This is a genomic window from Herminiimonas glaciei (genome assembly GCF_042664955.1).
In the GTDB taxonomy this organism is placed as follows: Bacteria; Pseudomonadota; Gammaproteobacteria; order Burkholderiales; family Burkholderiaceae_D; genus Oxalicibacterium; species Oxalicibacterium glaciei.
The window spans coordinates 1-57,671 of the sequence record NZ_JBHTBU010000001.1; the positions used below are offsets into that span (position 1 = coordinate 1).

The 57,671-nt window shown below is 47.6% G+C and carries 51 protein-coding genes; 16 read left to right on the forward strand and 35 right to left on the reverse strand.

The features are described from left to right. The first annotated feature begins 374 nt into the window (after positions 1–374). From ACFQPC_RS00005 to ACFQPC_RS00015, 3 genes are all read left to right on the forward strand, one after another. Positions 375–881, forward strand: a complete 507-nt coding sequence (locus ACFQPC_RS00005) for a peroxiredoxin family protein (protein WP_124573288.1) — start codon at positions 375–377, stop codon at positions 879–881. A gap of 126 nt (positions 882–1,007) precedes the next feature. Beyond that, positions 1,008–1,454 carry a hypothetical protein gene (locus tag ACFQPC_RS00010; protein WP_124573290.1) on the forward strand — a complete coding sequence of 149 codons (447 nt, stop codon included), beginning with the start codon at positions 1,008–1,010 and terminating at the stop codon, positions 1,452–1,454. 191 nt (positions 1,455–1,645) lie between these two features. After that, positions 1,646–1,825: a hypothetical protein gene (locus ACFQPC_RS00015; protein WP_124573291.1), complete on the forward strand. Its 180-nt coding sequence runs from the start codon at positions 1,646–1,648 to the stop codon at positions 1,823–1,825. A 185-nt stretch (positions 1,826–2,010) separates the two neighbouring features. Here the strand turns inward: ACFQPC_RS00015 and argC are convergent, their stop codons facing one another. Both argC and ACFQPC_RS00025 read right to left on the reverse strand, forming a co-directional pair. Further along, positions 2,011–2,943 carry an N-acetyl-gamma-glutamyl-phosphate reductase gene (argC, locus tag ACFQPC_RS00020; protein ID WP_124573293.1) on the reverse strand — a complete coding sequence of 311 codons (933 nt, stop codon included), beginning with the start codon at positions 2,941–2,943 and terminating at the stop codon, positions 2,011–2,013. Between the two features lie 336 nt (positions 2,944–3,279). Beyond that, positions 3,280–4,029, reverse strand: a complete 750-nt coding sequence (locus tag ACFQPC_RS00025) for a sulfite exporter TauE/SafE family protein (RefSeq protein ID WP_124574140.1) — start codon at positions 4,027–4,029, stop codon at positions 3,280–3,282. Positions 4,030–4,127: 98 nt separating this feature from the next. Between ACFQPC_RS00025 and ACFQPC_RS00030 the strand changes: the two genes are divergently transcribed. Next, positions 4,128–5,015, forward strand: a complete 888-nt coding sequence (locus ACFQPC_RS00030) for a LysR family transcriptional regulator (RefSeq protein WP_124573294.1) — start codon at positions 4,128–4,130, stop codon at positions 5,013–5,015. Positions 5,016–5,178: 163 nt separating this feature from the next. Here ACFQPC_RS00030 and gor read toward each other — a convergent pair whose 3' ends face one another. From gor to ACFQPC_RS00090, 12 genes are all read right to left on the reverse strand, one after another. After that, on the reverse strand, positions 5,179–6,567 hold the full coding sequence (gene gor, locus ACFQPC_RS00035; protein ID WP_124573296.1) for a glutathione-disulfide reductase: 1,389 nt from the start codon (positions 6,565–6,567) through the stop codon (positions 5,179–5,181). Positions 6,568–6,657: 90 nt separating this feature from the next. Beyond that, positions 6,658–7,107 (reverse strand): GNAT family N-acetyltransferase, encoded by a 450-nt coding sequence (locus tag ACFQPC_RS00040; RefSeq protein ID WP_124573297.1) that lies wholly within the window; start codon positions 7,105–7,107, stop codon positions 6,658–6,660. Positions 7,108–7,196: 89 nt separating this feature from the next. Continuing rightward, positions 7,197–7,667 carry a pyridoxamine 5'-phosphate oxidase family protein gene (locus tag ACFQPC_RS00045; RefSeq protein WP_124574141.1) on the reverse strand — a complete coding sequence of 157 codons (471 nt, stop codon included), beginning with the start codon at positions 7,665–7,667 and terminating at the stop codon, positions 7,197–7,199. Then, positions 7,664–8,287, reverse strand: coding sequence for an FMN-dependent NADH-azoreductase (locus ACFQPC_RS00050; protein ID WP_124573299.1), 624 nt, complete (start codon positions 8,285–8,287; stop codon positions 7,664–7,666). Before ACFQPC_RS00050 ends, ACFQPC_RS00045 begins: the two co-directional genes overlap by 4 nt. 58 nt (positions 8,288–8,345) lie before the next feature. Then, entirely contained in the window at positions 8,346–9,041 is a 696-nt protein-coding gene (locus tag ACFQPC_RS00055) for a glutathione S-transferase N-terminal domain-containing protein (protein ID WP_124573300.1), read from the reverse strand. Between the two features lie 24 nt (positions 9,042–9,065). Further along, a complete protein-coding gene (locus ACFQPC_RS00060) occupies positions 9,066–9,608 on the reverse strand; it encodes a carboxymuconolactone decarboxylase family protein (protein WP_124573302.1) in 543 nt (180 codons plus the stop codon). Between the two features lie 41 nt (positions 9,609–9,649). After that, a complete protein-coding gene (locus ACFQPC_RS00065) occupies positions 9,650–10,360 on the reverse strand; it encodes an SDR family NAD(P)-dependent oxidoreductase (RefSeq protein ID WP_124573304.1) in 711 nt (236 codons plus the stop codon). A 118-nt stretch (positions 10,361–10,478) separates the two neighbouring features. Then, positions 10,479–11,024 (reverse strand): carboxymuconolactone decarboxylase family protein, encoded by a 546-nt coding sequence (locus ACFQPC_RS00070; RefSeq protein ID WP_124574142.1) that lies wholly within the window; start codon positions 11,022–11,024, stop codon positions 10,479–10,481. 234 nt (positions 11,025–11,258) lie between these two features. Beyond that, positions 11,259–12,215, reverse strand: a complete 957-nt coding sequence (locus tag ACFQPC_RS00075) for an AraC family transcriptional regulator (RefSeq protein WP_124573306.1) — start codon at positions 12,213–12,215, stop codon at positions 11,259–11,261. 236 nt (positions 12,216–12,451) lie between these two features. Then, a complete protein-coding gene (locus ACFQPC_RS00080; RefSeq protein ID WP_124573308.1) occupies positions 12,452–13,087 on the reverse strand; it encodes a nitroreductase family protein in 636 nt (211 codons plus the stop codon). Positions 13,088–13,133: 46 nt separating this feature from the next. Continuing rightward, positions 13,134–13,550 (reverse strand): cupin domain-containing protein, encoded by a 417-nt coding sequence (locus ACFQPC_RS00085; RefSeq protein ID WP_124573309.1) that lies wholly within the window; start codon positions 13,548–13,550, stop codon positions 13,134–13,136. A 107-nt stretch (positions 13,551–13,657) separates the two neighbouring features. Further along, positions 13,658–14,113, reverse strand: a complete 456-nt coding sequence (locus ACFQPC_RS00090) for a DUF3788 domain-containing protein (RefSeq protein WP_124574143.1) — start codon at positions 14,111–14,113, stop codon at positions 13,658–13,660. A gap of 199 nt (positions 14,114–14,312) precedes the next feature. Between ACFQPC_RS00090 and pdxR the strand changes: the two genes are divergently transcribed. After that, positions 14,313–15,722 carry a MocR-like pyridoxine biosynthesis transcription factor PdxR gene (pdxR, locus tag ACFQPC_RS00095; RefSeq protein ID WP_124573311.1) on the forward strand — a complete coding sequence of 470 codons (1,410 nt, stop codon included), beginning with the start codon at positions 14,313–14,315 and terminating at the stop codon, positions 15,720–15,722. Between the two features lie 50 nt (positions 15,723–15,772). Here pdxR and ACFQPC_RS00100 read toward each other — a convergent pair whose 3' ends face one another. The 3 genes from ACFQPC_RS00100 to ACFQPC_RS00110 all read right to left on the reverse strand — a co-directional run bounded on the left by ACFQPC_RS00100 (position 15,773) and on the right by ACFQPC_RS00110 (position 17,727). Further along, a complete protein-coding gene (locus tag ACFQPC_RS00100) occupies positions 15,773–16,159 on the reverse strand; it encodes a DUF488 domain-containing protein (protein ID WP_124573313.1) in 387 nt (128 codons plus the stop codon). A gap of 38 nt (positions 16,160–16,197) precedes the next feature. Continuing rightward, a complete protein-coding gene (locus ACFQPC_RS00105) occupies positions 16,198–16,782 on the reverse strand; it encodes a uracil-DNA glycosylase family protein (RefSeq protein WP_124573314.1) in 585 nt (194 codons plus the stop codon). Positions 16,783–16,950: 168 nt separating this feature from the next. Continuing rightward, positions 16,951–17,727, reverse strand: coding sequence for an alpha/beta hydrolase family protein (locus ACFQPC_RS00110; protein WP_124573315.1), 777 nt, complete (start codon positions 17,725–17,727; stop codon positions 16,951–16,953). Positions 17,728–18,030: 303 nt separating this feature from the next. Here ACFQPC_RS00110 and ACFQPC_RS00115 point away from each other — a divergent pair, with 303 nt between their 5' ends. The 5 genes from ACFQPC_RS00115 (at position 18,031) to ACFQPC_RS00135 (ending at position 23,365) form a co-directional block, all read left to right on the forward strand. Next, complete coding sequence (locus tag ACFQPC_RS00115; RefSeq protein ID WP_124573317.1) at positions 18,031–18,756, forward strand: hypothetical protein; 726 nt, start codon at positions 18,031–18,033, stop codon at positions 18,754–18,756. Between the two features lie 460 nt (positions 18,757–19,216). Continuing rightward, positions 19,217–19,501, forward strand: a complete 285-nt coding sequence (locus ACFQPC_RS00120; RefSeq protein WP_382269668.1) for a helix-turn-helix transcriptional regulator — start codon at positions 19,217–19,219, stop codon at positions 19,499–19,501. Between the two features lie 13 nt (positions 19,502–19,514). Next, positions 19,515–20,870 carry a DUF3987 domain-containing protein gene (locus ACFQPC_RS00125; RefSeq protein WP_158610224.1) on the forward strand — a complete coding sequence of 452 codons (1,356 nt, stop codon included), beginning with the start codon at positions 19,515–19,517 and terminating at the stop codon, positions 20,868–20,870. A gap of 257 nt (positions 20,871–21,127) precedes the next feature. Next, complete coding sequence (locus tag ACFQPC_RS00130) at positions 21,128–22,279, forward strand: YagK/YfjJ domain-containing protein (protein ID WP_124573319.1); 1,152 nt, start codon at positions 21,128–21,130, stop codon at positions 22,277–22,279. 117 nt (positions 22,280–22,396) lie between these two features. After that, on the forward strand, positions 22,397–23,365 hold the full coding sequence (locus ACFQPC_RS00135; RefSeq protein ID WP_124573320.1) for a hypothetical protein: 969 nt from the start codon (positions 22,397–22,399) through the stop codon (positions 23,363–23,365). Positions 23,366–23,536: 171 nt separating this feature from the next. Here the strand turns inward: ACFQPC_RS00135 and ACFQPC_RS00140 are convergent, their stop codons facing one another. Genes ACFQPC_RS00140 through ACFQPC_RS00155 form a run of 4 tightly spaced genes read right to left on the reverse strand, consistent with a single transcriptional unit; the run spans position 23,537 to position 29,499 of the window. Then, positions 23,537–24,766 (reverse strand): toprim domain-containing protein, encoded by a 1,230-nt coding sequence (locus ACFQPC_RS00140; protein WP_233588271.1) that lies wholly within the window; start codon positions 24,764–24,766, stop codon positions 23,537–23,539. Positions 24,767–24,777: 11 nt separating this feature from the next. Next, the gene (locus tag ACFQPC_RS00145; protein WP_124573322.1) at positions 24,778–27,588 is read right to left on the reverse strand and encodes an ATP-binding protein; all 2,811 of its coding nucleotides are present in this window, start codon (positions 27,586–27,588) and stop codon (positions 24,778–24,780) included. Further along, a complete protein-coding gene (locus ACFQPC_RS00150) occupies positions 27,588–28,277 on the reverse strand; it encodes a DUF4194 domain-containing protein (RefSeq protein WP_124573323.1) in 690 nt (229 codons plus the stop codon). The genes ACFQPC_RS00145 and ACFQPC_RS00150 overlap by 1 nt, the downstream gene beginning before the upstream one ends. After that, positions 28,270–29,499: a hypothetical protein gene (locus ACFQPC_RS00155; RefSeq protein ID WP_233588324.1), complete on the reverse strand. Its 1,230-nt coding sequence runs from the start codon at positions 29,497–29,499 to the stop codon at positions 28,270–28,272. Before ACFQPC_RS00155 ends, ACFQPC_RS00150 begins: the two co-directional genes overlap by 8 nt. Positions 29,500–30,007: 508 nt before the next feature. On the opposite strand from ACFQPC_RS00155, the gene ACFQPC_RS00160 reads away from it, so the two are divergent. From ACFQPC_RS00160 to ACFQPC_RS00170, 3 genes are all read left to right on the forward strand, one after another. Beyond that, complete coding sequence (locus ACFQPC_RS00160) at positions 30,008–30,718, forward strand: NYN domain-containing protein (RefSeq protein ID WP_124573324.1); 711 nt, start codon at positions 30,008–30,010, stop codon at positions 30,716–30,718. Positions 30,719–31,120: 402 nt separating this feature from the next. Next, the gene (locus ACFQPC_RS00165) at positions 31,121–33,745 is read left to right on the forward strand and encodes an AAA family ATPase (protein WP_233588272.1); all 2,625 of its coding nucleotides are present in this window, start codon (positions 31,121–31,123) and stop codon (positions 33,743–33,745) included. Positions 33,746–33,828: 83 nt separating this feature from the next. After that, positions 33,829–34,140 (forward strand): hypothetical protein, encoded by a 312-nt coding sequence (locus tag ACFQPC_RS00170; protein ID WP_124573325.1) that lies wholly within the window; start codon positions 33,829–33,831, stop codon positions 34,138–34,140. 305 nt (positions 34,141–34,445) lie between these two features. Here the strand turns inward: ACFQPC_RS00170 and ACFQPC_RS00175 are convergent, their stop codons facing one another. From ACFQPC_RS00175 to ACFQPC_RS00190, 4 genes are all read right to left on the reverse strand, one after another. Continuing rightward, positions 34,446–34,979: a JAB domain-containing protein gene (locus tag ACFQPC_RS00175; protein ID WP_124573326.1), complete on the reverse strand. Its 534-nt coding sequence runs from the start codon at positions 34,977–34,979 to the stop codon at positions 34,446–34,448. Positions 34,980–35,136: 157 nt separating this feature from the next. Next, positions 35,137–36,294 (reverse strand): SH3 domain-containing protein, encoded by a 1,158-nt coding sequence (locus ACFQPC_RS00180; protein WP_124573327.1) that lies wholly within the window; start codon positions 36,292–36,294, stop codon positions 35,137–35,139. Positions 36,295–36,430: 136 nt separating this feature from the next. Next, the gene (locus ACFQPC_RS00185; protein ID WP_124573328.1) at positions 36,431–36,892 is read right to left on the reverse strand and encodes a hypothetical protein; all 462 of its coding nucleotides are present in this window, start codon (positions 36,890–36,892) and stop codon (positions 36,431–36,433) included. 19 nt (positions 36,893–36,911) lie between these two features. Next, positions 36,912–37,256 (reverse strand): DUF4190 domain-containing protein, encoded by a 345-nt coding sequence (locus tag ACFQPC_RS00190; protein ID WP_124573329.1) that lies wholly within the window; start codon positions 37,254–37,256, stop codon positions 36,912–36,914. Between the two features lie 205 nt (positions 37,257–37,461). On the opposite strand from ACFQPC_RS00190, the gene ACFQPC_RS00195 reads away from it, so the two are divergent. Then, entirely contained in the window at positions 37,462–37,683 is a 222-nt protein-coding gene (locus ACFQPC_RS00195) for a helix-turn-helix domain-containing protein (protein WP_233588325.1), read from the forward strand. A 1-nt stretch (position 37,684) separates the two neighbouring features. Here the strand turns inward: ACFQPC_RS00195 and ACFQPC_RS00200 are convergent, their stop codons facing one another. Continuing rightward, positions 37,685–38,644 carry a DUF932 domain-containing protein gene (locus tag ACFQPC_RS00200; RefSeq protein ID WP_124573331.1) on the reverse strand — a complete coding sequence of 320 codons (960 nt, stop codon included), beginning with the start codon at positions 38,642–38,644 and terminating at the stop codon, positions 37,685–37,687. Positions 38,645–39,438: 794 nt separating this feature from the next. Between ACFQPC_RS00200 and ACFQPC_RS00205 the strand changes: the two genes are divergently transcribed. After that, complete coding sequence (locus ACFQPC_RS00205; RefSeq protein ID WP_124573333.1) at positions 39,439–40,614, forward strand: DUF4236 domain-containing protein; 1,176 nt, start codon at positions 39,439–39,441, stop codon at positions 40,612–40,614. Positions 40,615–40,792: 178 nt separating this feature from the next. Beyond that, a complete protein-coding gene (locus tag ACFQPC_RS00210; protein WP_382269669.1) occupies positions 40,793–41,242 on the forward strand; it encodes a hypothetical protein in 450 nt (149 codons plus the stop codon). 146 nt (positions 41,243–41,388) lie between these two features. On the opposite strand, the gene ACFQPC_RS00215 is transcribed toward ACFQPC_RS00210, so the two are convergent. From ACFQPC_RS00215 to ACFQPC_RS00255, 9 genes are all read right to left on the reverse strand, one after another. Then, a complete protein-coding gene (locus ACFQPC_RS00215) occupies positions 41,389–42,744 on the reverse strand; it encodes a hypothetical protein (RefSeq protein ID WP_124573335.1) in 1,356 nt (451 codons plus the stop codon). Continuing rightward, the gene (locus ACFQPC_RS00220; protein ID WP_124573336.1) at positions 42,741–49,028 is read right to left on the reverse strand and encodes an AAA domain-containing protein; all 6,288 of its coding nucleotides are present in this window, start codon (positions 49,026–49,028) and stop codon (positions 42,741–42,743) included. Before ACFQPC_RS00220 ends, ACFQPC_RS00215 begins: the two co-directional genes overlap by 4 nt. A gap of 30 nt (positions 49,029–49,058) precedes the next feature. Further along, complete coding sequence (locus tag ACFQPC_RS00225) at positions 49,059–49,700, reverse strand: 4Fe-4S single cluster domain-containing protein (RefSeq protein WP_124573337.1); 642 nt, start codon at positions 49,698–49,700, stop codon at positions 49,059–49,061. A 3-nt stretch (positions 49,701–49,703) separates the two neighbouring features. Beyond that, the gene (locus tag ACFQPC_RS00230; RefSeq protein WP_124573338.1) at positions 49,704–51,548 is read right to left on the reverse strand and encodes an AAA family ATPase; all 1,845 of its coding nucleotides are present in this window, start codon (positions 51,546–51,548) and stop codon (positions 49,704–49,706) included. Between the two features lie 235 nt (positions 51,549–51,783). After that, positions 51,784–52,629 (reverse strand): hypothetical protein, encoded by an 846-nt coding sequence (locus ACFQPC_RS00235; protein WP_124573339.1) that lies wholly within the window; start codon positions 52,627–52,629, stop codon positions 51,784–51,786. Positions 52,630–52,874: 245 nt separating this feature from the next. Beyond that, entirely contained in the window at positions 52,875–53,636 is a 762-nt protein-coding gene (locus tag ACFQPC_RS00240; RefSeq protein ID WP_124573340.1) for an HNH endonuclease, read from the reverse strand. Between the two features lie 232 nt (positions 53,637–53,868). Further along, complete coding sequence (locus ACFQPC_RS00245) at positions 53,869–55,080, reverse strand: tyrosine-type recombinase/integrase (protein ID WP_124573341.1); 1,212 nt, start codon at positions 55,078–55,080, stop codon at positions 53,869–53,871. A 492-nt stretch (positions 55,081–55,572) separates the two neighbouring features. Continuing rightward, the gene (locus tag ACFQPC_RS00250) at positions 55,573–57,099 is read right to left on the reverse strand and encodes a tyrosine-type recombinase/integrase (RefSeq protein ID WP_382269670.1); all 1,527 of its coding nucleotides are present in this window, start codon (positions 57,097–57,099) and stop codon (positions 55,573–55,575) included. Beyond that, positions 57,092–57,283: an excisionase gene (locus ACFQPC_RS00255; RefSeq protein WP_382269671.1), complete on the reverse strand. Its 192-nt coding sequence runs from the start codon at positions 57,281–57,283 to the stop codon at positions 57,092–57,094. The genes ACFQPC_RS00250 and ACFQPC_RS00255 overlap by 8 nt, the downstream gene beginning before the upstream one ends. Positions 57,284–57,671 lie beyond the last annotated feature (388 nt).

Here is a 57,671-nt window from a genome sequence, read left to right on the forward strand (position 1 = left end):
TTGCGAGTGCCAAGAAAGACGACGTCTGGACTCAGTTCTACCCACTCCTGGATGATTGAAATTACTTCAAGCAATCACGATCGATCAAGGCGAAATGAGAGAAAGATGTTTCGGCTAAAATCGTTATCGTGATTGCAGTCTTAATCCTTCATCATCCCGTAGCGTTGTAGGCTTTCGCCACACTTACAAGGTAATAACTGAGTTGACGCTGTTTGTTAACCTCTTAAACGCAACACTGAGGTGCGCGAAGTTAATAGCCATGTTTTCCAGATTGCGACGTAGAAGAAAAAATGTGCTTTGCTATGGCTGGTAGGATGCAATTTCGTGTCAGGATTCTATGGTTTCAAAACGGATGTACTGGAATTGGAGTCGATATGCCGATTGGAATAGTAGGAAGTACAGCTCCAGAATTAAAGGTTTCTTATTGGATTGATTCCAATGGAAAGGAGCGTCATCCGTTGAAGCTTGCCGAACTTGGGCCCGATTTCAAAGTACTTTTCTTTTTTCAGAATTGGTGTCCCGGATGTCACACCGACGGATTCCCGCAGCTAAAACGTCTTATTGATCATCTCGAACACAGAGGAGTGGGATTTGCTGCAATTCAAACGGTATTTGAAGGAATGGACACAAATACCAAAGACAAAATTCTTGTGAATCAGCGGCGACATCACTTAAAAATCCCTTTCGGTCATGATGCACCTTTGACCGCTAATCTTTACCCTGCAACTATAGAGGATTATCGAAGTCGGGGGACGCCTTGGTTTGTTCTCATAAATCCTAACAATGTCGTGATTTACAACGATTTTAGATTGAATTTTGAGAAAGCCCTGATGATCATCAAGTCGAGCTCTCCACTTGATGATGGCTCTCCTAGCTTATAGCGGAACGGAGTTCATAGGTTGAGCGGAATGGAAGAATTTTCTGTGGTTATTTCAGACCGTAAAAAGGTGTCTCCTGAATAGAGTGATGGCAGTAACTGACGAGTAAGAAAATTTTGGAGAGTGATCATGATTAACAAAAGTGCGTTACGAGAGTCAATGCTTGTACTGGAAAAAGAAAAATTAGCGTTTTCAGAAAAGGCATACTCAGAGTATCTCGGAAGTGCGAGGCGGAATAGCAGTGAACCGCAAGATCACCATGATTTCTCCATAGAGTTCGCTGACTCAGAAGTAGCGCAAGCATTTGAAACTACCCTTCATAGCCATATAGATGCGATAAGTAAACTAAGAACTATCGATTTTTCTCCAAAAGTCGTGGTCGAAGAAGGCGCAATTATTTTTTTGCGAGATCGCTGGTTTGTTATTGCTGTTGCGACGACGCAATTTGATTGTGATGGAACACCGTTTATGGGCATATCAACCGATGCTCCATTGTTCAAAGCGATGGAAGGAAAAGCGCCTGACGACTGGTTCACATGGAATGGTAAGGAATTTAGAATCAGTGTGGTCGCCTGATATTGATGCACTGATGAGCTAGTAAACACGGGGCAATAATTATTTAATTGCGATGCCTATTTTGGCCGATCTGCTGCTTAAATAGACGCATAACTCAGAAGGGGAAAATGTTATTAGGGGTAAAAGTACGGAATTTTTCTTAGATACGTTAAAGTAAGCTGGTTGTATCTCATATTTACCATGGAGCGATGATGCCTAAAACAGATGAAAATAGTGAGCCACAAAACGATGTGCCTATAAAAAGAAAATTATGGAAAGAAAATTCGGAACCAGCTCCGACGCACCACTGGACTATGGATGAAATAAAGGAAGATGAAAAGCTGCACGGATTGGTCGACGAAGACCACCCGTTTCCGTCCAAAAGTAACTAAGAATTTCCTTTGATTTGATTTATGTCAATTAGGGCGGAGAAGAGGCTGCGGATGTGAATCAAATGCTTCTTGACGGTGATACCGAGATGTATGAAGAACAAGGTGAAATTGCTCGATGCTGACATCGACATTGTCTGGAATGGTCGGCAACTCTTAGCTGTGACTGGCCGACATCAACAAAGAATTTACGATGATCGGAGCATTAAGCGGAGATTCTGAATCGCGGCACCTGAAGCGCCCTTTCCTAAATTATCGAAACACGCGATCAGCACTGCTTGTTCCGATGCAGTGTCACCAAACACAGAAATTTCCAGTGAATTAGTGTTATTGAACCTTTCCGGATTGATGTTCACCGAATCAGCTGCCGTGCCTTCAATCAATGGAGCGACACATACTGCGGTGGAACTCTCATAGTGTTCCGAAAGTATTGCATGCAAATCGTAAGGAGTAGTAGCAACTCGCGATGCCCATAGCGGTAGTGGTATTTGTACCAGCATTCCTTGGCGAAAGGTGCCGACCGCGGGTATAAATAAAGGCGGGCGAGAAAGCCCGGAGTGTTGTTGCATTTCTCTCAAGTGTTTATGTTGAAAATTCAGACCGTAAGGACGAAACGCCGGCCTCTTTTCTGAGGGATCTTCATAGGAAGCGATCATCGCTTTGCCGCCCCCGCTGTATCCGCTGATCGCATTGACCGTTATTGGCGTGTCCGGCGCAAGTAAGCCTTTTTGAATTAAAGGACTCAAAAGTGCAATCACACCTGTGGCATAGCAGCCAGGGTTCGACACCCGACGAGCTTGAGCGATACGACTTGCTTGTTCTGGGTGCATTTCCGGAAAACCATAAACCCACCCAGAAGCTACACGGTGAGCAGAACTGGCATCCAATACACGTACGTTATCGTTTTTGATCCAAGATACTGCATCTTTCGCTGCGTCGTCTGGCAGGCATAAGATCGCCACATCGACATCATTGAGAAGTTGTCGACGCACGTGTTCTTTTTTACGATCAAACTCGTCGATTGAGATGATATCGATATCATCGTCGTTGGCAAGCAATTGGTGAATTTGGAGGCCGGTTGTTCCAGCCTGCCCATCTATGAATATCCTGGGTTTTTTCATGACGACTCAGTTAATTTTCTATCGAGAAATCGTAAATATATAGTGTAATTTCGGAAGTCAGGTTCTCTACGGCGAAATGATTGGAAGAAAATCAAACAGATATCATTTTAGCGAGTTCGATATAACGTGTCCTTGGAATTGAGACTGAGTTATCAAATCAAAGTTCTGGCTATGATTAAGACAGAAGCGATAAAGTCACACAAGCAAAATGCAGACATTGAAACATATTAGTATTGACTTATGATGCCCGATTTTGATTTGCCTAATGCTCTAGATTCGAACGGATAGGAATAGCGATACGGCTCATGGTGAAAGCCTTCGTTAGGCAGTTATAACTTAAGAAAACGGACGTAGCGTAAGTTCAAGGCCCAAGATCACGAGGAAGAGAAGAAAGCAGTGACGGAATGTTTTCGGACTGATCTTTTGCCGAACAATCGCGCCTAACCACATTCCGATAAGAGCGGGAAAGACGGCCAATAACGACAGGCTGAGCTGATCAAGTCGGAACGCACCTTGGGTGAAGAGTCCTCCTGCGAGAGCAACCGTAGAGACGGTGAATGAAAGGCCGAGGGCCTGGACTAGTTCATCTTTCTGAAGTCCTAGGGCCTGCACATAAGGCACGGCCGGAAGAGTGAAGACGCCGGTGGCACCAGTTAACAATCCGGTAACAATGCCGATAAGAGGCGAGAGCCAGGATTCTAAACGTTTTGGAATCGAGAGCGTCGGTAAGAACAGGGCAGTGATGGCATAGGCGATCAGGGCAAGTCCTAGAGCACGCCCCGACAAGATGGGGTCAACGATTACCAATAGTCGCGCGCCCAAAAGTGTACCAATCACGATGCAGAGCATCATTGCCCACAGTCGGCGCAAGAGGCGAAATGTGTCACGCCCAGCCAACATTTGCCACACATTAGTCACGAACGACGGAATGATTAAGATTGCTGCTGCTGTCAGCGGTGACATAGTTGCCCCTAGGACCCCCATAGCGACCGTGGGTAATCCCATTCCACTCACGCCTTTAACGATACCGGCTCCTAGAAACGTGGCAAATAGTATGCAAATCAATTCAAGGTTCAAAGTATTCATGGTGTGCATTACATATCCAGTCAGAAGCTGGCACAATGCGGTTTTTCCGATGCCGCCTTCGGATTTGCCGAAGGGAAGTTGTTTTTTTTGGGGGGGGTATGAGATTCGATCTCACGGATCTACGCTTGTTCATTTGTGTCGTTGATGCAGGCAGCATTACGGCTGGGGCCAGACAAGCTAATCTCGCATTGGCTTCAGTCAGCGAGCGTATTAGTAATATTGAATCGGATGCCGGTGTCGCTCTACTTGTAAGAAGTCGAACGGGTGTGATAACCACCGAGGCGGGAGAAGCCCTGGCGCATCATGCGCGTCTCATACTCAAGCAACATGGCCTCTTACAAGGAGAGTTACGTGATTTCGGTGCCGGCGCGCGTGGTACGTTGCTGTTGTATGCGAACACTGCAGCGTTGACAGATTTTTTGCCGAAGAGGCTAGCACCCTGGCTGGCGCAACGTCCCCGCTTAAACATCGATTTGAAGGAACGGACGAGTACGGAAATTGTGAAGATGATCAGTTCAGGATTGGTAGAGGCGGGTGTGATATCGGATGCGATAGACTCCACAGGTCTCATAATTCAACCGGTCGCCAGCGATCATCTCGTCCTGATTGTTCCTCTAATGCATCGTCTCGCAGGATTGAAGGCGACCCACTTTGCCGACGTCACAGGTGAACAATTCATTGGCCTAGAGGTTGGGAGTGCGCTTCAGAACCATATCGACGAACACGCGACCGAATTAGGGAAAACCCTAGCTTTCCGTATTCGTATGAAGAACTTCGAGGATGTATGTCAGATGGTATCGCAAGGAGTGGGGGTGGCGATTGTTCCGTATGGAGCCGCAAGGCGTTTTAGAAGTCGATATCCACTCAAAACTCTCAGGATTAGCGATGATTGGGCTCGCAGGCAACTCTGTCTGTGTTTTCAGCAATGGCACAAGTTATCTTCACCAATGCAAAGCCTACTGACGCATCTCGGCGGCGGAGCGTAGATAATTGGCAGTCTCAGCTGATTATTGGAGAAGAAAAAATTGGTATGTCATTTTCCAAGTCAACAAATTCTTGTGCGTTAAAGTCGAGAACCGTTGCGTTGGAAATCATATTAGGCGCTAATGAACGCATCATTTTCGTAACAGTGTTAGCGTGACATAAAAATTAAACGCGTTCAGAATTTTGGATGCGATAGCTCGGTTTATACATGGTCACGAGTTCTTCCGCAGCAGTGGGATGAACAGCCATAGTACGATCGAAATCCTCTTTCGTGACGCCTGCCTTTAGAGCAACACCAAGTAGTTGGACCATCTCGCCAGCGTCATGTCCAAGTATATGCGCACCCAGAACTTTTCGACTTACCGCATCAACTATGAGTTTCATGATCGTTTTTTCCACACGACCGGAAAGCGTCGCCTTCATCGGACGAAATTCGGCACGATAGACCTCTAGTTCGGGATAGCGTTTTGTAGCCTCTTCTTCAGATAGCCCCACTGTTCCAATTTCCGGCTGCGAGAATACGGCAGTGGCGATCACGTCGTGATCAGGAGCAGTTGGATTGTTTCTATACTCGGTTTCGATGAAACACATGGCTTCATGGATCGCAACCGGTGTAAGTTGTACTCGATCAGTGACATCTCCTAGTGCGTAAATATTGGTGACGTTGGTGCGAGAATACTTGTCCACAATGATTGCGCCGCGCTCATTAATCTTGACGCCGGCAGCCTGCAGGCCGAGTTCTTGAGTGTTTGGGTTGCGACCAAGTGCCAGCATGACGGAATCTACGGCTATCGATTTTCCGTCCATTGTTTTTGCCATGAGACCCCCTTCAGGAGTTTTCGTAACGTTCTCTATAACGTCGGATAGTACAATGTGGATACCTTTTTCAGTCATTGCTTTGTGCAGACCATGACGAAGGTCTCGGTCGAAACGTGACAGAATTTCTTTTCCACGATAGATTAGTGTTACATGTACACCAAGGCCATGGAAGATATTGGCAAATTCGACGGCGATATAGCCGCCACCGGCAATCAGGATTGATCGAGGCAACTCTGGAAGGTCGAAAGCTTCATTGGACGAAATACAGAGTTCATGGCCAGGTAGAGAGGTATGTGGGTTTGGTGTGCCGCCGGTGGCGACGATGATCTTTTCTGCAGTTACCGTCTCTCCAGTTCTTAAAAAACGAATAGTGTGGGCATTGATCAACTCTGCGCGACTTTCAATGATCTCAACACCATTGTTCTCAAGGCCATGACGATAAAGACCTTCGAGTCGGGTAATTTCTTTATCTTTGCCAGCGATTAGCTTCCTCCAATTGAACGTATTTTTACCGACTTCCCATCCGTAACCTATAGCATCCTCGAAATGCTCATGAAATTGAGAAGCATAGACGAAGAGTTTCTTAGGTACGCAGCCTCGGATGACGCAGGTTCCCCCGAGCCTATGTTCTTCGGCAATTGCAACTCGCTTGCCGAGTGACGCAGCGAGTCGGGCCGCCCGCACTCCACCCGATCCACCGCCAATTACAAATAAATCATAGTCAAAGGTAGTCATGTAATCTTCCCGGAAATTAAACTTTTAACGAATGAGTAACTTATTAGACACTAAGGTCGAAAATTAAAGTACTGACCGCACATTAGCGTGTCAGGTAAATAGTTTTTGATAGTGGATGAACCCTGAACGATTAGCGATGCGGTCGTATAGTTGTCTGGCGTTATGATTGTATTCGTGTGTCAGCCAATACACACGAGATACTCCGCGGCTTTTCGCGTTTGCATAGACATGTTCGATCAAAGCGCGGCCGACGCCATTGCCACGCCCATCGGCTGCAACGAAAAGATCTTGAAGATAGCAGTCATCACTCGTTGCCCAAGTCGAGCGATGATAAATAAAATGCACTAGTCCCACCGCTTGTCCATCCACCATGGCCAACGCCGCATGTATCGGTTCGAGCGGATCTAAGAAACGAATCCAAGTCTTGTGTGTCACAGAATCAGGGATATCCACTTCATAAAATCGCTGATAGCTTTTCCACAGAGGAAGCCAAATTTCAAAATCGTCGTTTTTAATGTCCTTGATTTCGACTGGTTGCATGGAATGTTCCTAAAATTTAGGTGTTCGCTGCGGTATGGAGCGGGTACGTGGACGTTATGAGTCGGTTGTTGTTCTTCGTGCACCGGCGTCTATGGACCGACGAACTTCACACCGTACTTGTGATAGTAGGTGTTCTTGATTTCTTCCTGACTTCGATGAGGATCAGCAAAAACATGCGCTGGCGACAACAACGGGGTGATCAAGGTTGTCTCTATTCTGACAACATGATCGACAGGATATTCTGGGCCGTTCGTCGCCCGAACCCAATCGGCAATCATTGAAAATTCGTTGTGATTTGACGGCAGTACCGATGCTCGACCTTTGAATCGATAGCCTCGTCTCTGGAAAATATCAACTACATTAATTTCGACGGCGGGATTACGCTTCAAATTCTCTATCGTGCGAGGTGAAGCGATATCGGCGAAGTAGAGAGCACCATCTCTGACTGTCAAAGATGCTTTCGGTGAAAGATTGGGTGTTCCATCTTCGTTGACTGTCGCGACAAATGACAGCATCGCCTGTTTGATGATTATCTCAACGTCGGCATTAATTTCAATCATAGACATGGGACATTTCCTATGACTGTTAGGTCGATTTTTGCGAGTGCTTTTTCTCTCGCTAGTTTGGCTTGTTCTTGGTCGAGAAAGGCAGTGGCTTGCACGGAGAGAAATTGTAGAGATTTAAGTCCAATGCAGTCCAGCACTGCCGACAGATACGGAGTTAGAAAATCAGGCTGGTTAGCTCGATCGCCCGTAAAGACGCCGCCGGAAGCAATTCCGACAAAAACTGGGCGATTCCGGAGCATTCCCACCTTCCCCGTTGGAGTGGACTTGAATGTTCGGCCGGCGCGAAGAATTTGATCAATCCAAGCCTTGAGGACCGACGGAACGGTTAAATTGTTCATTGGTGTTCCAATGACAATCACATCCGCTGTTTCAACTTCTTGAATAAGAGTTTCGGACAGATCCAGTGAGCCTTTCAGCGGAGCCGCCAAAGTGCCTGGTGACGATAGGGTAGTTGCATAATCGGATGACGCGTGGGGTAGAGGGGTTGAGGCAAAGTCTCGACGGCTGATACGCGCGTTAGGAACGATCTCAAGAAGTTTTTTGACGATTGCTGCCGAAAGTTGGCGACTGTGTGATTCTGGGCGCGGGCTGCAATCTATGTGGAGGATGTTCATGCGAACGATCCCAACTGCTTTACAGAGTTGATCAGGACTATATTCATAATTGCTCTCCTTAGTTAGTCGCCGTTACTTCGAGTCCGCGTTGCACTGCCGGGCGTGCTAGGCCACGGGTAAACCATGCTTGTACATGATGAAAACGGTCGAACTCGACGAGTTCGCGCGCTTCGTAAAAGCCGATAAGGTTGCGTACCCAGCCGAGCAATGAAATATCGGCGATGCTGTAAGTTCCCATCACCCAGTCGCGGTCTGCGAGTCGATTGTCAAGGACACTGAGTAGCCGTGCTGATTCGTTTACGTAACGGTCGCGCGGACGTTTGTCCTCATAAGCTTTGCCGGCGAACTTATTGAAGAACCCGACCTGGCCGAACATTGGTCCAACTCCGCCCATTTGCCACATCACCCACTGAATCGTTTCGTAGCGGGTGTTTGGGTCACTCGAAATTAATTGTCCGGTCTTGTCTGCAAGGTATAAGAGAATAGCTCCCGATTCAAACAGCGCGAGTGGTTTACCGCTTGGCCCCTCAGGGTCGTAGATTGCGGGAATCTTACCGTTGGGGTTGAGTGAGAGAAAGGCCGGGTCGTGACTTTCGTTTGCTGCGATGTCGATTCGGTGCGGTTCATAGGCGAGGCCTGTTTCTTCGAGCATAATTCCGACTTTCACCCCATTTGGTGTCGGCAAGGAAAAGAGTTGAAGCCGATCGGGATATTGTGCTGGCCATCGTTTAAAAATTGGATGATCGAGTATCATTTTCTCTCCTAAATTTGTCAGCGTTCAGATTGAACCAGCTAGCGGAACGGCTGGATAATCTTTTTCAGGATCAAACACGTTGTTGAAAAAGTTGGTTAGAGAGAACATCGCCACCATTGAAATTATTTCCATAATGTTCGCATCCGTGTAGCCGGCATCGCGCACCGCTTGCACGTCAGAGTCGTTAACTTGGCCGCGAGTCTCAATGACTTTACGTGCAAATTGGACTGCTGCATCGCGCTTCGGGTCGCTGGAATGTCCCTTTCGAGCGAGAATAATTTCATCGGCAGGAAGTTTAGCTAAATTGGCTGCATAGGTATGAACCGCTAGACAATAATTACAACCATTCACCTCGGAAACAATGAGACTGATTGCTTCACGCGTCTTCATGTCGAGTGCCTTGTTTAAGGAACTGCGGAAGGCAGCCCATGCGTTGAATGCGATTGGACTCTGCGCAAAGCTCGCCAGCATATTTGGAGTAAAGCCGAGACTCTTGCTGAATGCATCGAGAGTTGGTTTCGACTCCGGCGGCACTTGTTCTGGCTTTAGAGCAGTAGTTCTTGGCATGGTAATCTTTCTAAAATTATCGGTTTATTTAATGGAGTATTTCAGTGGCCAGCACTTTGTCCACCGTCAACGTGCAGAATTTCTCCCGTGATGAACGGTGCGGAGTCGAGAAAGAGAATGGCATCGGTGATATCGTTAGTTTCACCTAAGCGTCCAATAGGGTTGTAAGTTCCCAGGGCTTCGTGAATTTCGGTTGGATGCATCGGCGTCTTTATGTTTCCCGGAGCAACGGCATTCACTCGAATACCTTTCTTTGCATATTCGATTGCGAGTGATTTCGTCGCAGCATTGATGCCGCCCTTCGATAAAGCCGCCAAAGCCGAGTAAACGCCGCTGATCGCTACTTGGTCGATACTAGCTGTGATGCTCACCACGTGACCACTCGAATGCTTTTCCATTTCCTGAATCGCAAGTTGCGTGATGTGATAAAAACCTGCCATGTTCACATTCATTACGGAAGCGTAATCTTCTGCTGTGTGCTCAGTAAAAGGTTTTCCGATATAAATGCCGGCGTTGTTCACCAACGTGTCAATTCGACCAAACCGTGCGACACCTTCGGAAATAACACGTTGAGCAGTTGTAGGATTGCCTATGTCGCCGATTACGTTCAAAATGTTCTCGTCATCCGATGGTTTGATCGAACGTGAGGTTGCGATGACGCGGTAATCGAGTTTTCGAAATGCCTTTACGACTTCAGCGCCGATACCACGCGATGCACCTGTGACGACAACTACCTTCTGTGACTTATTCATTCCTTGCCCCTGATAATATTATTTCTCGTCAATGTCCATCGCCGGCATACACGAAAACTCCGACGCGTTCCTGAGATATCTCTTTGGATGCATCCGGGTTTTCGCATCATGCATGAGCTTAGATTGAGCCAGCTGGTGTAACGGCCGGGAAGTCTTTCTCGGGATCGAATACATTATTAATAAAGTTCGTCAGGGAATACATAGCCACTAGCGCAACAATCTCCATAATATTTGCATCTGTGTAACCAGCATCGCGGACGGCTTGTATATCGGCGTCACTAACTTGGCCGCGCGCCTTGGTAACTTTCTGTGCAAACTGAATAACTGCGTCCCGTTTCAGATCAGTAGCATGGCCCTTTCGAGCGAGAATGATTTCATCGGCCGGCATCTTTGCCATATGCTCAGCTGTATAGCTGTGAACTGTCAGGCAGTAGTTGCAACCATTTATTTCGGAGACAACTAGGCCAATGCTGTCACGAGTTTTTACGTCAAGCGCCTTACTCAAAGAGCCAAGCAGAGTGGCCCATGCGTTGAAAGCAATGGGACTTTGCGCGAAAGTCGCCATCATGTTGGGGGTAAAACCGATATTCTTGGTGAACATATCGAGAGTTGGTTTCGAAGCAGCTGGCACTTGGTCTGGCGTTAAAGCAATAGTTCTGGTCATCATGATCTCCATAAGTAAAGTAGGCAGTGGTTTTACTAATTTGGGAAATTCCTCTTAGAATCTTCCCTTCGGTTAGTGACTCTACTTTAGGCCTGCTAGGTACAAATTTCGAGACGACCTTGGCTCAATAAAATGCTCAAAAAGATCAACATAAAGAAATAATTCATCGACTGATCGCGAAAGGAAATGGTGCGACTAGCATCTCATTCAGCCCGCAGATTGAAAGCGAAGACATTACTTGACTTCGTGTGATAGGCGTCGACATTGCCCGGGGGTCATTCCCATTTTTTCAGTGAACACCCTCCGAAATGCTGCCACGGATCGATAACCGACCGCGTCGGCCACAGCCTCGGTGGTCATTCCAGGTTTCTTAAGTTCATTAGCGGCCATGCTCATCCGGATTTCCGTCAGAAGTTCTATCGCCGAACGCCCCAGTTTGTCTTGAAAGTGCCGCACAAAAGTAGCGCGTGACATGTTGCACAAGTCGGCAAGATCAGGAAGATTCCAAGGGCGTGCCGGACTAGCGAACATTGCTGAAATGGCTGGGGTCAATCTGGAATGGCCGGCAAGCGTTAGTAGGCCAGACGGTGCCTGATCTGATTCACTCGCCGCGCGTAGTGCTAGTGTGAATAGTGCCGAAGTTAGTGAGTTGAGGATTGCACATCCTCCCGGTTTATCGCTGGCAGACTCCACACGCATTAGTCCTACGAGATTGGCTAGGTGGTTGGAAGCGGACTTGATGTCTCCCCCACGGTGGCCGTCGATGGCACGCACAATCAAAGTCGCGGGTAGATAATCACGAACCAACCGATCATGAGGCGGTTCGATGAAGAATCGCCCGCACAGCATGTCTAGATGCTCACCCGGACTGTCATTCTCGCTGAGTCTCCATCCCGCAGAACCCTGTCGATTGTGTGTGGCGCTCGGGGGATGTCCGCTGCCATCATGCAGCACATGCGCAGACCCGTGAGGCAACAGCACAATATCGCCGGCCACTAGTTCCTTGTTCGTTTTCGTGTCCGGATCCTCAATAATAGCCCGACCATTGAGCACCACGTGATAGGGGATTTCATGAGCTGCAGATTGTGGCCAAGCCACACGCCATGGTGCACCATACGTGCAGTGGACCTCCAGCTTGCCGGTGACGGTAATTATTTGCAGGAGGCGGCTGAGCCAATCGACTTGGGACATAGAATCTCGGAAACTTAAAACGTTGATTGCGATTGCACATTGGTTGTGAGCACCCCGGTGTTCAATGCGCGAGCCGACCGTACACATAGTGTCTGACATCTTTCATGGAAGAAATCGAGCACATACGAAAAACCCGGAGGGATTTCCAAGACTGCTTCCTGGGCCCCTCCGGGCTTTGGTGTTACGTTTACCTTACTTCTAGATCCCTCGAAAGGGGTATTGTGACTGGGTTAAGTTTAGATCAAATTTAGTACTTCTGTAACTGGACGGCGTGGTTTCTGCGCCCAGTTTCCGGCACGCTCAACCCCAACGGACAATAACATGACTGGCACTTCGTTTTTGGTCAGACCGAATTCGCGGTGCACCCCATCGGCATCGAAGCCTATCATCGGCGTCGAACCCAATCCGAGCGAACGGGCCGCATAGATCATCGCCGCCGCGCCAAAGGTGCCGGTGCGCATGGCCTCGTCACGTTGACGCTGCGGTTGGTCCATGTAAAGACCACGCGCAGGGTTTTCCCATTCCGGTACCATCGTTGCAGGCATGACACCAGCTTTCACCAATGGAGCTAAGCGTTCAGGTATTACGCTGGAATCGGCTAACTGGCCACAGATGATAAAGGTAACAGCTGCTTCGGTAATCGGGGGTTGACCCCAAGCAATCGGGCTCAGCCGAGCCTTGGCTTCGCGTGTGCGCACCGCGATGAAGCGCCAGTTCTGCATGTGAAAGGATGTTGGTGCTGTAGTACCGATTCGCACGAGTTCATAGATTTGCTCATCGCTTAAGGTGGCGTCAGGGTCGTAATATTTGGCAGCGGTGCGACTCAAAATACATTCGATGACAGGATTGCTCGTGGTGATTCCGTTGATCATGATTATTCCTAGGGACAAAAGAGTATGTTGAGGTATAAGAAAATGCTTACTTTGCTGGTTTGGTCAGTTCTTTGTCATTGCTATCAACGATGAATATGGCCAATAGCTTTGCTGCTTTGGTTTTGCTCGCATTTCGGCTAATAGAATGGCTCGCACCAGGCGGTTCAGACCAGCTCTCACCAGCACGGTATACGCGAACTTCACCATCGTTGACTTTTGATTCGATCGCACCTGATACCACGTACGCGTATATGAAAGCGGACTTTGCGTGCATGTGGGGTAACGAGGCTGCACCCGGTGGATACTTAACCTCTACAGCGACCAGTGATTTACCGGGTAGATTTGGAATCGTTTGTTCAAAATTCAGCTTCACAATTTCACTGCCATCATGCGCTACGACATCACTACTAATGAAGATTGTAATTGCCGCGCATAGCGCAATCAGAATCGGATGAATGATCATGTGTGGATGTCTCATATTGCCCTTGAAATTTTGTGCAGCAACGTGCAAATATTCTGTACCATCAATGGTATTAATAAAAGAACCAAGATTCGCTATTTTTGTGTGTACTAAGAAATGGCGAGTGGAGGGCGCTTCATACTGACTAGTTCCATCACATCATGAAGATCATTTGCAGATGAGATAGCAACTGTCATCCATTTCCCATCAGGGTATGTTCGGGCTTGATCGTAGAACTTAACCAATTGAGGGCTCCAGGCATAACGCCGCTCCTCAAACTTCTCTCGCTCTGCTCTTCCCAAGACCACCAGAACTGAAAATAGTTTGTATCCCGGTATTAATGTGCAGAACGCCTTGGTCTTCTTGTAGCGCAGGGACCAACCGCGGTTTTTACCGCCATGGAGCCAATCCGGTGTGAAAACATTGGGATAGGATGCTTCGATCCAGCTTCGCAGCTGGTTCCAATGCTCGAACGCCTCCAGCCCGATCCAGTTTCGGATCATGTTTTCATCTGGCGGTGCCGATTTGTCTATGATTCTGTCGCCGATTTGAGACTGCTGCTCGATGTTGCTTTCCTCACGCCTCACATTGATTTCTCTGGTGGACCTAGCACCTGCTTTTCCTGGAGACGAACTTTTCCGCGTGGGTGGGGTCTCGAGCGTCATGTTGACCTTAGGATTATGTGGGTTAATATGAAAATATTTTGTACCATCAATGGTATGAATAAAAGAACCAAGATTCCCAATTTTTGTGTGTACTAAGGATATGATTTCAAACCTGAAAATTCAAATCGATCGGACTGCAAAGTTATCTCTATCCGAACAAATTTGTGTGAGCATTCGGCGGGCAATAGAGTCGGGACTTCTTGCGCCTGGCACTCGATTGCCCTCGTGGCAAGCTCTAGCTGCACAACTTGGTGTGGCTCGCGGTACTGTTCAAGCGGCGTATGAACGATTATCAGACTCTCAGATGATCGAAACATTTGGAGCAAAAGGTACCCGCGTAGCACCACGACCCCTAGTAACTGCGATGAAACCCGAAGTGCCTCAGCCTGGAGCTTTTATAAAAAACTATCTGGAGATGATGGCCGGACCAGCGATCTTTCAACTCGGTATTCCAACGATGGAAGGGTTTCCGGAACAGCTTTTCGCTCGTGCCCGCTCTTCCAATTTACTGAAGACTGGATCTTTCTCATCGATGGTCTATCCTGACCCTAGGGGGGAGTTCGAGCTGCGGAGAGAAGTTGCAGGCTATCTCTCCATTTCTAGAAATTTTCACTGTTTTCCAGAGCAGGTGTTTATCACTTCGGGATACAGCTCCGGCTTAGGCCTTGTACTGCGAGTGTTAGGTTTGGACCATAGGAAGGTTTGGATGGAAGAGCCTGGTTTTTTCCTCACTCGAAAGGGATTAGAACTTGCTCGCTTGAATATTGTCCCGGTACCTGTAGACGCAGAAGGCCTCAACGTAGACTACGGAATCGAGAACGCCGCGGACGCAGCGTTGGTCGTGGTAACGCCTGGTCAACAGGCTCCATTGGGCACTACTCTGTCTTTGAGGAGACGGCTTCAATTACTTGAATGGGCAACCGCGAATGATGCCTGGATCGTCGAAGATGACTATCTCAGCGAACTTCAACTAGAAGGCAGGCCCGCGCCCGCCTTAGCGTCTTTGGATGAGGGGAAAAGAGTTATTCACGTAGGTTCTTTTAGCAAAACTATTAGTCCGGGACTGCGACTTGGATTTGTCGTGGTGCCAGCTGAACAGACTGCTGCGTTCTCCGAGGTTGCTACAACACTTGCCCCTGCGCCATCACCCGTAACTCAACTCGCTACTGCTCAATTTATGCGTGATGGTCACTACATTCAGCGCGTACGTCGACTCAAGCGTTTATATTCTGCCCAGAGTAACGCGCTATGCGAGCAGTTACGCATGCGTGACGCCGAGTGGATTAAGGCCGGCTTGGCGGTACTCCTCAGACTACCCGAGGGAGCCCCCGACGTGCAGATTGTTCGGGATGCGAGGAGCATTGGTATCGCACCATCGCCGTTATCTGCTTGGTTCGCGACTCCATCCAGAGCCTTACCTGGTCTTTTGCTTGGGGTTGCCTCTGCACCTGAATCGTACGTTGCTAAATCGTGTCGCCAATTGTTCGAGATCATCGACCGATATTGCTAGCAAACCACTGTTTGAGTGGGTATTTATCGATCCAAAATAGAATAATGATTCTATCTTAGATGTAATTTTGACATGACTTCGCGCAAAACTACTGCCTGATTATGTTGCTCATCTTTAGCGCCGTAGACAAGCGTTATTGGCCGGCCAGCAGCATTCACGAGTAGTAATTGCATCTGCCGTAATTTTTCTACCTCAGTTAGTTCACTTCTATAGCGCTGTTTGAAAACTTCCCAATGTTGCGGATCGTGCGCGAACCATTTTCGCAATTCGTCGGTCGGCGCAAGTTCACGTGCCCAATGATCAAGTTTCAGCGATTCTTTGCTACGGCCGCGAGGCCAGAGACGGTCAACCAGAACTCGATAGCCATCATCTTCGGAAGGATCCTCATATGCTCGACGAATCGAAATCATTGAATGTTTATTACCTAGGTTCGACATTTCAGTTCCTCATTGACTGGGCCTGATAAAGCGACTATCTAATCCAAACGTTTTTTTACTGTCTCACGCAAGACTGGTAAAAGTTTACTCTCGAACCAGGGATTACGGGCCATCCAACTAACGCAGCGCCATGACGGATGCGGTAATGGGAAAAATGTGGGAAGAAAAGAGGAGAATGCTTTAACTCTATCTGTTTGTAATCGAGGCGCTGTCCACGGCAAATAACGCGCTTGCGCATAACTTCCAATTAACAATGTCAAACGATCGGATGGGAGTTGCGCCAAAATTTTGTCATGCCATAACGGCGCACATTCAGGTCGTGGAGGTAGGTCGCCAGTTTTTCCTTTACCTGGGTAGCAAAATCCCATTGGCATGATGGCGACTTTCTCTGGATTGTAAAAATCTTGTGATGATATGCCAAGCCATTCCCGCAAACGCGCACCGCTTTGATCGTCCCACGGAATACCGCTGGCATGCACTTTCGTACCTGGTGCTTGTGAGATGATCAAAATCTGCGCCGTTCTGCTGAACTGCACCACCGGACGGGGACCTAAGGGTAAATTTGGTACGCAGTTAGTACAAGCAGCAATTTCTTCATGTAGTTTTTTTATACTTTGTACCATTTTTTCTTGGCTGGAAATTTCTGTTTTCGAAAAATTGCGGTGTTCACTGACAGAGTCGGATTTTGGTCCACAGAACTAGTCTTCTACTCACTTGAGTATGCGGAACTACATTTTAAGCCTGGGTCAGTTCTCGATGAAAATCAATAATCCACTTATCGGTAATACGACTTAGCTTGCATTACCTTTCAACGATAGATAACGGGATGACCATGCAGTAATTAGATCAGCTACATAGTCGGCATCCCGGCGTTGCGTCAGTAAATGATCTGCATCGTCCAACGAAATAAAACTCTTAGGATGCTTGGCCGCTGCAAAGATACGTGAAGCATTCTCGACATATACCGTATCGTCACCTGGCGCATGCATCACCAATAGTGGACGTTTCAAGGTCGCGATGTGCGAGTGCAAGTCGTTTTCTCGCAACGCATTGATCAGATCTTTGCGAACAAAAAAGGGACGACCAGCTAGGTGGACTTCGGCCTCGCCATCGGCTTCGATTTTTTCTAAAGCAGCAGGGTCGAATTGATGCAGAACGTGTTTTAAATCGTATGGCGAACCGATCGTTACGACCGCGCGGATATTTGGCATCATGCCTGCTGCCATTAAAGATGCTGCACCGCCCAGACTATGACCGATCAGCAAAGAAGGTTCCTTATCAGCTGCAGTCATTGCCTGACCTGCGGCGACCAGGTCCGCCACATCTGCAGCAAAAGTCGAATCACCGAATTTGCCCTGGCTCGCACCCAATCCGGCAAAGTCAAAACGCAACACACCTACACCAAGCGCTCCCAAAGCGCGTGTTGTTCGAGTAGCCGCTAGACTGTCTTTTCCACACGTAAAGCAATGTGCAAAAATCGCCCAAGCATGCGGTGCTTCTGGTCCTTCAATGCGGCCAGATAGCCGATAGCCTTTAGGTCCTTTAAAATCAAATACCTGTGACGCCATGATCATCCTTTAGTATGTAATTCAAACTTGAGCAATCGATGCCCATACTACTTGATTTTTTCGGACACTTGTAAGTGAACATATATAGGTTCAAGCTTTCGGCTTGGTTAAAGACCGAGGCGGCTACGTCGCGTAAGCAACGACGGACTTTGAAAAAGACGCACATCGATCTATGTGCATTGGGATTTGATGGGTCGTATGACCGGGTCTCAGCCTTCGCAAGGCGATGGAAGGTGGATCAGTTTTCGGTAACAATAATTTATGAGCAACAGGCCGTTTTGACTAAAAGACGAACAATATCAGATGGAAAATATGGAAAATATGGAGTGGCTACTCGACTTGCAGGATGACTCCAGCAACGAACGGTGGTTTGATGCCGCTGTGCAGATCAAGTATGAATATCAGCGGATATTACGAGAAAATTTTGATTCAGATGTCGCCAGTCTTCAGGCATATCTGCATCGAGTGGCTCAACTTGGTGCACTTCCTGGTTGGCCTAGACAGTATTGGACGGAAGAAAGCTTCGATGAGCAGGCATTTGTAGAGTTGATCGATACTTATCCTCTAGCCTCCGAAATTCTGACGGATAGCGATGGCGTGTATCGCGAAAATATGGTGTGTTTTTGTAGCGAATTATTGAGAGCTAAACTCGCACTCAAGACTGGTCTAAGGGAAAAAGCATGGTGGCATTTGTCTCGTGCCAGTTTTTATGACGGGCAAGCACAGGGGTATTACCTAAGGGTAAAGCCAGCGGAGGATAAACGGAGGAGCGGGAAAAAAGGCGGGATATCTAAAGAGAAAAATAAGCGGCAAGCGGTTCGGAATGCTTGTATGCAACATCTAAAAAATGATTGTCCCCTAGGGGGGTGGAGCTCTACGAGTGTCGCTATCGCTGCCGTAGCTCCAAAGGTCGAAAAAATGATTAGAAAACAACGCGAAGAAGTCGATGTCCATGAGCTTCTTTACGCTTGGTTGAACGGTGACCTAGAAGTCCAACAAGCAGGTGGTTTCAAAATGCCATGCGCATGATTGCGGTATGGTCGAGCGGTATACGACATTAGCCGATTGAGTAACGTCTCTGATGCGTGCGTTAGCATGCGTTAGTGCAACGTCGAATCTCCATCAAGCACGGCATGATTACATTTCGCCTGCGCGTTCCCACGACGCTGTAGGTCCCTCGTCGGACGTTCCGTGAGTGCCCGACTTCCTGCTATCAATCTTGTCGTTCTGGCGAATCATGAACTCGGGTAGTTTTTGTAAATTCGTTTAGTGACCTCGGGCCAGGCGCGCACGTAATTCTTGCGACGATCTATTTCCTCCTACTATCGCCACACATTAATTTCATATCGCTCGACTCGCGTAGTTGCCGATCACATCGTTTCCTAAATGAAGAAGGTAATTTTTTACAGGTGCTAGGTATCGCGAATTTGGCCCTAATCCTTAATCATTCGTCGAGCTGCAATTCGCAGCGTTCAAAAAAGGATTAGCTATGTACAGAACGACACCGGTAGATACCATTTCGACAACTAAGACCAACTCCAATAGCATGATTACGTCGGGCAACGTCGCTTTATTTTCATCTCAAAAAGATAATTCACTGCGCATCCTGCGCATGAAGCAACTGATTGAGCGCACACAATTATCGCGCTCGACTTTGTACTGGCTTATTGTGAACGACCCAACTTTTCCTCGCAAAATCAAATTGTCTGTACGTACCGTTGGTTATTGCGAATTTTCGGTTGATGCCTGGATTGCATCGCGCATCGCGGCATAGTCGGAGAGAAAAAATGACTAATTTAACTATGTCATTGAAGCATATGGCTACGTATCCTTTTGGGCAGCCACTGGGTGGACTTTTGATGCCTCAGGCGTCATTGTCTCCCCCCGATCTAATGCCTTTCCCTAGCCATTATTATCCGGATGAATTGGGCCAAATGATGAAGCAATTGTGCGGCAGTGGTGCCATCCCGCCTGAACTTGTTGGTACGCAATTAGCTATTTTTTGCGCTTTGGCCGCTCAAGGGGTTGCTGATGTCGCATGGCCAAACGAACAGCCTATGCCTGTCGGCATTAGCGCTGTAATGGGTGTGGGTGCCTCCACTGGCAAGAGTTTTATCGAAAAAATACTCAAGGCTCCCTTCAGCCCCTATCGAGAAGTTCATACGGATGCCAGCGGTGAAAAATACGGTTTCTTGATCGAGGATGCTTCGCGTGAATCTCTGATTGATAGCATGCGTGAATGGCCGGTAGCCGGCTTGATAACGGATGAAGCGGGCATGCTCAAGCCATTACTGCGCCATGCTCACACATTGGCAAAATTGTCAGATGGCTCTTCGTTGCATCACGCACGCAAGGCCACAGGCAGAACTCAGGTGAAGGATCCCCGCCTGGTGATGTTGCTGATGGAGCAGCCTGACTTGTTCCAAGAAACAAAAATCAAGTTAGGTGCAAAAAAGGGTGGCGTCGGGTTGATCAATCGTTGTTTTGTGGTGTCGATACCGCACAAGCTGTCCGAGGGTACATACGATGACGTAAAACTCTCACACGATATGACTGTTTGGTATGAGAAAAAAGTAACCGAGTTGATGGACGCTAGCATTTTCTATCTGAAAGGTGAGACAGCGAAGCGCCCAATACTTAAATTAAGCAATGATGCCCTTCGTCATTTTAAAGGATTGAGTCAGCACGCGAGCAAACAATGCTTGCCTGGTTCGGATTGGTTCTTCATTTCGGAGTATATCGGTCGTCATGCTGAACGTGTCCTGCGATTGGCGGCGATTTTTCATGTCTTCATGCATGGTACTAGCGGCGAAATATCTCTCGATACTTTGTTACGCGCTGAGGGCTTGGGTAACTGGTATATAGAGTCGTTTGCGCAGATCGCCTACGAACCGCCAAAGACGACTCAGGCCGAAGATGATGCTGACAAGCTCGCGGATTGTTTTTACCAATTTTTCTACCAGACCCGGTATTTACAGTTCCCCATGTCTGATCTTCGACATACGGCATTATCAATTGGCCTTACGCCTACTCGTGTTACTCGAGCGCTGGCTACTCTTGGTGAGCAAGGGCGCATTCGTGTCTTCGTACACCTCAAAAAGCCTTGGGTTGAGTTGAACGCATCACGCTTCCCTCAATACTGATCATCAGACTGTTTGCCATGAATGCATTGACATGCATTCATGCGCTTTTATGCCCTGTCGTATCGGAATAACTAAGCATATCGACCATCTTGCAGAAACATCGGTGAGGGTGGCGGCTCGGATTTCCGTGAATGCAGTTTCATGGATGTTTTCTGAAGCGCTGAATTCTGGTTATTAGTGAGATATGCGTTGGTACAAGTGGTTATCCATGCCTCAGATAGCGATAGGGATCAATACCAATATTTGAAGAAATTTATATGAATGCCAATATTAATTTATACACCTTGAAAGCTACCAACGGTACGAACTACATCATGCCCTATGCCTTAGGTGATATCCACCAGTTGATGAGTTTTATGGGTCTGGTCATCAATAGTCAAGTGTTGATGGGTAGTGCGAGTAGTAACAGAAGATATGCCCGCGAACTTAAGAAAACGAGGCTTCATCTCCATATGAAGTGTCTACCTGAATATATTCAGCTTTATTCAAAGAACTACTATTTTTCACCATTGCTTGATTTCTTCTTCGAGCAATATCGTATTCATCCGATCCATGAATGCCTAACGCTTGATGAGTTTGATTCAGACGACATCGATATATTTAATAACTTCATTTCGACAATGCGCCAGCACGCAACAGAGGTAAAGCTAAAGAAAAAGGTGGCTGATTGGCTAAGCAAAAGCAAGAAGAATCAAAAAAGCCTTATGGCGTTTGAAAACAAGTTGTTTAAAAAGAATGCGCGATTGATGGTGATTCGCTTGGATTTTAACTATCACAAGGCTGAGTTTTCGCCAGCCGAAATCGAAGAACTATGTACGCAGAATGCTGCATTGAAAGAGCGTGACCTATCCGACTATTGGGCTGGGGATGACCTTTCAGAAAAACGAGTCATGAAAGGGCGTATTGCGTTAGAAGAGGTTCAGCGTGACCGGAAGCATTTATTCGGAAACATGAAAGGCAAGCCTTCTTTATTTGAGCATCTGGTCGGCTATGCGTGGCGTATTGAATGCGGGCATGAGGCCGGCTATCACTTGCACGTCATGTTTTTCTTTGATGGTTCATATGTCCAGAAGCATGAATATCTCGCTCAAGAAATTGGCGAATACTGGCGTGATGTCATCACGAAAGGCCGTGGCTACTTTGAAAGCTGTAACAGGAACAAGACAAAGTACGGTGGTTACTGGGCGCTTGGCACAATCAATCACTGGGAAGTTGCGAGACGGAATAACTTGAAAGCTGCGATGCAATATTTTTGCAAGACGAATCAGATCGTTCAGGTGGTTCCGTATCGTGGATGCCATCTTTTTGGAACTGGGTTTGCTCGTCGTGACCGTGGAAAGGGAAATCATAGTGGCCGGCCTCGCACGCGTGGCGACTCACCCACACCAAACCAAGGCTCGGCTCTGTGATTTTTTATATCCGTTTTTGTCCTTTTTCTTTTAGATCAAGGACTTATTGAAAAACAAAACAATTGGGGTAGGTGTGGTTAGGTACGCCTACCCAATGAAAAAATATTGAGGTTACTTATGAATATGGGAAGCAAGGATCCGGCGTGGTTCGGGTGTGCGATGTTGGCAATCTTCGCTACGGGGATTTCGCTCAGTCTATCGGTAATTACCGGATGGCAGGTAGGGGATTTCTTTGTGACGAAAGCAATGATGGCTGCGGTTGGTGTATTGGCAGTGATGGCAGCGCATTTAATGCCAGCTTTATACGCTTCGAAATCGCACAAAGTACGCTTTGTCGGTCTGACGTTATGGCTGTTTTGTGTGACATACGTGGCGTTTAGTCATGCGAATTTCTTTCTGCTATCGCAGCAGCAGGCTGGAATGCAGCGGGAAATGGCAATCACGTCTTCGCCCGTAATTGGCAAACCGCAGAAGGATTTGATTGAGGTTTTGAATGACAAGGTCAAGGTGCAGACTGAGTTAGCGAAAATACAATTTCGCTGTCAGGAAGCCTGTACCCGACTGGCTTCGACGAAGGCAAATCTTGAGGCTCGGCTAGCGGTATTGGAGGAACAGGAATCAGTCGCTAGAAACTGGCAGAAGAAGTTGGAGCAGCAACAGAAACGTCAGGAAATTGCCCAAAACAACCCGGCATTAAGTCGATTGGCGGAGTGGTCGAATATGACGATTACCCATTTGGAACTCATCATGGGAATAGTCTTTTCCCTTATTCTTGAAGGGGTGGCCTGCTTTTGTTGGTACTTGGTACTGCAGCGACGTGATTTCTCTTTGACTCATCCCATTGTGACTCCAGTCGTGGCACCAGTCACGGTAATTGAGGATGTGACGAGCGCAAGTCAGATTAGTCAGATGCCAGTTTCACAGCAGTACGATGATCTAGTTGAAAAACTGGCGCAGTTAGTCAAAGGCGGGCACATTAAGCTGACTGTTGCGAGTATCCGCGAGTATTGTCGTTGTGCACAGGGTAAAGCTGCAGATCTGAAACGACTGGTCCAGGAGAGAGTAGATGGAGAATGCGCAGTTTAAAAGTCATTAGGGAGCTTGATCTGCGCGAATGATTATTTGTGACGTGCCTATTGGTGGACGAGAGACAGTTAGAAAACGGCCGATATCAGTATTTGATATCGGCTTAGTTTTAGACGCATTTGCAACTTGGTGGTCGCAACTATACGCATGCAATCGCTTTATCTTTGATGATTAGAGCCACGCCTCTTGTTCAGCCTTACGTCCTTCCTGGGCCATAGCCTCGCACAAAGCACGTAACGTCGGTTGGAGATCTGCCTTCGCAAGCAGGACGCCTAGTAAGCGCCGATCATGATCATTTAATGGCCAACGCTGAATAGTGGCTTCCCATTGTGGGACTCCCATCAAGTGTGGCTCCCAACTAGAACCTTGCTCTTCCCAAAGCCGTCCAACCCCGCAAGCGATGTCAATACCAGCTGGATCAGCATCAGCACTAATCCAGCATGGCGCAGGGGCAAGGCGTAGCAGGTTGGACATAGTGAGCATCCAATCATGAGAAGGGCGACCAGGCATCCAGACTACTGCTATTCCCTGTTGGCGCTGGCTAGCCTGTTTTTCGAAACTTGCGCGATTTTCAATTAGCCACCAGCGTTCGGGTGGGCTCACAGCTTCCAAGTTCCTTAGATCCGCCAACGGTAAGCCTAAGCAATGCAATGGCGCTAGGTCAACCTTATGTTTCCCCCAGAGTAGCTCAATGTCTCCTGCTAACCAAGCGACTTGAGCAAAACGGGCTATGCCTAGTCGTTCTAGATCAAAGATCGATTCCAACCAATGCCATTCGGCAGCTGTCAGCGCCTTGGTTGCATCTCGGGCATGTAGGGCAAAATTGCGACGCGACCCTTCCTGCCGGCTATCGTGCCACGTAGCGATAGACTTCAGTAGAGAAAATCGGCTATCCAAGACTTCTAGACGCAATGATTTGTCTTGTTCCAGCTCGGTCACAGCTCGAGACAACTCGTCCAGCAAGTCAGGGTCTAGTGCTGGCACGACTGTCGTGGTGCACCTTACCTGTAGCCAATCTACTATCTCTCCGACTTTTTCCTGGCGTGCCTGTAAACGCTGACTGGCGCTGGATAGACCCATTAAACTTTGTAAATGAGGCAAGTCACGCCAGGTAATGGATTCCCATAGCCAGTTACCGCCAGCGAGCTGTTCACGCCGCGATATCCATCCATTGTTCAGCATTTTTTGGCAGAGGTCTTCCGCTCGCTCGATAGATATATCGCTGGTTTGAGCTTCTTTCAGCAATGCTCCACGTTTACGTGTTTGAGCATCACTACGTGCCCAACGTAATAAAAGTGCTTTCTGATCGGCATCGAGCAAAGGCAGCGTTAGCGGTACAGGCTTAGAGGAGCACAAGTCGCGCGCGTTGCGACCTTTGGGCGTGACTCCTATATCTTGCATAGCCTGCCTGCTCAAGCAGCACCTGAGCGACGCTGTAAGACACCGATCGGCGGCGCCCATCGTGCTTCTTTCAGTTTTTTGGAGGTGACTAGCGTGATATCGGCAGGCTCAAATACCTCTACGTTGTGAGTGATAGGTGTAGTTAACACATATTGTGCTCGTGTTGATTTGAGGAAGTGCCCCACGAGTTGAATGTTACGTACATCTAAATGAGCAAAAGGCTCGTCAATAAAAACAAAGCCGCCAGGCACATCTTCGTCTTTGAGCAAACCTACGAGCAGAATCAAGGACTTAATTACTTGTTGTCCGCCCGAGGCTTCGCCATCGTTCAAGCCAATTTCGCCTTTTCCATCAAAATTGAAGCTGACTTTTAGCTCGGCTTGGCGCAATACGTTGTCATCATTCTCTAGGTGCGGTAAATCAGCGCTCACGTCGACACCAGCTAACAGGCCCAATTCGACAATATTTTTACGATAGCGTCGGATGGTTGCGCGCAACACATCGATATACCGTTCGCGAGCATTGTCCACTGCTACAGCTGCTGCCGAATTGCTTGACTTACGTGCATCAAGGTCGATACGCTGTTTGCTGACTGTTCCTCGCATAAGCGTTTGTTTTTCTTCGACAGTAGCGTCTGTTTCCCAGTTTCCGCTTTGTAATTCGTTTTCTACCGATGTCATACGCAACTCTGCTTGTTTGGCATTCGCGTACGTAACGTAGAGTGACTCTAACGCGGTAGCAGTAACCCATCTCGAGGGAAGCTGTCGTTTCTGTGTATTTGAAGCGGTAGCTTTCGTACGTTGCTCATCGTAGCGGTTACGCCACTCTCGCTCTTGGCGGTCGGCCTCACCCTCACTGTCACGCAGCTGCCTTTGCAAGGTCTCGTAATTAGTAAGCGCTTTAGTCTGGGCTTCTACGGCGCTGGAATGTTCCAAATCCAGGCTTTGCCAGCGTTCACTGGCGGCAACGCGGGCTTGTTTGAGCGCAGGTAGCTGTCTACGACTAAGCTCGAATTCTTCACTATGTTTTGCCAATTCTTCTGCTGCACGATGCCCTTTGCTTGCCTCGACCGCGTCATCAAATTGACGATTAACCGTTTTTTGCTTTATTGCCACCTCAGTGAGTTGCTTATCTAGCGCGTTGAGTCGCTTTTCGATGGATTCTTTACGAGCGGTGAGAGCGGCGACGCCGAACTGATAATCGCTTGCATCACTCCAGACGCTACGTCCGCCACGGCCATCTCGCAGGTAAGCAAGTGGTGTGATCCATTCTCCGCCCCGTTTTGCGCCTTCTTTGGTATCGCTAACAAGGTGAATTTGAGCTAATTGTCGTAGTAGCCAAGTGGGTACTTTTTCCGAGAAGCGTAATACTGCCAGCAGGCTATCAGCCGGTGGTTGCATCGGAGCGGGTGCCGTATCTGAGACAACATAGTGTCTGTAGCGCTCACGTTCAGCGATCGCCATGGCACGCCCTTCATCTTTTGGGTCATCCAAAACTACGATCCAACGAGAAGCGCGTAAAACCCCTTCCGCCGCTGCGCGCCAAGTATCGTCGGTGATTTCGATAACATTAGCCAAGAAATGGTGGCTGATATTTTCTTGCTTGAGCATGCGCTCAAACCGTTGTACTTCGGAAGGCGGTGGCGCTTGATGCTTGCCTTGCAATCCGTCCCAAGCGCTTTGGGCTTCGTTGCGCTGGATTTCTAAGCTGCGCCACAGGTCAGCTAATTTAGACTTCTCTTGTTCCAACTCCTGCAGGCGTGCTGAGAGCTGCGCAGCATCACTCTCGACTGCCGCTAGAGACATCAGTTCGTTGGCGCGATTGACCATTTCTTCAACCGGTCGTTCGGCATCCCGTGCCTTAACTTGGGCATCCTGAGCATTTTTTTTGGCAGTTTCCAAGTCCCGTACTTTATTGACAACGGCTTGGCTCTCTTCGAATAGTCGAAGTAGTCGCGCGCTGTCGTCAGCACGTTGGCGCCGCTGCGAACTGGCATGTAGACGCTGGCGATGTAATTCTCGCAAGCGGGTGGCACTTGTCTGCCGGTCTTCATGCCAGGTCAACACAGGGATCACTTCGGTCGCGAGTAATTCCCGTTCCCGCAGCTTTATTTGATATTGGCGATAGAGGTTAACGCGTCCGTCCAGTACCGCCAACTGAGCTTCGCCGTGCGTTAACTCACGCTCAGCGGATTCGACTTCTGCGGTCAGTTCTCGTTGATGGCGGCGTGCTTCTTCATAGCGATCCAAGACTTCTTGGTCGCCGAACACTTCAAATACTAAGCGTAGCAGCTCCTTTGGTGAGAATTCGCAGAGTCTGTCGGTTTGACCTTGTTCTAAAGCCAATACCCGGGCAATCGCCCGCGAAAGTCCAGCGCCTTCCAGGCGTTTGCGCCAATGTTCTACACCCAGCCATTCTTTATCGGCCATCTCGGCTAAGGTCTCAATCGAGACGTCGCCGTCGCTCATCGAGTAGCGCCGTTGCCAGTCGCCACCATTACGCTCAATGCGACAAGCTAGGGTAACTTGGTCTGCGTATAAAAGATTGCGTGCAAAAGGACGGGTCGACGTTTGTCGCGAATGTGGGCGGTTATCAACCGTAGCCCGTAACCAGGTCGTATCAGCATTGGCGTGACGCGCATAGGTTTTATAGCTGCGCCCCCCGGAGCATTCCAGCCCAAGAAGGGTACGCATAGCGTCGAGCAAAGTGGTCTTGCCTGAGCCGTTTGGTCCGGCTACTGTGATAATGGCACCGTCCAACGGCAATGTCAGACGTTGGCAGTAGTCCCATTGGAGTAGTTCAAGCGATTGCAAGTGAAACATCAGGCACCTTTCTCTTCATCTTGCACTTCGGGCATTTCTGCTTCTTGGCTTTTTACGCGTGTCAGTACGTCTCCCAGGGCGCCGTCAAGTATGCGCGGGGCTAGCGAGTCGTAGTCGAGCAGAAGGTCCAGCAATGGCCCTTCGATAATGTCGTCGCCGCGGCGAAGAATGAAGCCGTTTGTTTCAAGTCGCTTGAGATTGCCATCCATTCGCGTTTTCTTCCCCAACTGCGTACCAAAATCGGCTAGTAAAGCCTTATATGAAACAACTGGGCTAACCGTAGCAGCACTAGGCAGGGGTTTGTCACTATTAAACATCTCCTCCTGGATATCCCCATTTGACGTAGAGGCACGGGCGGATTGCCGTTCCCGCTTAGGTAATACGATGAGAGACCACAACACGACTAGCAGTGAAACGGCATCGCGTGGCAATTCCAAATTATTGTTGGCATTCAGTCCCGCCTCGCCGAACACGGCTGATTCAGCGTTGCGTAAAAGAGCGACGCAGATATGATCTGCATAGATGTTATCTATTAAACGCAGACCTACCTGTGCCAAACGCTCTTGCACGGCTTGCCACATGTCGGCTTCGATCAGAGCACGACGTACCCGTGGATGTTTACGAGGTAACCAGCGGCGTGCCAATAACTCGGCTGCCAACAATCCAGCATCGTCAATTACTTCATTCATTGGATTCTCTTGAAATATCAGGATGTAACGCCCCTAGGCTTAAGGCGCACACATTAGGGTCATCAACCCGCTCAATAGCTGGAAGAAAGCTAGCTTGCCAGGGCAATCGTGCCAAATCACCGGTCTGGCCTTTTAAGGTTCGAGATTGATGGTCGCCGAGCAAAGGCAATAATTGCATGCGATAGGCCGCCTGAGAAAAACGGCCGCCGAGCACAACTTGCTGCAATGGCAAAGGCTCTGCCATTTCACCTTCCGGCAACGCACCTAACCGGGTCAGTTGATCGATTAACTCATTCAATTCAGCTGGCATGCTGAGAACCTCTATCTCGCCCGCTGCAGCTTGCGCGGGAGGTGGGAGTCCTTCGGAACGTCTTGGATTTGGTCTGTCGCGCTCAAATTCTCCCTCGGCTACGTCCACTAATTCATGACCGCTTACAAAGATCGGCTGAACACCGATAGAAAGTGCGTCACCGAGTAATGTCGGCAAAAAAGGATAGGTTTGCAGCCATTGGCGTACGTCGGAGCTGGTAACGCCGGTACTACCCAGCGTTACTCGCTGACGGTCAGCCTGTTGTAGCGCGCGCGTGAACTGGCTGGCCATGGATAGCAAACGTGCTTGTCCATTGCCTAAGGCACGCGCTTCACGCTCCAAGCGTGCATCGTCGTGTTCGCTACGGATTAATGCGGTAAGCGCTTCGCCGGCACGTCCGACTAATTTCAGGGCACGCTCAAAGCGCGGCTGTGCTTCACGTAATCTGGCTTCGGAACCACTAGCGATGGCGTCGGCGAATTCATCATACAAGCGAGCCAATTGCGCATGCAGATGCCGAATCTGGCTAGCATCCGAAAGACCCATGGCTTGTGCGCCCGCTACCTGCGCCAGAAGGGAAGCCATCTCATCATCTTCGCTGCTTGCCCTAGTCAGTGGAGCCAGGAGCGCTTGTACCTGTAACGCAAGTGAGGATAAATAGTAATCCTGTGCGGTTGCATCCCAGACTAGTAAAGTTAATTCCCGCAGTCGCTTAAGGACGGCGTCCAATACTTCGGGTTTGAGATTGTAGAAAAGTTGGTTGAGATCGTCTCGGAGCAATCGCCCCTTAGGCTGCGCAGCAAGTTCGAGAAACACCCATATGCGCAGGCGAGCCGCAGCATGCCCGCCCGACAACAAGCCGCGCAAGGCATCTAGTACGTCCAAATGCTGGTTTAATCCCCAAGCCAGCATGGATTCTGTCGCTAAGCTGGGATCACGAAAATACCCATCGAAGGAGTCGAATTCTTGTTCATCAACCTGGAGCGGTTGATTCAGTTCTTCAGCCAATTTGGTTTTTCTATTAAATTGAACGCATACATCATACCGGAACGATTGCATCATTAATAACACGTCCCGTCCTCATGTTCGAGAGGGAGGGAGTATTCGCATGCTACTTGCCTGTAGTTCGTAAAGCAAAGTTACAGCTCAGAGGATTATAAAAAGTTGGCGTTCTGATTTTCTAACTTGGTGCTGAAAGCAGGCGTCTCAAGCGGTCCATGCTAATGGCAGCTTTGCTTTTGGGCTTAGTGGAAATATACGTGTGCATACTCAGCGTACCTCTGAAAAGCCAATTCCGCTCCGGCTATGAGTTGAAAAATAGTAGATTTTTACATGTGGAAGGAATTCAAATATCCCATGTTTATGGGATATTGCTCAGTCAGCCACCTCTGTATCGTTCGATTTTCTTCTGGGGTTTGACATGGCTGAGTACGCAAAGCAGGGTGATCGAGTAGCTGTTTTGGTGGATTGTGACAATACATCCCCTGAGATTCTTGAATATGCGTTACGTGTCGTTGCTCAGTTTGGACGAGTTGTCGTGCGTCGCGGCTATGGTAATCACGCCACTCTGGCAAACAAGTGGCAAGAGGCTTTAGTGCGTCTCGCATTTACGCCATGTCTTCAATATCAATACGCGGCGGGCAAGAACACTTCAGACATCGCACTGGCACTGGATGCACTTGAAGATTTGTTTGATCACCGTGCCGATACGTATTGCCTCGTTACCAGTGATTCAGATTTCGCATACTTGTGCCGCAAGTTGCGTGAACGTGGGGCAACCGTATGCATCGTGGGGGAAGACAAAACACCGGATGCTTTACGAAACGCCAGCGATCAGTTTTTTGAATATCAGAAGCCCGAAGCAGAGAATGCGAAGGTGGGCACTGCCAAGAAATCTAAGAAAAGACCTAAAGCCTTGATCGCAGCCGTTTCTCTTATGGCAGCGGAGAGTGCAGAAGGATGGGTCGGTTTGGGCGCTCTGGGTCAATATATGCGTAGAACAGATCCTGGCTTTTCTCCGCAAAAGAATGGTTACGGTGGATTGCTTGAGATGGTAGAGAGCTACCCTGGTTTGACGACTCGACGAGATGGTGGAGGCCATTGGGTACAAGTAAAGGAGAAAGCTGAGTGAGGTAGAGGGAGGGCAAGTAGATTAGGAAAATTCGTCGCCAAAATTCCAATTTAATAAGTGGCATTCTTTCTCTGCGATAGACTCTCCCTCATTACCTTCAGGAAGTATCATGATTAAGTCAAATCGAAATACGAATCCATTCGGAAAGCACATAGCTACTTTGGGTTATCAAGCAAATTAATTCGCGAAACTAAGACCCGACCAGATCCCGATAGAGCACGAGAGGCAACAGAACGTGCTCTCTATGCTCTATCCACTTCACTAATTTGATTGAAACTCGAAACTGAGCTCTTCGAATATCTTAGTTCTTTATCTTAGCTGGAGACTGTAACGCATGCTGGTAAGCATCATTGATAGAAGGTAAAGCGCTTAGTACATTACCACTCGATAGAAGGAAGCATTGTGAACGCAAAAGAAGAAAACGGGAATGCCGTATTGCAGCCATTCGAAAAATGGCTTTCCGAACGCCATAAATGGCTTCAGACGGCGGCAGTGTGGATGATTGAAAATAGAACTCGGCCTAATGAAAAGGTCATACGGCACTTCGCTGATTTGTGTTTACTTGAAGCGACCAAAGTGGAAAGTAAGGATTTTCGAAAGATCACGCCAGGATCTTTGGAACAGGCTGCAATGCGGCCGCAGCTTAGCTTAGTTGAGCTAGCTGATGTTTCTGGCGTCAATGCAATTAAGACTGGCGCTAAATTGACGTTCGGGAAGACTGGTTTAACGGTGGTATACGGTTCTAACGGATCGGGGAAGAGCGGATATGCCCGGTTGTTAAAACAGATTTGCGGATCACGTGCAAAAGAAGATCTGCTAAAAAATGTGTTTGATAAAAAGGCTGGTGAACCAACGGCCAAGGTTTTGATCGAGAAGGGGGGCGAGAGCATTCAACTCGATTGGATCTTGGAAAATGGTGGTCTTGCAGATCTTCGCCATGTGCATGTCTTCGACGCCGCGACGGCTGCTCTGTATTTTGGGCCTAAAAATGAAGCAACTTATGAGCCTTCCAGAATGAGGTTTGTTTCTTCGCTCATTCGCCTCAGCGACGAAGTAGCTGAGGAGCTAAATTCTAGAAAAGAGCGTCTAATTAGCAAATTACCCATCATGTCACCAGCTCTGGCAGGGACGCCGTCCGCTCAATGGCTTAATGCGATGAAATTGACAACGACTCAAGCAGAGGTCGACATCGCTTGTCAATATACGGAAGAATTAGACGCTGAAAGAGTAAGTGCAGAAGGTGCATTGGCGGAAAAGGATATTCCCGGTCGCTTGAAAGTTCTTGACCAAGAACTCCTCGCCGTAAATAACGTTAAAAGCTTATTTGAGACGTGGAAGAATGGCCTCGATGATACAAAAGTCGAAGCGATTATCGCTGCGAGGGTTGACGCCGCGCAAAAACGAAAGCTTGCGAATCAGGATGCAGAGAAGGTATTCGCCGACGCATCATTGGAGGGAGTCGGAAATGATGCCTGGAGAGCACTGTGGAATAAAGCTCGTGAATTCTCAGAAGCTCATGCCTATGCCGGATTGGTCTATCCGCACGTTGAAGAAGATGCAAAATGTGTCCTGTGTCAGCAACCGTTGGAAAATGACGCAAAAAACCGCATGCGCCAATTTGAAACATTTGTGAGAGGAGCTCTAGAACGCGACGCCCTGGCTTCAGAGCAAACGCTGAAAGTTCTTTTGAATGCATTGCCGGTAATTCCTAGTGTGGAGACTTGGCTAGTAAGCGCCGGTATTCTTAAGTTCGAAGAAGAGAAGGCTCAAGCCTGGCTTTCGTCGCTTCAGTCCAGAAGAACAGCTTTAGATACCGAAGATAAGAAAGAGGCGGTGGGTAGCGTGGAGTGGGAGATTGTAGGCGCATTGATTACAACTTCCATCCAAACAAAAAATCAAGAAAAGACCTCCCTGGAGGAATTGCAGAAGGACGGTACGCGACAAAAGAAGGCTGCGCGTGTGCTCGAATTATCTGCACTCCAATGGCTTAGTCAGCAAAAAAATGCCATTCTTGAAGAACTTCAGCGACGCAAGGACGTTGCTGCATTTGTCAACGCAGGCTCTCTGACATCAACAGCCTTGTTAACAAAGAAGAATACGGAGTTGTCTGTAAAGGAGCTAAGCGAAGGCTATCAGGCACGATTTGAGCTTGAGCTGAAGGCGCTAAATGGGACAAGGCTTCCTGTGATGCCTAAGAGTCGTCAGCTAGGCAAAGGTAAGGTGACTTTCAATTTGATAGTTAAGGATGCAGATGAAGGTATTAAGGCTGAATCTATTCTGAGCGAAGGAGAAAGACGAATTATCGCTTTAGCGGCTTTCCTTGCAGATATATCCGGCTCAGAGCAGAGCACACCATTTATCTTTGATGATCCAATTTCCTCGCTCGACCAAGACTTTGAGGAGCATGTCGTCGAACGACTAGTTAGCCTTGCGCAACAACGGCAGGTGATTATTTTTACACACCGACTATCTTTGCTCGTTCTTGTAGAGACCATTGTGAAGAAACTGGCTGATCAGGCGAAGCTTCAGCAGGTGGTGGCGCCGGTTACATTGCATACTTCCTCATTGCGACGAATGGGGCGCACTGTCGGTTTGGTGAGCGACATGAGCGTACGAGATGCAAAGCCGGAGAAGGCTTTGAATAAGCTGCTTCTCGAATCTATTCCTCAGTTGCGTAAGTTAATGGATGATAGTGATGTAGGCGGGTTCGACGAAAAAGCGAAATCTATCTGTAGTGATTTCCGAATTCTCGTTGAACGTTGTGTTGAGATTGTGCTTTTAAACGAAGTCGTTGTTAGGTTTCGCCGCAGCATCACGACACAAGGACGAATTGCTAGTCTCGCCAGGATACGCGTAGACGATTGCGCCATGATTGATGCTCTGATGAGCAGATATTCTGTGTACGAACACTCGCAGTCAGAAGAGCTCCCAGCGCAACAGGTAGATATCGATCAGTTGGAAGAAGATGTGGCGAAGCTGTCTGGATGGGTCAAAGAGTTTTTGGCTCGACCAACTGTAAGCTCGTAGCAGTGTAGAGACGACTGTAATCGACCAAAAATAGAGATTCAGATAGTGCAAAATTGTCCTCAATACATTACCGATAGACACCTATGAATATCACAGTAAATCGACAGGCTTGTTGTTCTCAAGATGACCAAATTGGTCCTCTTGAGATTAAGTACAGCATTGAAGTCGACTCAACTTTTTCATTACTTGTTGACGAAATTATTAAGTCACTTTTTCTACAGTTTTCGTCGTCTCACAATCGCATAATGGGAGAAGTAGATGGCATAGAGCTTGTTGAAATTTTCTCGCCACACAGCGTGAATGTAAGGCAACCTGAGTTTAAAGTGAACCCAAACATGCGAGTTGTTGATGTCCTTGGTGCCAAAGCCTTAGTATTTAATTTCCGTAATGTTTGACACACGGATTTCTAATAACGTGTACGGCTGTGCCGATCAATGTCAGCTTTGGATCGAGAGCAGACGTCTACTAACGGCCAATAGCGGACGTCCATGAAAAATAAAAGCGACCAGTTGGTCGCTTTTATTTTTCACTCGGAAGCCTACAAACTTGGTGGCTAGGGCTATGAATGTTAAGGAAAGATCGAAGAAAAATGAGCGCCTACCTGATCTGTTCCAAGGTAACCTTCAGCAATAGCTTTAATAAGCCCTTCTCAATTTAAATCTCCTCCTACCGCAACTCCTAATAGGATTTGCCTTGTGAGCTAGGCATTTGTGAGCAATCCGTTCTCGGCGAATGAAAATGCCGGCCCTTCTCCAATGATGAAATGATCTAGTACACGAACGTCGATCGATTCCAAAAGTGACGTAAGGCGCTTAGTAAGCAATTTATCTGCTTCACTGGGCTGGGTACTGCCGGAGGGATGGTTATGTGCCAAGATCATCGACGCCGCATTGAGTGACATGGCGCGTTGAACGATTACGCGTGGGTGAACCGACGTCTGATGAATCGTTCCAAAGAACAGTGGTTCGTAAGCGATAACGCGATGTAGCGCATCCATAAAAACTACCGCGAAGACCTCTCGTTGCTCATTGATTAGTTGTAGGCGCAAATAATCCTTTACTTCTTGAGGGCAGCTTAATTTCGGCCCGTGTTTGATGACGTGTTCATCCAAGATTTCAATGGCGCGGTGCACAATCCAAGTATCTATGGCGGTAAGGTCGCTTAAGAAATCACTCCAAAGTCGCGGATTCTCGGTATCTTGAGTCAATGCGTATGTATCGATATTGGTCGTCATAGAACCTCCAGGTTGGGAGAGTGCAGGTCGGGAAATGACAGCACTTTTCGAGTATGTTGAATATGAGGTCGAAAAAAAGACCGCCGAAGCGGTCTTAAGGGGCGAGGGAAAGCGGTCTTTGCATTCTCCTTCGTGAAATTTTTGTTTTGAGTGCTGTTTAGAATCTCTGTTGCATTAAAACGATGCGGCTGCGATGGATAAAACCAATACGATTTCCTCCGATCTGAACTTTCCACCAATCAGAGTTTTGTGGATGTGTCTGAAAGGATGTCCCGCTTTCCACACGTCCGATGATGCTGCTCTGTCCGCTCGCTTGAGCGCGAACGTTTGTATAGCCGTCTGGATCATCAATGACGGCCTCAGCAGAAAATTCTCGTACGGACCGTGGTTGAATCTGTTTTCCATTGTCCTTCAGGACGCCGTTTGTAAATATGTACTGATGTGATTCGTTCCCTTGTCCTTGCATCGTGACCACTACCGAGTCGGCTCTACGCTCGGCTTGATAGATGTCCGAGCATGTTCCGAATGTCGGATAGCTTTGTGCACCACTCGCTCTGACCACGACAAAATTGAATAACGCAGGACATGCCGAACCGCCGGTATTTTCAATAAGGACGATATGATCATCGCCGATACGGTACGACTCTTTGATGGACAATGAGGAGTTCGCTTGGATGGCTGGTTTGACCAAACGGCCATTCAGGATGAGTTGGGCGTGCTCATTGGTCGTGAGATGGCCGTAACGTGTTTCTAATAAATCGACTCCTTCTTTGTCTACGTTAGCTAATGTATTTTCATCATGTACATGCACAACGGGTGCTGCGCTCTCTGTTTCAATCGGTGGAACTGACAAATTGAGCCCCGCTACTACCTCATCGCTTGGGGATGGCTTTCTATGCTCGCCTGTACTGAAGCCAATCAGTAAATTAATTACTACTGCAGCAATCAAGACGACAACGCCGGCGATGGACCATCGTCGCTGCGATTTGTTGAATTCTTCTATATTGGCCCAATTGCCTTTTCGCCAGGCTAGTTCGCGGCCTTTGAAACCAAGCCAGAAGCTGATGCCAAATCCGACGATGGGAATGAGTGCTAGCAAACCTAGCCAAACCCGAAATCGGATGGCCCAGATCGCGTTTAATAAGAGACCTCCCCAGCACCAGCCTTGAATACCCTCGGGGAGGGGTTCCAATACTTGTTTTGAGACAGGTGTCTTTGCTGGGGAGATGAATTTCGCGGCTTGAGGTGCGCCGCACTCGGGGCAATGAATAGCGTTATCGGGAATTTCTTTACTACAGGCGTGGCACAAGGTCATGGCTATTTATTCCTCTATCTGAAAGGCACTTTTATCGTTGTATTGGTAGAGCTTTATTGCGGCTTGAGAATGACGGGCGGCAGTGCGAGGAAATAAGAAAACAGGTCTTCCTTGCGAGGTTCCGCCATTGCCGTTTTTATCCCCCGATGAATGCGGTACTGAGCTGGACAAAAACGAACGTGCCTATCCATGTCCAAAAGTAGGCTGGACTATGATTGAAGGCCTTGGCGCGTTTCCAGAGATAGACCGGGACCAGGATGGAAAATTTTCCAAAGTTGGCTGTATTGATACCATCTTTCTTTAGGCCTGCCTCGTCTCCCATGCAGAGACTAATATTGAGTATTAGCGAGATATACCAGTACTTGCTAGCAGCCATGTCTTGCATCGCGTAATACTGGCTTGGTGCGAACACGCCGGCCACAATGCTTTCCACAAAAAGACCGATTAGTGGGGCAAATGCGAGAGTCCACATAATCTTGTTGTTTGGGTTTGACACAGGCGAAGATGCTTTGGTCGCTGGTGCACCGCACTTTGGACACGCTGGCGCCGTTTCATGGATTTGATGAGAGCAATGTTGGCAGTTGAGAAAAGTACTCATTTTTTCCTTTATCTGAAGATTAGTTAGGTTGGCTATTTCCTAAAACAATAAGAAATCCGAGTATTGCGAAGGTAATCGCGACAATTGCTAAGGTCTTCAGTGGTTTGTGTTGATACAAACTGATGCTCGCTAGGATCACGCTGCTTATTCCTAAAATACCCGAGCCCACAATTACGTCGAGGTCGTATCCCCCTTCGAAATCCAGACTACCTAGAAACATAAAGCCGGCGAGAATCGCTGAAACGATGCTCATCCAGCCGGACTCTTTATTGACGCTCGCTGCAACCGCTTGAGTGGCGCCACACTGAGGACAGGAGGGGGCGCTTTCGTGTATTTCTTTGCTGCATCCGCGGCAAAAAACCATGGTGATTCTCCTATTTAGAAATGATGGGCAAGACCGCAGGGTTAATGTTTGTTGTTGAAAATTCAGCAATGCTCTTGCTTAGAGCATATTGGCTAGTAGCAACATGATATATCCTAAAACCGGTTTTGGGATATCCTAAATTGGGTTTGAGAATGACTGGATGCCAAATCCCATCCATGATCCCCGATACACAGTGTTTCGAAGAATGCTGCAAGAGACCCGTATTGCTAAGGGACTATTGCAGACGGATGTGGCCGATAGGTTGGGGAAAAATCAGTCTTTCGTTTCGAAGTATGAGCGCGGTGAGAGGCGCCTAGATTTCCCCGAATTTCTCGACGTTGCACAGGTTCTAGATATAAAGGTTTCGGACTTCATTAAAAGGTACGAAGCGGAAATTGAAAATCTCTCAACCTCTTTTAAGAAGTAGTTCATTCCAATAGTGCAGTCGTTTGCCACAAAGCCTTAGCTTTCAATGCAGCTCCCTGGCCAAACCAGGCTGAATCAAGTCTATGGTCGATACTCTTGGCTCGCCGTTCGTGATCAACAAATTCAGTAACAGCCTGCAAAAGTCCGAACGCAGTTCCTTTTGCCGAGGGTAATTCTGCCCCGCGTCCTTTTCCTTCATAGATTCGCTTTATTTGACGCATGGTTCGCCCCATGTTTTGTAACTCATTGTTTTCAAAGGGTAAAGAGAAAAGAGTGTGTAAGAAGGCATTTACTTCTTGATCTTTGATCTTGCGTTCCGCCAGCTTGTTCATGCGATATCGAAAGTTGTCCCAGGCAGAAAACGAAATACCCAATTCCTTCTTGACCAACTCAGGTTCGAAGGTCGTGCTATGGGGAACCTTTACAACATCTTTCCCACCCGATAAGGCAATCGCCAAAGTATTATTGCAAACCACTCGCACGCTGGTGAACTGCGCCGTTGTCGCAAGACTGCCGTCACAGGCGGTTGCCAGCAACAGGTACCCGTTTATACGATCCTTGGCTTTGATTGAGAAAGATTGTCCGGTCTTGGCCAGTGCCCAGAGTTTGCGGCCACCTTTCATGACGCCGGCCGTTTCCAATTCAAAACCAGAGCGTTCAGTCAGATCACGATAGAACTCCAAGATTTCGTCTGGCTGCACGACCTGGTATCGATTCGAGACGACAGACAGGGCAGCGTTGGTATCTGAGCGATACAGTACCTTTTGGTGGCTAAACATTTGGATCTTTTCCGGTGCACCTAATAAGCCGGTATTGAAGCGAACAGGTGTTTCCATAATCTTGAAATCAAGTCCGGACTGACGGGCCCAGGTATTAAGGGGCTGATTAGGAGTGAGCGCTTTGCCCAAGCCGTGCCATGGGGTTTCTCCGGTAAAAGCCATCGTTTCAATTTCGTGTGACATTGTGTTCCCAGCATAAAAAACCCATGGCATCACAATCGACAGTCGTCGACGAGATGACATGGGAGGGTTTAAAAGAAAGAAGAAAAGGAATTGGTTAAGTCGCGTAGAGATAGCGCTTAAGTTGGGGCAGCGGAGCTAATGAACGTTGAATGTATGTCCGCAGTGATGACATTTATTGTTAAGCATTACGGTACTGTCAACGATTCGGCCTAGCGCGATGCCTGTGGCACAACCTGCCGCGCCGCTAGCAAATGCATCAAGTACAGCGCCAGCGATGGCACCTATCGTTGCACCAATCGGCCCGCCGACCATTCCGATCGAAGAGCCAATGCGGGCTCCTCTTGCATAACTAGCGATGCTGACACTCATACCTGCGACTGCTCCAATGACGCAGCCGGCTTTAGTAGCGTAATTTCTGCTCTCGATCTGATGCGAGCGGCACTGAGGACAGGCTTCTGATGAGGAATAGGGTGGGAAAGCCTCAATAGGCTCATCGGGGTCGTGTGGATAGACATAAGGATTTTCCATGGTTTCTTTCATTGTGTTGATGAATGAACGCACTACAGCGAAATACCGGCTGAAGCTCATGGAAGTGATATGTGTTCGAAGTAGATTTCATTTAAACATTCGCATCCCATGAATATGGGATGGATCGTTCCTTATTGTTCGGTATGCTACTTTGTTCCTTGTGGCAACAATTGTGGCAACGATGTAATTGTCACTTAAGTAATCTCGCTGTCTATACCGAGGCAAAGTCGATATGCATGTACTCCTAACTAGGTTCCCTACCGCTTATGCCAATTAGATTTAGAAAGTCAATTAAGCTTGCTCCTGGTATTCGCATGAATTTCAGTAGCAAGGGGGCTAGTTGGACAATCGGTCCTCGTGGCGCTTCTTTAGGTATTGGACAACGCGGCACCTACTTAAACACAGGTATAGCGGGATTTTCATCGCGCCAAAAGCTAGCAGGAAGCAGGGGTAACCATAACCATGGTTCTAACACCAAGGTATCGATTGCTATCACTGTCGAAGTAAACGACTTAGGAGAAATTCTCTTCAAAGATGAGAATGGGATTCTGCTGACTGAGGATGTAATAAAAGTTGCGAAAAAACAGAACGGTGATGTAATCCGCGAGCTTATCCAAAGAAAATGTGATCAGATTAACAGTCAAGTTGAGGCTTTAAGCGAGATCCATCTGTATACCCCAGAATCGACACGGATCCCATCTTATGAGCCACTGCAGTACGGAGAGAGTCAGCCAGTCAAACCTCTTCCAATAAAACCCAACTTTTTTAATCGTTGGTTCAAAAAAACGATTGCAAGAATCGAAGCACAGAATGCAAAAACTCAGTTGAAATATGAAGACGATCTTTCTAAGTGGACTAGTGATCGACTTGAATTCGATACAGCGCAACGTAATAAGCAGGATTTAATTGCTAAGGTAATCCAGGGCGATACTCTATCAATGGAAATATTTTTGGAAGAGGTTTTGCAAGATATTGTCTGGCCTAGGGAAACGACTCTTTCTTTTGATATCTTGGAAGAAGGAAAAAAAGTTGTCGTTGATGTTGATCTACCTGAGATTGAAGACATGCCCGATAAGGTAGCAAGTGTTCCACAGCGTGGTTATCGCTTATCGGTCAAAGAGATCAGTGCTACACAAGTTCAGAAAAACTATATGCGTCATGTGCATGCAGTCGGTTTTCGAATTATTGGAGAGATCTTTGCTGCGCTTCCAACGGTTAATCTGGTCTTGTTATCAGGGTACTCCCAAAGGGCAAGTATTCGAACGGGGGAAATAGAAGATGAGTACTTGTATTCTGTAAAAGTACGTAGGGAAGAGTGGGGTCGTATTCAGTTTGCGAATTTGACTCATATTGAAGTTGGGGAATCTCTATCTCAGTTCGAACTTAAACGTAGTATGAGTAAGACGGGAGTATTTAAAGCTATTAAACCTATAGAGGAATGACGTTCTATTCCATATGGTTAAATACCATACTTTAGCTATGTGATAACTAAAATATTTTATTAAAGGGAGGCCGATTATGGCGGCTACTAAACGCTCACTCAATAAGTGCGTGGACTGTAAATACACTTGGTATCCCAAGGGAAAAGATCTATCCGCAAGATGTCCAGAATGTGCGAGTGTGAACGTTAAATACGCAGGGATGGGCTTACTAGGTCAACTAGGAATGGGTGCAGTTATCGTGGTAGGACTTTTAATTTTCTCTGGGAAGGACAAATCTCCGATTCAATCGACAACGAACGATGCGATCGTCGGGGAACACTTACGCTCACCGGATGAGCCTATATCGGGCGTCTCCGTTTCCTCCAATGACGAAACTGAATCAGGAAAAAATAAAGTATTTGATCAGGTCGAATATGGAACAACTAAACACGGTTCGACATTGCCGCCAGTAAGCCGACGCGATACTTCACCGGTATCTCAAACGCAAGTGAGTGGCAACATAGAGAAAACATATTCAGAACATGAGATTAATCAGATGGAAATTGAGAAACAATATCAAGGTGATGACCCTATTGTGCGTCGTAGATTACAACTACCTTCAAGGGATACCGGGAGGTTGATTCCGTAACGATATTTTTCTGGACGCCTATCTGTTATTTTTGTTGTTTTCTTTTCTTGATGGTATTGCATATCTATCAGCTAAGTTGCGATTTTCCGTGACTTTCTTGATGTAGATTTTATCTACGTTACTCCAAGCATAAAGAAGGCATAGACTCAGGTTTTTTTTGCCAGATCAAAATTCTTTATTTCTTGTAGATTGCTTTGCAGTGTTCCGGCCACTACTTTTAAAGGCACAACTCCTACACCCAGAGCACGTTCAATAGCAAGATTGTCACCGCGGTCCGCAAGTAATCCCTGCAACTTTGAAAATTCTCCGCACCAAATAGTCTCAACGTCCTTATCTCGACTGATATCTCTGTCGGCCTCTAACGCCACGGCCCTTACCTGTAAACGGCCATTCTGAGCATTTCCTCCAATTTCGACGCCATAGCCAGGTAGCGCGGCTTTTTTTGCGACAACTCGACCATCTGTAGCCCAAGCAGTTTCCATTCCTTCGCTGATTTCGTAGCCTAGCTGCGCCAGCCCTTGTAGGATAACCTGGCGCCGCGCCTCTGCTTCCTTGCGTTGCCGAGCCTGGGCAATTAATGTTCTGCATTCATCTGTGAGTTCAGTTATCGCCTGTAAAGACATCAATGGCTTACAAGCTTCAATGCGTTCGAGTAGTGTTGTTGTAGTTAGATCATGGGCCTGCAGTTCTGCGACAAGCGCTCTCAATTCAGTCATAGTGGACCGATATGTTCGGGCGCTCTCCAGATCGGCGGCCAAGTCTAAAATTAAGCTATCCAAGATGAGGTTTTGTTTTGAACTGACTTCCATCTTCTCAACTTTGCTCAATCTTTCAATATAGTTTGCTGTTCGATCGCTGCCCAAAAGCATCTCGAGTTCAGCAATCTGTTGATCAATGCGCGCTATTCTTGGGTTCTGGGTAAGGGGAACATGCGTTGCTTTCCAAGTCGTGAAATCTTGTTTCTCTAATCCAACCATGAGAGCTTCTGCTGCTGTACGCTGTGCTTCAGACAAGTCTTTGCTGCTAAAGGGCGTCGTAAGTAATGAAAATCCGCGCGCAAGGATGGTGTCCATATTGGGGGCGGCTTTGCCAGCAGCTAGCGTTCTTAGTTCTTCATATAGTTTTGTCGGAATGGCAATATCTCGAGCCTCAAGCATCTGTATTAACGTTGAGGCACTATCTCGCCCATGGCGATGGCGTTTTCGCTCTTGTACTGCTTTTTCGGAGGCTATTCGATGGCGTCGATCAAGATCAGCGGTTAGAAACGCAATTTCATCAGGAACTTTCTTTTGTAAATCCATGAATGCGTCTTGTTTTAACAGGATATCAAAAGCCTTTCTGCGATGCAGCGTCGTAGCGATTTCTTCATCAGTTAGTTCCTTAATCCTTTTGCCATCGTTGCTCCACATTGCAATGGTCTGGTCTAGGCGACGCAGATGTCCCTCACAGATAGAAATTATTTCTTCGCGAGTAACAATACGTACAACTTTGGGGCCGCTCATGTTAGTTCCTTCTGAAGAGCTGATTCGATAGCTGATTTCAAGCGCTCTTTTTCGGACGAATTTTCGTGATACCAAGCTTGCGATGAGATACGATGGAGACGAGGGATTGCACGGCTCAAGACAGAAGGACGCCAGATATCTCGCGCTCGCGCGCGGTGTAATAACTCGTGGCGCGGTGCATCGCACTCAATACCAATGGCATAAAGACCTGTGTGTGAGTCTGCAATAGCAAAGTCTAGACTGAAGGCGTCGCCTTCCTGTGCGACTACTGGATTGAAACCAATCGAGTGTAAATATGAGAGAACATCCGTAGCAAAGCCATCCAATTTTTTTCCTTGTTCCAAGCGTGCATTTACCCGTTCACTATGCATTCGTTTTAACAAAGAGAGGGCAGATGGAAGATCGCCGTTTGACATGGTGCGAGCATATTCCATATAGCCTTGCAGATAATCTCTAGGAATAGCTGGCTTACGTTGGGTGCTAAGCATGTCCGATATTTCATGGATTGGCATTGAGGTTACCAAAACGACCTTTTGGCGTGCTCGAGTTACTGCTACATTTAGCCGTCGTTCTCCACCTTTCTGTCCTAATACGCCGAAGAAGCGTTTGAATGCACCTTGACCATTGCGACCAAAGGTCGTAGAGAATACGATTACATCACGTTCGTCACCTTGTACATTCTCCACATTCTTTACGAAGACGGCCATATCCTCACCGCCGTCGCTTCTCATAGATTCTTCCTGATAAGCGGTACGGAATGCAGGATTCTCTTCAGCAAATAACTCCAATTTTTCTTCAATTAGCTCGGCTTGCTTTAGGTTGAAAGTCACTACACCCACGGATGGGCGATCCATATATGGCTTTTTCCAGAGATCCGCCAAGTAAGCTACTACACGGTCTGCCTCTTCAGCATTAGTTTGCTTATCGTACAACCCGTTGACTTGGATCATTTCGATAGGTTTGATCTCTTGGATCGTGGCATCAGGATGTCGTGCTGGAACGTTTAGATTGTTCTCGTAAAATGCTGCATTCGAATAGCCTATTAATTCACGATAAACTGACCGGTAGTGAATTTGAAGTGTTGTTATGGGAAGCGCTGTTCTTGCCAACTGTAGGAGATCAGGACAATCCTTAATTTCGCGACGATTCCATGTTTCTTCAAACTGCTCTTTTTCTTCTTCGCTAGCATCGTCATTGGGTTGTTCGCCATCGAAAAGCTCAGCCTCGTCGTTATCAGTGCGACCAGAGAAGAAGGAGCTAGGTGGCATTTGCTTTTCATCGCCACTGACTATTGCAACATTGCCGCGAAAGAGCGTAGGTAACGCATATTCAACAGGCATCTGTGAAGCTTCATCATATACAATTGAATCAAATAGGCCAGTTTTTAGTGGGAGTACACGGCTAGCAACGTCTGGATTCATAAGCCAGATCGGACGTAAAGCCATTAAACCCATACTGGCGCCTGATTCAATGAATTCACGTAGGCGCCGCGACCGCTGCCCTCGCAGTCTGGTGACATCTTCCCATTGTTTTGCCGTTGCAATATTGTTGCGATCAATACCCTCTCGTAGCACATCACGATTGAGCCTCCGCATTTCTTCATCAGCCGTAGCTAACGATTGGACCTTGGCGACTGTTTCCGTCTGTTCTAACAGAAGTTCGGGATTATTCTGTTCCATTCGGCGCTTCCAGCCCAAACGGGCTTCACGATTGACAATGCGGCGGACTTCGCCATCAAGTGATTCTAGCGGGACGTTATTAAAAAGGAATTCATTGTGCCGCATTGTCGCAAAGACTTCGAGCGTATCTTTGCTCAAGTTTTGGGAGCGTGTACGGAATTGCTGATAGGCCGCTAATGTGGGTAGTGCATCGTGAATTCGATTGAGAACGGTACGATCTTCGAGGTTGTGCTGGATAGACTGATGACATTGATCTATCAGGTCTGTGGAGAACCAGTCATGTAGTAGAGCCAGATTTTTCAAGCTTAATTGACGAGCGGCGTATCGTATAAAGGCGCGCTCGAAGCCGTCTAGGAGTTGCTCAACGGGAGCACGGTCTCCTGTCATGACAGCTTCTTCAAATTCGTCGCAGCGGGGAGCAACTGCTAAATGCTGCGCTAATTCTCGGACTTCTTCAAGTTTGCGAAGACGAGTTAGGCATTCATCGGCTAATGTTGGACCGCAGGCGGCCGTGACTTTCTCCATCAGTAATGTCTCCGCTATTGTATTAAGCTTCTGACGAAGGGGACGCCACTGCTGTTCCAGAAGTGCTGCTGCGAGTAGCTTATTGATGGAATCTACTTCAACGGTGGAGCCGGTGCGAATAATGAACTTCAATAATTTTTTTCGGCGAATATACGTAGCAGGATTCAAACGACTAAGGAATGTAGCCGGACGCACGGCCAGTGTGGCTTGTTTTATACGCTCTATTAGCTCAAGGTTAGTTGTTTGAGCTAGTGACGTCGACATGGCATCGTTATACCCAATGCTATTGATGGATATTAATTCATGACGCAGACCTTGGAGCGCTGCGTAATGAAGATGGCCAGGAGTATCCTTCCTGTCGGAAGGACGGAATAGCGGAAGCCATTGTGCAAGCCGCTTACGTTGAGTCTCATCCAAACCAGCCAATCGAGCTGCATTTTGCTTAAGCCAAGTACGATAGGGTTCTGGATCATCAACATCGAATCGCGCAGGGTGCTCATTCAGTACCTGAATACGATGTTGTTCCGCATCTAGAAAGGCTATAAAAACGACTTTAAATTCATCAATAGTTGCCGAGTCGGCGGAAAATGACTTCAATTGCGCTAAAGCACTGCCTTCAAATTTAGCGGGAAGCCAGTAACGTGCCAAGGGAGAACATTGTTCTTCAACAGTGGTAAGGGATGCAGGGTCTAACGATGAAAGTTTGCTTCTCAACTGCGGCATGTTTAAAGGTGGCGTACCGGCTTCCAGTTGGATTAACTCACCTAATAGGGTGCGATAGCTCAAGCCAGTTGCTTGATCTACGTTGTGAAGTGCGCGATGCAATCGATCTAATTCGCCTTCCAGTGCTTCAATTTTGGCTGCGACACGCTCACGTTGTTTTGACCAACCGTTGTCAAACGACGAGCCTTTAAAAATACTATCTAGTTGTTCTCGTATCGTGCGAATTGTAGGTTCACGGTCCTTATTGACATCGTTGACCATGATGATTCGGTCACCTAATCCTTCGGCAACTAGGCGCTTGTATACGACTTCCAGTGCTGCGTGCTTTTGACAGACAATGAGCAAACTTTTTTTGTGGCCAATGGCATCCGCGACCATATTGACGATGGTTTGGCTCTTACCTGTTCCAGGTGGCCCCTCTACCAAAAGACCTGGACCTTGACGTGCCTTTAGTATGGCTGACTCTTGAGACGGATCGCTAGCTACTGTCAGGTAGCGGTCTATTTCTGCCACTGATGGCACTGGCGCCTCATATTGCGCTTTTTCCTTCAAGCGCAACATAGATTCCAATGCGGTGCCAGAGGGTGATAGAACCTTTAGTTGTCTCAGATCTTCGCCTATAGCTTGGCCGCTAAAAGTTACATGAAACAAAACAGCGGAACAAACTAGTTGAGTGGTCCCGGGCGGAATCTCGTAAGTTGGTGGTGGTAGCACCCTAAGTTGGCGCTGTTCGACTGGTGCCAGTAGACCAAATGCGTCCATAACATCGGCGATTTTCAGTGTTGAACGTCCCAACACTTCGTCGGCTGCAGCACGCCAAGTTTTAACCGTCTCGCGGCCAAGCAAACCCTCCAAGGCAGGATTAATTCTGATCTCCTCGCGTTCCGAATCAAAAGCCAATGAAATTTGGGATCGAGTCCCCAGTTCCATGAGCAATTTAATTGGCCATAGTAATACTGGAGCGATTCTTGGACGAACTTTGGCGCGACTGTCCTTTATAGCTAAAAACGGAAAACCCATATACAGGCCATCGATACCAGTATCTCGTTTATAGACTGACGTTTGACGATACAACGCGTGAAGTCGCGATTCCAAACCGAGATGGTCAGCAAAGAGTGCTGGATCTAATTGAACTGATTGAGAATTACGCTGCAGCAGATGGTCTAGCAACATAGGCCCATTATGGCGCGAACTATTCATTTCCATAAGATCGGCCCGACCTACAGATTTACCGATAGTCATTCGTACTAATGGTCCACGCATGACTGAGGAAGATACTTTCTTCTCAAAAAAATCAAGAAGATGAGATACGTATTGCTGTTTCTGTGGCTCAAGCCATTGATCTACTGGAATGGCTAATAGGAGTATGGCTTCATGCAGCGACAAGCGACGCTCAAGGCGGAACTGTTCTGCCAAATCATCAATTAGCCTTTTCCCAGTACGTGCAAAGCCGGCAATTCGATCATCGACTTTCCGAAATAGTTCGGCACGACTTAACGCTAAAGTAGATCGTGCGGTTTCCTTATCAAAACTAAGGATATTTTCTCTGTCTGCTATTTGCTTGGCCTCATTCAATATTGTTTCAACCGAACGAAATTGAGAAATAGCTGCACTCAACAAGACTATTAGATCCTCTTCACTGATCGTCCTTTTCTCTGATAAAGACAATAGCCCAGGATGATTAGAGTCGGGCAAAAGTTGTCGAGTTTGTTCCCACATGGCCGCTAGTCGTGCACGCGATGTAGAAAGAAGAAAAATACGGACATTTTCTTCGCTCAGTTCAATACTTAAACTGGCAGCGCGCTGTCGAACAAGCGCAGCACGCGAGCTCAATCCAGAAATCCATTGTTCAGTTCCCAGTCGTTCCAAAAAAGAAGGTACAGGGCCAGTAATGAGATCGTAGGCTTCTAGTGCATTCTGCAGCAGCCATCCGGGATTAACGATTTCTCCGCGCAAAATTAACGGAAGTTCCGGATTGAGAAGCTTTAAGGCAATCATTAAGCGACAGTCGTCATCAATTTCAATCTGCTGCATCAGCTGTCGTAGGCCCGTTATTGCCTTGCTAGATAAGCCGGCTTGTTCTGCCCAAGTAATCAGTACACCGCGACTAAGGAGATCTTTTGCCTCGTTCCAGTGCTCTTTCTCTGCTGCCTTTAAGGCAAAAATGGGCGGCTTACGGAATCGTTGGGAGCCAAGAGAAATGCTGTTGCCTTCTTCACTATCGACATCTACTTCTCTTATTGTGGGGGCTTGTATATCCTTACCATCTAGCCACGCTTGTACTTGCGGCCATTGCCAACGTTCATGACGGTCACGTGCTAGTAGACCGCGCAACAGCAAATGAATTTGCGGATCTAAATCGGATGGGAGTGGCACACCATTGGTGACAACGTGAATCAGAAAGGCGTGAAGATTGGTCTCCTTAAAGCACGCACCATTGGTGAGCTTCTCGAGCAAAATCATACCTAAGCTCCACCAATCTGAGGCCGCGGCGACACCTCCGGCAACTGTTTCCGGAGCCATGTAACGGGTCGTTTCGAGTGGTGCGACAATATCCAGATCGAATTCAGCTAAACGTGCTGACCCGAATCCGCCAATAACAAGGTCTAATGGAGTGCGGTTCCGAACAAATAGTGTCTCAGGACGGAGATCTCGATGACGCAGTCCTGCTTCCGAGAAGGAGTTTAAGATTTTTCCGAGCTCGGAAACGACATTTCGGATAGTACTTAGGTTACTGAACTCGATGTCTATGTTGGCAAAAGAACCTTGGCTTAATTCTTCAGTCACTTCATAGGCTCGCCCATCCCATCGCCCTGTAGTAATTATCTCGGGAACATGTTCTTTGGGGAGATAGGCAACGACTTCATATACCGCCGGATCAGGTTCTGCGCCGGGGCGATATAACGTCAGAACGGCACTTCTATTTGTATCAATATGCTGGCAAACATAGCGTTCGCGTACGCTATCTGCATTGGAAATGCGTTTCAGTAATCGCCAGCCATCGATTTGCGTTTCTTCTGCAGTTGCTTGTTCTTCAGAGTCTTCTCCCGGCGCTGTCGCATCTTGTTCTAGCTCAGGTGGAATAACAGAACTTGGATCTGCACCGCAATCCAAGCACATTAAGTCACCCTGATTCATCAGATGGCCGTTTGCGCAACGTAAGATGGACGATGCGGATAAAATCCTTTGTCGCTGTTCTTTGTCTTCTTCCGTTACTAGTTCTTGTGGACGATATCCATTCTCCCTAATTGCGATTGCAGATAGCTCCCAGTTACAAGGTGCATTATCAACAATACCTTCGCAGAACCATTCCTGGACGGATCGTTCGGTTTTGCAATTTGGACAAAAACGCATCATGTCTACTAATCCTCTATTTTTTCTGTATTACTAATCGCTCGTCTTATCGGCACTAATCAGTATCTGGTGTCCCTGATCTGTTAAGAGCTCTTTTAGGCGATGGAAATCACCTCGTTGAGGTATGCCGGCAAACCAAATGCTGCCGTCCTGATCGAACATGACATCTAACGATTTGTCGCTGTCAGCTAGCGGTCGTTCATACTGACTAAATCGGTCACGTCCCAACATTGTTAGAAGATGCAAGCTTTGATTATCACTACCTCTAAGTGGTAGTGAGTTTGCGGTATGGAGTTCAAACGGATCAGATATCAAGGCATCGATTAGGCCTGCTGCTTTTTCTAATATCGGTGCGATGTGTTCAAAGGTATGGCCACTGTAGACGAGAATGTCTATTGCGGTACGGCGACGTAGACTTTGCAGTAATTTGAGCAGTGCCTCGGCCTGATCAAACGGTTCGCCGCCGGAAATAGTGATGCCGTTCGCAGAGGAAATCCAAGGAGCTATATGTTCAAGAACAGTTTCAACGGTTGTTTCGCCGGTATTTGTGGCCCAAGTATCGGCTGAGATACAACCGGGACAATGGATGCTACACCCTTGAAGCCAAATGCCAATGCGCTGACCTGGTCCTAACGTGGTGACCGGGAAGTGAAGGCGAGAAATTCGTATGTTCATGAACTACAGCTTGTGCAACTGTAGTGCGTCGGAGTCGTATCCACTCAAAGTAAATCGATCCTCTGCTTGCGCATTTTGGTCAAACAATCCTCGCGCTAGTGGATTGATGAGATGTGCCTCAATTTGATTGCGAATACCACGGCCGCCGTTTGATAAATCACTCAAGCATCGCTTTTTTAGTATTGACATAAAAGTCTCTTGGATCTCAATCGAAATGCCTTGTGCTGAGATATCGTCCAAAATAGCTCGGACCATTTGGTCAAAAATTTGTTCGGCAACATCTTGGCGAATGAAGTCAAAGACAATGATATTTTCGCCGATTCGGTTAAGGATTTCGGGCCGATTTAGTATTAGCTTGAAGTGATCCTGGATTTCACTTAATACCTTTTCCTGTACATGTTCAAAAGGTTCGCCAGGTAGTACGTTCGGTACTCGTTTCCCCAGATCTCCTTGGCGATAGATGCCTAGATTTGAAGTGAAAATGATTAATGCTTCGGAAAAGTAGACGCGATCTCCTCTCCCGGAGGTTAATACGCCATCGTCTAGAATTTGTAGAAATTTGTCTAAGATACGCGGATGGGCTTTCTCGATTTCGTCGAACAGAACTACGCTAAATGGCTTTTCGCGGATGGCATTAGTGAGTTCTCCACCAACGTCGTAACCTACATATCCGGGCGGTGCACCAATTAGACGTTGATCTGCGTGTTCTGCGCTGAATTCCGACATGTCGAAACGAATGTAAGCACTTTCGTCACCGAATAATAGGCTGGTAATGGTCTTGGCTAGCTCGGTTTTCCCGACTCCAGTGGGACCTGCGAGAAACGCTACTCCGCGTGGGCGCCCTCCCTTACGCTGCGATCCTAATCCAGTCATCGCACGTTTAACAAGATCCAGCATATGGGTAACTGCATGTGCTTGGCCTTTGACACGTTTGCGAATTTCTACTTCTGCATTCTGAATCTTATTACGTTCAATCTGAAGCCAGGGGTCTTCAGTAACGCCAACTTTATAACGACGAACTGCATCAGCAATCTTCTCAATGCCTACGTTTTCTACTCGGGCTAGCGTCGCAATAGCATTCATATCTGAAAGGAAGAGACCTTCCGTACCATCGACGAAAGCACGCTCGGCCTCAGCATAAGCTTCAGTAGAGGCGTTTTGGAAGCCAGGGACTCCGCGAAGGAGCGCGTTGGATAGCGCACGGCGTGCAAGATTATCGGGTTTTGAGATGGGGATATGGCGAATCCGCGGGTTGTCGATTAGAAGCCAATCTGGAACATCTCCTTCCTTGTCGACGATCCAAATAACCGTATTAAAGAATGGACGTCGTTGTTCTCCGTGAGGGCGAGGTTGAGCTGCGTGACCTAGTACTATTGCGCGTGTAAAAAGGTTATGTTCCGCCGCATTAAGTGATTCAGTGCGGACCGTCAAGCGAGAAGCAAAATCGATGATTAAAGCCATCGGTGCCTCAGCAAATGAGACTATACGTTCTAAGGTAGTGCTGAGTATATCTATTCCACCTGGGGCAACACCATTGCTAGGTGTTAAACCTAGGCTATTCAAAATAGTATCGCGCGATTCTTGGCTGTCAGTACGGGCATTGACAGAGAAGCCTATTAATGGATTCCAAACCACCAGTTGTGTATACCCAATCTCTCTTAAACCATCGCATAAAGTGTCGGTTAAAGGTTGTGCTGTCACAATTCCTGGGGCCACTTCACATGCTTGTAAGTCGCGAACGTTTCCGGATAGTACAAACTGACTTTTTAAGGGGGCAAAGCGAATTAGGTCGCGTAGCCAGCGTGCCTTGACGAATTCCGGCTGTTGTTTGCTTTGATTGTTGTTCATGGCCTTATTTATCAGGTACAGCTAGACAATTGAAACTTCACATGATGAGTTACTTTGAGAATCAATTTTCACTGATCGATAGGCAGTAACATCGGACGCCATTGTTTCCCTCTACTAGCAGTGATAATTGACAATTTGATAGTAATTCTACTTGGAAAGAGGTTGATGTAGAAGTGTGTAACGGTGTGCTGCATACTAGATAGCTCTGTCGAGGATTTTTTTTCGAGGGCGTGGATTACGTTCCTCTTATTCTAAGTTTGTCGAGTTCTTTGCCGAACCACGCTCGATCGCAGTCGGCCCCTGTATCTATGGAAATTATTCCTCCACCGGCGATTGCTGTTCGGAAGTCGAATGCCATGTGGAGGCTTGGCGGGAGTTCTATGGCCTTGCCGTTCAAGGAGAGTCTACCCATGCCGATTGCGCTGAGTGAGACACGCAACTCGTGCTCGGCACGAAAGCGTTCGGCTTTAAGGTAGCTATAGAGAATCGGGTTTGGGAGCTGCTGGCTGTTGAGCCTGTGTTGGTCAGTGTCCACATAATCGACGACTCCATAATTGATCGAGAAAATTTGTCGTAAAGGAACATCGTTTAGCATCAGTCCGCTTGTGCCCGGCATCAGCTGCGCATTGAGGTGCTGTCGTAGCCAAGTGAAATCGAAGACAACAGCAACACGTCCGTGATCGCTACCAGAGCCATAATGCTGCCAGATATGTGCGTTGTTCTCGAGTGCGAAGCAGCAAGCATAAGTTCGAGCCCGACTTTGGTCGTAATAATGTTCCGCAGTAAAGGTCGGTGCCTTTTCGAAGCCGATGGTTGCATTTAACACCCGATCAGCGGGAAGCTGCGCACCGTCTAGTGCGTCGGCTTTATCGAAATCGCGATAGCTATCGACGCGATTGAAGTGCAGATACGAATTAGCGATGGAGTTTATTAGATGCTCAGCCCGCATGACCTTGTATAGCGGCTGGCCATCCACCGGCTGTCGCAGTAAGGTCGCATGTGGCTCGATAAACCCTCTCGGAGCGGGAGTTGACGTGAGCGAGACTCTATCGGATATCTTGAGATGGGCATCTTTGTTCATTTTTTTGTGTGCACGTGTATTAGGTGGAATGTACCCCGAAACTCAGTAACGGATGTTTCCGGCTTGACTGCAATTCTGGTAATCAGCTGCCTCGAATTGTGTACACCATCAGCTTGCGCAACACGGATTGCAGGAGGCGAAATAATCTTCGCCAGCGAGTCATTTCGCCTGGTTACGGGAGACGGATCACATTCCAGCTAGACGTGGACAGCCAACGTCATATTTAACGAGCTATCCATTCCCTGTTAAAAGGGGAGTTCACGCCACTTTAAACCTTCTCGGTGCCGAGCTAGATACTTTTTAATCCCATTAGGCACACTGCGAAGTTGTATATCCTGGCGCAGACCCAAGAGCATCGCATCGTTCAGGTCGAGACTGAGACTGACTAGCAGGCGTCCCTTATCTGTAAATGAAATCATTTTGCGGTCAAAAAGCTTATCTAGATTTGGACTTAGAAGCAGGCCATTATCGGGATCAAGGCGCTCGTTATTGTTCTCGCAGGTGCGCCAAGATACTATGTGCGACGCAATTAACGCGGTCTGAGGACCGCAGCCTAGGGCACTGCAAGTTTTCCATCGCGTCAGAAGTTTTTTCCTAAATTCTCCTTGACCAACACGGGCCAGTAAGAGCTGCTCTCTCTCTGTACTACCGACAGAGCCGATGATCTCTTCCGCAGCTTCGTCTGAAATGTGGTCGGTAAAAGCATGTTGATTGGAATTCTGTGGAGTGCCGACGGCCTGCGGATGAAGTGATGATGTTCCGCAGTATTGTTTGTAGGCTAGGGGACATCCAGGGTGCGCCGGACGATGTTCGAAGTGAGCCTCGTTCCGTCCATTTTGGCTCTCCCTCATCAAAATTATAGGGCCATGACACTCGTAGCACCTTACTAACGCGGTTTTGCGGTGTGGATAAGCGGCCGAAACGGGCCAAATTTCCCATTGCGTCCCAGTCCATATTGCGCAACGCTTCTTGTTTTTGGGTCGAACCAGCGTATTTTCAACTTTCATACGTGTCCACTCTGTTTAGAATATAGATTAATTGAGCTGCATCGCCTCGAGGTCACCCACTGTTTATGCCGTTAACTTCCCGAACCTCCGAAAAAATGCCGGATCATTGTGCTGCTACCGCTTTCTAGAAAAATAACTGCGCACTTCAGGCGGGAACTGTCATCGGATGCTCGAGCTGGTTTGCCTAAGACATGGAAATTTAGAACATTGTTTTTTAATACTGTTGGAGGAGCTATGCTGCTTTGATCGAAACGATGGTTGAATTTTCTTCTAGTTTGTCCAAAAAATCAGCCCATGCTTGCATCATTCTCCGGCGTTCTGGTAAATGTTCAGCATAGTTGTAGGCCGCACGAACAGAATTCCTTTCTGCATGCGCTAATTGCCGTTCAATGGCATCCCGATGCCAACCTTGCTCATTTAGTAGTGTACTAGCCATGCTTCTAAAGCCATGACCCGTCATTTGATCATTTGTATATCCCAAGCGGCGAAGGCCCGCATTAACTGTGTTTTCACTCATTGGTCGGCCATTAGTTCTTGCGCCAGGGAAGACGTAACGGCCATTGCCTGTCAGAGGCTGGAGTTCGCGCAAAACTATAATGGCTTGTGTGGAAAGCGGAACAATATGCAATTCCCCCATTTTCATTCGTTCTGCAGGGATGCGCCATTCTAGAGTTTCAAAGTTGAACTCACTCCATTCCGCCTTTCGTAGTTCGCCAGGCCGGACAAAGAAAAGGGGCGCTAGTTGCAAAGCGCATTTTGTTATCAGAGTTCCTTGATACCCCTTAATTGCCCGAAGTAGCTCACCGATGGCCTTGGGCTCAATAATTGATGAGTGGTGTTTGACTTTACTTGGAGGAATGGCACCTCGTAAGGCAATAGTAGGGTCTCGTTCTGTTCGGCCGGTCGCAATTGCATAACGAAAAATTTGGCCGCAATTTTGTAGGGCGCGATGAGCAGTCTCAGTAGCGCCCCGATTCTCTACTCTGCGGAGTGCCATTAAAAGCTCAGGAGCCTTAATTTCTGAAATGGGAGATTTTCCAATCCATGGAAAGATATCTCTTTCCAGTCTGCGGATAATTTTCTCGGAATGGTTTTGTGCCCAGCTCGGCGCAAACTTGCCAAACCATTCCCTAGCGATCATCTCGAAAGTATTTTCGCTATTTTCTTGAAGTGCAGCTTTTTGAGCCTTTTTATTCTCTCCAGGATCTATATCGGTGGCCAATAGTTTGCGCGCTTGATCTCGCTGCTCTCGAGCTTCACTTAGGGTGATTTCTGGATAAGTGCCAAACGTGAGAAGTTTCTCCTTACCCCCAAATCGGTACTTTAGTCTCCACGATTTACCCCCACTCGGCGCAATGTGTAGAAATAGGCCGCCTCCATCAAACAACTTAATAGGCTTCTCGCCAGGTTTGGTATTTTTAACGGAAATGTTGGTTAAAGGCATGTGGGGGTATCGATTTAGCGGGAGGGTAGTGGTACCCCCGAATTTACCCCCTGTATGTTCTGGATGTCAATATTCCGCTTTGGACGTCTCTAAACGAAAAAACCGCATTCTCAGAGGGAGAAATGCGGTTTCTTGTACTTCTTTGGATGTCTTTAAACGAGTTCTTGGTGGAGGCGGCGGGAATCGAACCCGCGTCCAGCTCTAGACTTTATGCGGGGTTCAGGTCGTTCTTCAATTTTTGTCGCAAATTTGTCGCATTGTTCATTTGACGTGAAAATTACGGAAATTATTTATTGATGTAAATGCAATCTTTCCGGGGTGAGTATCCTTCTTGCAAAAAGTGACAACTTTCGGATGAAATTAGATGGTACGTAGATAGGCTGGAAAAATCAAAAAGCATTTGACCAGCTTGCCGGACCATGAGCCACACAAAAAAGAGCCGCTGTGCGGCTCTTTCAAAAAATCAATAACTAGTTGTTTTTAAACATTGATTTAAAACTCCAATTCCTCATCGTCTGTCACCGCATCACCATCATTTCCTACCTTGTCAGTATGGTCGTCCTCGGACTTCATTTGCCTACTACGCACGAGCTCAGCCATCTCTGACCACAGCGTTTCTTGCATCTTCGCAATCCGTTGTCCAGCTTGAAGGTCGACGTCTTCAATCCATCTTCCATAGACTTTAATAAGCATACTCCAATCCTTGTGGCCCATTTGCTGCGCGACGTACATCGGATTTTCACCAGCTGACAGCATAGTCGATGCATACGTATGACGGCAGTTATATGGGCGCCGATAACGAACTCCTGCTAACTCTAAAGCTTTAGCAAAACGTGTTCGAATTTTCGATTCGTTTGCCCACATTTTTTCAGTATATGGGTTCGGGAAAGCCCATCCATCTCCGTCGCCTGAAAATTTAAACTGCTCTTCGAGAGCCTTAAATGCTGGTTCGCAAAGTGTCACCCACCGTTTTTTGTCAAACTTTGGAAGCTTCAAATGCCCCCTGGACAGAGACCTGCGAACGTATATTTTTTTGCTTTTCCAATCCACATCAGACCAACGTAGTGCAATAAGTTCACCAGTACGTAAACCAGTCCAGAACCAGAAAGTCATGAGGTTGAGAAAGGGGCCGGATAACTGAGACAAAATTGCTTTCACTTCCGCAGGGGAAAAAGGTTCTACGCTAACGTCTTCTTCCTGTGTAGGATTTCCGTCCAGGATAGGAAGCGGTGCATCTAAGTTACTTTCAATCGTAATGCTTGCATTTGTAATTACTGTTTTCCGCTTTTTTACAGGCCGAACGAGATTGAACGGGTCGTGTTTTATTAGGCTCTTTAATGCAAGTCGGTTCATTGCCCCCCGCAGAGGGGTCATAATATTTCTGACTCGCTTTTCGCTTAACGTGGTTCCTAGCTTTGCCCCCGGTTTTGCCAGTAACCAAGCCATAAGCCTAGTGATGGCGACATCATCAAGTTTGTCGACAGGCAAATCGCCGAGGACACCGTTTTTTAGCACAGCACTTTCAGAACCGGTTAGTGCAGAAAGAGGGATTTTTTTCAGAAGACTTGAATCCTTCGTGTAATCCTTAGCCGCATTGTGACCAACTGAAGGAGTCGCTGTAACGAGCCATGCATCAAGGGCGGTTCCCACAGTTTGGCCAATTTTTGGTTGTGTGAACTCATCTTCTTCTGCAAGCGAAGAGCGAACTCTAGGGCTGTCTGGAAACTCTTTTTCATAACCGAATTCTCGCAAGCCAATAAGTTGAATGACGCGCTCTCGTTTTTCTATTGCTGCTAAAACATGACCGACGGTTGGCCTTCCCTTAATGGTTTCGTAGCACCGCTTTCCTTCGTACATAAATTCAACCTGCACGCCATTTTCACTACGAACCGTAATCCCCTTTGGTATAAGAATTTCTGTTCCAGGAAATTTTTTTGCTTTCATCTGGACGAGAACATTCAATTCGACTTTTTTAATTTTCTGCGCTAGTTCCTTGGATTTTGATATTCCTTTAGACATTGCTGCCCCCCATCCATTGGTTGACAGCATTTACATCTATGACAATTCGATTGTCTGGCGCTTTGCGCCATAGCTTGTCTTTCTCCCACTCACCACGCTTGATTTTCGCGCGTACGGCGTCGTCTGAATATCCCTTTAACTCGCAAAATTTACCAACTAAAACCCAGTTTGTTACGTCCTTCATGAAATGACTCCTCATAAAGAAACGTCTAGGTCCCGTGTTTAGCCTTTTTGAAAAAATTTCTAATTATTTGGAAAATCGTAGGTTGAGTCGCAGGGTTCTACTGATTTACTACGAAAAGTTTCCACTGCCTGTTTGAATTGAGCCGGGGTTTCTGGTTCTCAATCTTGAGACAATAGAGCATCGGAAAACCATGGCCTTTACGTTTCACATGGAATTCAAGCCAAGAGGAGACTGAATGAATAGCGGGAATGGTTGGGCTGGAAACGTCATCTTGAATCGATTCAAGATGACGTTTCCAGCTAATTTTGACCCGCGCGGTGCGGGCTATTACTGTCGGATGGCCAAACAAGACGAAGTCCTCGTTACCTTGTTACCCGCGTTACCTCGA

Bases quoted from the DNA above. Each gene is read 5' to 3' on its own strand.
- ACFQPC_RS00010 (WP_124573290.1), top strand. From the start codon at position 1,008: ATGATTAACAAAAGTGCGTTACGAGAGTCAATGCTTGTACTGGAAAAA.
- ACFQPC_RS00075 (WP_124573306.1), bottom strand. From the start codon at position 12,215: ATGTCCCAAGTCGATTGGCTCAGCCGCCTCCTGCAAATAATTACCGTC.
- gor (WP_124573296.1), bottom strand. From the start codon at position 6,567: ATGACTACCTTTGACTATGATTTATTTGTAATTGGCGGTGGATCGGGT.
- pdxR (WP_124573311.1), top strand. From the start codon at position 14,313: ATGATTTCAAACCTGAAAATTCAAATCGATCGGACTGCAAAGTTATCT.
- ACFQPC_RS00050 (WP_124573299.1), bottom strand. From the start codon at position 8,287: ATGAACATCCTCCACATAGATTGCAGCCCGCGCCCAGAATCACACAGT.
- ACFQPC_RS00120 (WP_382269668.1), top strand. From the start codon at position 19,217: ATGTACAGAACGACACCGGTAGATACCATTTCGACAACTAAGACCAAC.
- ACFQPC_RS00175 (WP_124573326.1), bottom strand. From the start codon at position 34,979: ATGACGACCAATATCGATACATACGCATTGACTCAAGATACCGAGAAT.
- ACFQPC_RS00195 (WP_233588325.1), top strand. From the start codon at position 37,462: ATGCTGCAAGAGACCCGTATTGCTAAGGGACTATTGCAGACGGATGTG.
- ACFQPC_RS00215 (WP_124573335.1), bottom strand. From the start codon at position 42,744: ATGAGCGGCCCCAAAGTTGTACGTATTGTTACTCGCGAAGAAATAATT.
- ACFQPC_RS00220 (WP_124573336.1), bottom strand. From the start codon at position 49,028: ATGATGCGTTTTTGTCCAAATTGCAAAACCGAACGATCCGTCCAGGAA.
- ACFQPC_RS00005 (WP_124573288.1), top strand. From the start codon at position 375: ATGCCGATTGGAATAGTAGGAAGTACAGCTCCAGAATTAAAGGTTTCT.
- ACFQPC_RS00150 (WP_124573323.1), bottom strand. From the start codon at position 28,277: ATGAATGAAGTAATTGACGATGCTGGATTGTTGGCAGCCGAGTTATTG.
- ACFQPC_RS00140 (WP_233588271.1), bottom strand. From the start codon at position 24,766: ATGCAAGATATAGGAGTCACGCCCAAAGGTCGCAACGCGCGCGACTTG.
- ACFQPC_RS00145 (WP_124573322.1), bottom strand. From the start codon at position 27,588: ATGTTTCACTTGCAATCGCTTGAACTACTCCAATGGGACTACTGCCAA.
- ACFQPC_RS00130 (WP_124573319.1), top strand. From the start codon at position 21,128: ATGAATGCCAATATTAATTTATACACCTTGAAAGCTACCAACGGTACG.
- ACFQPC_RS00135 (WP_124573320.1), top strand. From the start codon at position 22,397: ATGAATATGGGAAGCAAGGATCCGGCGTGGTTCGGGTGTGCGATGTTG.
- ACFQPC_RS00125 (WP_158610224.1), top strand. From the start codon at position 19,515: ATGACTAATTTAACTATGTCATTGAAGCATATGGCTACGTATCCTTTT.
- ACFQPC_RS00155 (WP_233588324.1), bottom strand. From the start codon at position 29,499: ATGCTGGCTTGGGGATTAAACCAGCATTTGGACGTACTAGATGCCTTG.
- ACFQPC_RS00030 (WP_124573294.1), top strand. From the start codon at position 4,128: ATGAGATTCGATCTCACGGATCTACGCTTGTTCATTTGTGTCGTTGAT.
- ACFQPC_RS00085 (WP_124573309.1), bottom strand. From the start codon at position 13,550: ATGATCATTCATCCGATTCTGATTGCGCTATGCGCGGCAATTACAATC.
- ACFQPC_RS00245 (WP_124573341.1), bottom strand. From the start codon at position 55,080: ATGCCTTTAACCAACATTTCCGTTAAAAATACCAAACCTGGCGAGAAG.
- ACFQPC_RS00080 (WP_124573308.1), bottom strand. From the start codon at position 13,087: ATGATCAACGGAATCACCACGAGCAATCCTGTCATCGAATGTATTTTG.
- ACFQPC_RS00025 (WP_124574140.1), bottom strand. From the start codon at position 4,029: ATGAATACTTTGAACCTTGAATTGATTTGCATACTATTTGCCACGTTT.
- ACFQPC_RS00015 (WP_124573291.1), top strand. From the start codon at position 1,646: ATGCCTAAAACAGATGAAAATAGTGAGCCACAAAACGATGTGCCTATA.
- ACFQPC_RS00230 (WP_124573338.1), bottom strand. From the start codon at position 51,548: ATGAACAACAATCAAAGCAAACAACAGCCGGAATTCGTCAAGGCACGC.
- ACFQPC_RS00240 (WP_124573340.1), bottom strand. From the start codon at position 53,636: ATGAAAGTTGAAAATACGCTGGTTCGACCCAAAAACAAGAAGCGTTGC.
- ACFQPC_RS00040 (WP_124573297.1), bottom strand. From the start codon at position 7,107: ATGCAACCAGTCGAAATCAAGGACATTAAAAACGACGATTTTGAAATT.
- ACFQPC_RS00190 (WP_124573329.1), bottom strand. From the start codon at position 37,256: ATGGTTTTTTGCCGCGGATGCAGCAAAGAAATACACGAAAGCGCCCCC.
- ACFQPC_RS00250 (WP_382269670.1), bottom strand. From the start codon at position 57,099: ATGTCTAAAGGAATATCAAAATCCAAGGAACTAGCGCAGAAAATTAAA.
- ACFQPC_RS00225 (WP_124573337.1), bottom strand. From the start codon at position 49,700: ATGAACATACGAATTTCTCGCCTTCACTTCCCGGTCACCACGTTAGGA.
- ACFQPC_RS00060 (WP_124573302.1), bottom strand. From the start codon at position 9,608: ATGCCAAGAACTACTGCTCTAAAGCCAGAACAAGTGCCGCCGGAGTCG.
- ACFQPC_RS00065 (WP_124573304.1), bottom strand. From the start codon at position 10,360: ATGAATAAGTCACAGAAGGTAGTTGTCGTCACAGGTGCATCGCGTGGT.
- ACFQPC_RS00105 (WP_124573314.1), bottom strand. From the start codon at position 16,782: ATGGTACAAAGTATAAAAAAACTACATGAAGAAATTGCTGCTTGTACT.
- ACFQPC_RS00200 (WP_124573331.1), bottom strand. From the start codon at position 38,644: ATGTCACACGAAATTGAAACGATGGCTTTTACCGGAGAAACCCCATGG.
- ACFQPC_RS00255 (WP_382269671.1), bottom strand. From the start codon at position 57,283: ATGAAGGACGTAACAAACTGGGTTTTAGTTGGTAAATTTTGCGAGTTA.
- ACFQPC_RS00115 (WP_124573317.1), top strand. From the start codon at position 18,031: ATGGAAAATATGGAAAATATGGAGTGGCTACTCGACTTGCAGGATGAC.
- argC (WP_124573293.1), bottom strand. From the start codon at position 2,943: ATGAAAAAACCCAGGATATTCATAGATGGGCAGGCTGGAACAACCGGC.
- ACFQPC_RS00180 (WP_124573327.1), bottom strand. From the start codon at position 36,294: ATGACCTTGTGCCACGCCTGTAGTAAAGAAATTCCCGATAACGCTATT.
- ACFQPC_RS00110 (WP_124573315.1), bottom strand. From the start codon at position 17,727: ATGGCGTCACAGGTATTTGATTTTAAAGGACCTAAAGGCTATCGGCTA.
- ACFQPC_RS00160 (WP_124573324.1), top strand. From the start codon at position 30,008: ATGGCTGAGTACGCAAAGCAGGGTGATCGAGTAGCTGTTTTGGTGGAT.
- ACFQPC_RS00055 (WP_124573300.1), bottom strand. From the start codon at position 9,041: ATGATACTCGATCATCCAATTTTTAAACGATGGCCAGCACAATATCCC.
- ACFQPC_RS00235 (WP_124573339.1), bottom strand. From the start codon at position 52,629: ATGAACAAAGATGCCCATCTCAAGATATCCGATAGAGTCTCGCTCACG.
- ACFQPC_RS00185 (WP_124573328.1), bottom strand. From the start codon at position 36,892: ATGAGTACTTTTCTCAACTGCCAACATTGCTCTCATCAAATCCATGAA.
- ACFQPC_RS00100 (WP_124573313.1), bottom strand. From the start codon at position 16,159: ATGTCGAACCTAGGTAATAAACATTCAATGATTTCGATTCGTCGAGCA.
- ACFQPC_RS00045 (WP_124574141.1), bottom strand. From the start codon at position 7,667: ATGATTGAAATTAATGCCGACGTTGAGATAATCATCAAACAGGCGATG.
- ACFQPC_RS00205 (WP_124573333.1), top strand. From the start codon at position 39,439: ATGCCAATTAGATTTAGAAAGTCAATTAAGCTTGCTCCTGGTATTCGC.
- ACFQPC_RS00170 (WP_124573325.1), top strand. From the start codon at position 33,829: ATGAATATCACAGTAAATCGACAGGCTTGTTGTTCTCAAGATGACCAA.
- ACFQPC_RS00070 (WP_124574142.1), bottom strand. From the start codon at position 11,024: ATGACCAGAACTATTGCTTTAACGCCAGACCAAGTGCCAGCTGCTTCG.